The organism is Vibrio sp. Isolate22, assembly GCF_022398115.1.
GTDB lineage: Bacteria > Pseudomonadota > Gammaproteobacteria > Enterobacterales > Vibrionaceae > Vibrio.
Window position 1 is genome coordinate 1 of the sequence record NZ_JAKEUW010000024.1, and the last position, 57,671, is coordinate 57,671.

At 44.3% G+C, this 57,671-nt stretch carries 45 protein-coding genes (1 of these 45 running past the window's edge); 26 read left to right on the top strand and 19 right to left on the bottom strand.

What is annotated here, in order from left to right; all coding sequences use genetic code 11:
* The coding region (locus L1D55_RS14675; RefSeq protein ID WP_152966870.1) for an IS3 family transposase at positions 1-216 on the top strand (216 nt) is incomplete at its 5' end.
* 84 nt (positions 217-300) lie between these two features.
* Here the strand turns inward: L1D55_RS14675 and L1D55_RS14680 are convergent.
* The 4 genes from L1D55_RS14680 to L1D55_RS14695 form a co-directional block, all read right to left on the bottom strand.
* Entirely contained in the window at positions 301-1,020 is a 720-nt protein-coding gene (locus tag L1D55_RS14680) for a DsbA family protein (protein ID WP_004737782.1), read from the bottom strand.
* A 106-nt stretch (positions 1,021-1,126) separates the two neighbouring features.
* Positions 1,127-1,696, bottom strand: a complete 570-nt coding sequence (locus tag L1D55_RS14685) for a protein disulfide oxidoreductase (RefSeq protein WP_239917943.1) — start codon at positions 1,694-1,696, stop codon at positions 1,127-1,129.
* A 3-nt stretch (positions 1,697-1,699) separates the two neighbouring features.
* The gene (locus L1D55_RS14690) at positions 1,700-3,763 is read right to left on the bottom strand and encodes a protein-disulfide reductase DsbD domain-containing protein (protein ID WP_239917984.1); all 2,064 of its coding nucleotides are present in this window, start codon (positions 3,761-3,763) and stop codon (positions 1,700-1,702) included.
* 946 nt (positions 3,764-4,709) lie between these two features.
* Positions 4,710-4,958: a hypothetical protein gene (locus tag L1D55_RS14695; protein ID WP_008215629.1), complete on the bottom strand. Its 249-nt coding sequence runs from the start codon at positions 4,956-4,958 to the stop codon at positions 4,710-4,712.
* A gap of 251 nt (positions 4,959-5,209) precedes the next feature.
* On the opposite strand from L1D55_RS14695, the gene L1D55_RS14700 reads away from it, so the two are divergent.
* Both L1D55_RS14700 and L1D55_RS14705 read left to right on the top strand, forming a co-directional pair.
* A complete protein-coding gene (locus L1D55_RS14700; RefSeq protein ID WP_128164877.1) occupies positions 5,210-6,814 on the top strand; it encodes a mechanosensitive ion channel family protein in 1,605 nt (534 codons plus the stop codon).
* Between the two features lie 154 nt (positions 6,815-6,968).
* Positions 6,969-7,802, top strand: coding sequence for a RecX family transcriptional regulator (locus L1D55_RS14705; RefSeq protein WP_171367734.1), 834 nt, complete (start codon positions 6,969-6,971; stop codon positions 7,800-7,802).
* Between the two features lie 31 nt (positions 7,803-7,833).
* Here L1D55_RS14705 and L1D55_RS14710 read toward each other — a convergent pair whose 3' ends face one another.
* The gene (locus L1D55_RS14710; protein WP_239917944.1) at positions 7,834-8,628 is read right to left on the bottom strand and encodes a LuxR C-terminal-related transcriptional regulator; all 795 of its coding nucleotides are present in this window, start codon (positions 8,626-8,628) and stop codon (positions 7,834-7,836) included.
* Between the two features lie 258 nt (positions 8,629-8,886).
* On the opposite strand from L1D55_RS14710, the gene L1D55_RS14715 reads away from it, so the two are divergent.
* The 3 genes from L1D55_RS14715 to L1D55_RS14725 all read left to right on the top strand — a co-directional run bounded on the left by L1D55_RS14715 (position 8,887) and on the right by L1D55_RS14725 (position 11,507).
* Positions 8,887-9,807 (top strand): DUF3187 family protein, encoded by a 921-nt coding sequence (locus L1D55_RS14715; protein ID WP_239917985.1) that lies wholly within the window; start codon positions 8,887-8,889, stop codon positions 9,805-9,807.
* 155 nt (positions 9,808-9,962) lie between these two features.
* Entirely contained in the window at positions 9,963-11,003 is a 1,041-nt protein-coding gene (locus L1D55_RS14720) for a porin (protein WP_239917945.1), read from the top strand.
* Between the two features lie 192 nt (positions 11,004-11,195).
* Complete coding sequence (locus L1D55_RS14725) at positions 11,196-11,507, top strand: hypothetical protein (protein WP_239917946.1); 312 nt, start codon at positions 11,196-11,198, stop codon at positions 11,505-11,507.
* 84 nt (positions 11,508-11,591) lie between these two features.
* Here the strand turns inward: L1D55_RS14725 and L1D55_RS14730 are convergent, their stop codons facing one another.
* Entirely contained in the window at positions 11,592-13,439 is a 1,848-nt protein-coding gene (locus L1D55_RS14730) for a M3 family metallopeptidase (protein ID WP_239917947.1), read from the bottom strand.
* Between the two features lie 252 nt (positions 13,440-13,691).
* On the opposite strand from L1D55_RS14730, the gene L1D55_RS14735 reads away from it, so the two are divergent.
* The 8 genes from L1D55_RS14735 (at position 13,692) to L1D55_RS14770 (ending at position 31,122) form a co-directional block, all read left to right on the top strand.
* A complete protein-coding gene (locus L1D55_RS14735; protein ID WP_239917948.1) occupies positions 13,692-22,778 on the top strand; it encodes an RTX toxin in 9,087 nt (3,028 codons plus the stop codon).
* Positions 22,779-22,812: 34 nt separating this feature from the next.
* Positions 22,813-24,972 (top strand): type I secretion system permease/ATPase, encoded by a 2,160-nt coding sequence (locus L1D55_RS14740; protein WP_239917949.1) that lies wholly within the window; start codon positions 22,813-22,815, stop codon positions 24,970-24,972.
* Positions 24,965-26,290: an HlyD family type I secretion periplasmic adaptor subunit gene (locus L1D55_RS14745; protein ID WP_239917950.1), complete on the top strand. Its 1,326-nt coding sequence runs from the start codon at positions 24,965-24,967 to the stop codon at positions 26,288-26,290. Before L1D55_RS14740 ends, L1D55_RS14745 begins: the two co-directional genes overlap by 8 nt.
* A gap of 33 nt (positions 26,291-26,323) precedes the next feature.
* Positions 26,324-27,637: a TolC family outer membrane protein gene (locus L1D55_RS14750; protein WP_239917951.1), complete on the top strand. Its 1,314-nt coding sequence runs from the start codon at positions 26,324-26,326 to the stop codon at positions 27,635-27,637.
* Complete coding sequence (locus tag L1D55_RS14755) at positions 27,637-28,275, top strand: OmpA family protein (RefSeq protein WP_239917952.1); 639 nt, start codon at positions 27,637-27,639, stop codon at positions 28,273-28,275. The genes L1D55_RS14750 and L1D55_RS14755 overlap by 1 nt, the downstream gene beginning before the upstream one ends.
* Positions 28,275-29,219 carry a substrate-binding domain-containing protein gene (locus L1D55_RS14760; RefSeq protein WP_239917953.1) on the top strand — a complete coding sequence of 315 codons (945 nt, stop codon included), beginning with the start codon at positions 28,275-28,277 and terminating at the stop codon, positions 29,217-29,219. Before L1D55_RS14755 ends, L1D55_RS14760 begins: the two co-directional genes overlap by 1 nt.
* Positions 29,220-29,429: 210 nt before the next feature.
* Positions 29,430-29,996 carry a hypothetical protein gene (locus L1D55_RS14765; protein ID WP_239917954.1) on the top strand — a complete coding sequence of 189 codons (567 nt, stop codon included), beginning with the start codon at positions 29,430-29,432 and terminating at the stop codon, positions 29,994-29,996.
* A 217-nt stretch (positions 29,997-30,213) separates the two neighbouring features.
* Entirely contained in the window at positions 30,214-31,122 is a 909-nt protein-coding gene (locus L1D55_RS14770) for an aldo/keto reductase family oxidoreductase (protein WP_239917955.1), read from the top strand.
* Positions 31,123-31,188: 66 nt separating this feature from the next.
* On the opposite strand, the gene L1D55_RS14775 is transcribed toward L1D55_RS14770, so the two are convergent.
* Positions 31,189-31,863 (bottom strand): prepilin-type N-terminal cleavage/methylation domain-containing protein, encoded by a 675-nt coding sequence (locus L1D55_RS14775; protein WP_239917956.1) that lies wholly within the window; start codon positions 31,861-31,863, stop codon positions 31,189-31,191.
* Between the two features lie 182 nt (positions 31,864-32,045).
* On the opposite strand from L1D55_RS14775, the gene dbpA reads away from it, so the two are divergent.
* Entirely contained in the window at positions 32,046-33,425 is a 1,380-nt protein-coding gene (gene dbpA, locus L1D55_RS14780) for an ATP-dependent RNA helicase DbpA (protein ID WP_102424864.1), read from the top strand.
* A gap of 105 nt (positions 33,426-33,530) precedes the next feature.
* Here dbpA and L1D55_RS14785 read toward each other — a convergent pair whose 3' ends face one another.
* Positions 33,531-33,704, bottom strand: a complete 174-nt coding sequence (locus L1D55_RS14785; protein WP_128164848.1) for an RNA helicase — start codon at positions 33,702-33,704, stop codon at positions 33,531-33,533.
* 276 nt (positions 33,705-33,980) lie between these two features.
* Between L1D55_RS14785 and L1D55_RS14790 the strand changes: the two genes are divergently transcribed.
* Entirely contained in the window at positions 33,981-34,817 is an 837-nt protein-coding gene (locus tag L1D55_RS14790; protein ID WP_239917957.1) for a DUF6279 family lipoprotein, read from the top strand.
* An 87-nt stretch (positions 34,818-34,904) separates the two neighbouring features.
* Here the strand turns inward: L1D55_RS14790 and L1D55_RS14795 are convergent, their stop codons facing one another.
* The 3 genes from L1D55_RS14795 to L1D55_RS14805 all read right to left on the bottom strand — a co-directional run bounded on the left by L1D55_RS14795 (position 34,905) and on the right by L1D55_RS14805 (position 37,314).
* Positions 34,905-35,528, bottom strand: a complete 624-nt coding sequence (locus L1D55_RS14795; protein ID WP_239917958.1) for a 3'-5' exonuclease — start codon at positions 35,526-35,528, stop codon at positions 34,905-34,907.
* Positions 35,529-35,598: 70 nt separating this feature from the next.
* The gene (locus tag L1D55_RS14800; RefSeq protein ID WP_239917959.1) at positions 35,599-36,003 is read right to left on the bottom strand and encodes a DUF296 domain-containing protein; all 405 of its coding nucleotides are present in this window, start codon (positions 36,001-36,003) and stop codon (positions 35,599-35,601) included.
* Between the two features lie 105 nt (positions 36,004-36,108).
* Positions 36,109-37,314 (bottom strand): DEAD/DEAH box helicase, encoded by a 1,206-nt coding sequence (locus tag L1D55_RS14805; protein WP_128164840.1) that lies wholly within the window; start codon positions 37,312-37,314, stop codon positions 36,109-36,111.
* A gap of 168 nt (positions 37,315-37,482) precedes the next feature.
* Between L1D55_RS14805 and bluB the strand changes: the two genes are divergently transcribed.
* Positions 37,483-38,151, top strand: coding sequence for a 5,6-dimethylbenzimidazole synthase (gene bluB, locus L1D55_RS14810; RefSeq protein ID WP_239917960.1), 669 nt, complete (start codon positions 37,483-37,485; stop codon positions 38,149-38,151).
* Between the two features lie 88 nt (positions 38,152-38,239).
* On the opposite strand, the gene L1D55_RS14815 is transcribed toward bluB, so the two are convergent.
* Positions 38,240-39,871: an NAD(P)/FAD-dependent oxidoreductase gene (locus L1D55_RS14815; protein WP_239917961.1), complete on the bottom strand. Its 1,632-nt coding sequence runs from the start codon at positions 39,869-39,871 to the stop codon at positions 38,240-38,242.
* 256 nt (positions 39,872-40,127) lie between these two features.
* On the opposite strand from L1D55_RS14815, the gene fdxA reads away from it, so the two are divergent.
* Positions 40,128-40,451: a ferredoxin FdxA gene (fdxA, locus tag L1D55_RS14820; protein WP_004737806.1), complete on the top strand. Its 324-nt coding sequence runs from the start codon at positions 40,128-40,130 to the stop codon at positions 40,449-40,451.
* Between the two features lie 193 nt (positions 40,452-40,644).
* Here the strand turns inward: fdxA and L1D55_RS14825 are convergent, their stop codons facing one another.
* The 3 genes from L1D55_RS14825 to L1D55_RS14835 form a co-directional block, all read right to left on the bottom strand.
* The gene (locus L1D55_RS14825) at positions 40,645-41,379 is read right to left on the bottom strand and encodes an RNA methyltransferase (RefSeq protein WP_239917962.1); all 735 of its coding nucleotides are present in this window, start codon (positions 41,377-41,379) and stop codon (positions 40,645-40,647) included.
* 184 nt (positions 41,380-41,563) lie between these two features.
* The gene (locus tag L1D55_RS14830) at positions 41,564-42,616 is read right to left on the bottom strand and encodes an aldo/keto reductase (RefSeq protein WP_275665316.1); all 1,053 of its coding nucleotides are present in this window, start codon (positions 42,614-42,616) and stop codon (positions 41,564-41,566) included.
* Between the two features lie 342 nt (positions 42,617-42,958).
* The gene (locus tag L1D55_RS14835) at positions 42,959-43,102 is read right to left on the bottom strand and encodes a hypothetical protein (RefSeq protein WP_004737809.1); all 144 of its coding nucleotides are present in this window, start codon (positions 43,100-43,102) and stop codon (positions 42,959-42,961) included.
* Between the two features lie 324 nt (positions 43,103-43,426).
* Here L1D55_RS14835 and pepT point away from each other — a divergent pair, with 324 nt between their 5' ends.
* From pepT to L1D55_RS14850, 3 genes are all read left to right on the top strand, one after another.
* Positions 43,427-44,659, top strand: coding sequence for a peptidase T (gene pepT / locus L1D55_RS14840; protein ID WP_239917963.1), 1,233 nt, complete (start codon positions 43,427-43,429; stop codon positions 44,657-44,659).
* A 76-nt stretch (positions 44,660-44,735) separates the two neighbouring features.
* Positions 44,736-45,203, top strand: a complete 468-nt coding sequence (locus L1D55_RS14845; RefSeq protein ID WP_102547758.1) for a DM13 domain-containing protein — start codon at positions 44,736-44,738, stop codon at positions 45,201-45,203.
* A 136-nt stretch (positions 45,204-45,339) separates the two neighbouring features.
* Positions 45,340-46,182, top strand: coding sequence for a mechanosensitive ion channel family protein (locus L1D55_RS14850; RefSeq protein ID WP_239917964.1), 843 nt, complete (start codon positions 45,340-45,342; stop codon positions 46,180-46,182).
* Positions 46,183-46,268: 86 nt separating this feature from the next.
* Here L1D55_RS14850 and L1D55_RS14855 read toward each other — a convergent pair whose 3' ends face one another.
* Positions 46,269-46,712 carry a cytidine/deoxycytidylate deaminase family protein gene (locus L1D55_RS14855; RefSeq protein WP_004737813.1) on the bottom strand — a complete coding sequence of 148 codons (444 nt, stop codon included), beginning with the start codon at positions 46,710-46,712 and terminating at the stop codon, positions 46,269-46,271.
* 259 nt (positions 46,713-46,971) lie between these two features.
* Here L1D55_RS14855 and L1D55_RS14860 point away from each other — a divergent pair, with 259 nt between their 5' ends.
* From L1D55_RS14860 to L1D55_RS14870, 3 genes are all read left to right on the top strand, one after another.
* On the top strand, positions 46,972-48,111 hold the full coding sequence (locus L1D55_RS14860; protein ID WP_239917965.1) for an efflux RND transporter periplasmic adaptor subunit: 1,140 nt from the start codon (positions 46,972-46,974) through the stop codon (positions 48,109-48,111).
* Between the two features lie 11 nt (positions 48,112-48,122).
* Positions 48,123-51,275 carry an efflux RND transporter permease subunit gene (locus tag L1D55_RS14865; RefSeq protein WP_239917966.1) on the top strand — a complete coding sequence of 1,051 codons (3,153 nt, stop codon included), beginning with the start codon at positions 48,123-48,125 and terminating at the stop codon, positions 51,273-51,275.
* A gap of 324 nt (positions 51,276-51,599) precedes the next feature.
* On the top strand, positions 51,600-52,277 hold the full coding sequence (locus L1D55_RS14870) for a MaoC family dehydratase (protein WP_105023738.1): 678 nt from the start codon (positions 51,600-51,602) through the stop codon (positions 52,275-52,277).
* Between the two features lie 90 nt (positions 52,278-52,367).
* Here L1D55_RS14870 and L1D55_RS14875 read toward each other — a convergent pair whose 3' ends face one another.
* Positions 52,368-53,183 carry a phosphate ABC transporter substrate-binding protein gene (locus L1D55_RS14875; RefSeq protein ID WP_105023737.1) on the bottom strand — a complete coding sequence of 272 codons (816 nt, stop codon included), beginning with the start codon at positions 53,181-53,183 and terminating at the stop codon, positions 52,368-52,370.
* 256 nt (positions 53,184-53,439) lie between these two features.
* On the opposite strand from L1D55_RS14875, the gene L1D55_RS14880 reads away from it, so the two are divergent.
* Entirely contained in the window at positions 53,440-53,802 is a 363-nt protein-coding gene (locus tag L1D55_RS14880) for a DUF3024 domain-containing protein (RefSeq protein WP_239917967.1), read from the top strand.
* 99 nt (positions 53,803-53,901) lie between these two features.
* Here L1D55_RS14880 and L1D55_RS14885 read toward each other — a convergent pair whose 3' ends face one another.
* Together L1D55_RS14885 and rnb are read right to left on the bottom strand one after the other, a co-directional pair.
* The gene (locus tag L1D55_RS14885; protein WP_239917968.1) at positions 53,902-54,732 is read right to left on the bottom strand and encodes an AraC family transcriptional regulator; all 831 of its coding nucleotides are present in this window, start codon (positions 54,730-54,732) and stop codon (positions 53,902-53,904) included.
* Positions 54,733-54,882: 150 nt separating this feature from the next.
* Positions 54,883-56,889 carry an exoribonuclease II gene (gene rnb / locus L1D55_RS14890; protein WP_239917969.1) on the bottom strand — a complete coding sequence of 669 codons (2,007 nt, stop codon included), beginning with the start codon at positions 56,887-56,889 and terminating at the stop codon, positions 54,883-54,885.
* Positions 56,890-57,197: 308 nt separating this feature from the next.
* Here rnb and L1D55_RS14895 point away from each other — a divergent pair, with 308 nt between their 5' ends.
* Positions 57,198-57,671, top strand: the beginning of a protein-coding gene (locus tag L1D55_RS14895) for a DEAD/DEAH box helicase (RefSeq protein ID WP_083803034.1). It continues 1,551 nt past the right edge of the window; 474 of the gene's 2,025 nt are visible here — the first part of the coding sequence; the start codon lies at positions 57,198-57,200; the stop codon falls past the right edge of the window.

Here is a 57,671-nt window from a genome sequence, read left to right on the forward strand (position 1 = left end):
TCGAGAAAAGGTAACTGCTTGGATAATGCGGTTGCTGAAAACTTTTTTGCTTTACTCAAAACAGAGATGTATCACAACCAAAGCTTTGAAGATGCAGATGCTCTGATAGAGCAAATTAAAGAATACATCGAGTACTACAATACCAAACGTATAAAAGTGAAACTAAAAGGCCTGACTCCGATAGAATATCGAACTCAGGCCTTGAAAGCCGCTTAACAGAAATGTCCAACTTTACGGGGTCACATCACAAGTAGGCTTTTGGTTTTTACTGGGTGGCTTTGCCTTTACTTATTAGCGAGATTAAAACGCTTCATCCACGATCTCTTTCAAGCGATCGTAAGGAACATACCCTGGTAATATTTTCCCATTCATCATCAGTGTTGGTGTGCCTGTTAAACCGAGTGCACTAAACGTTTGGTGGTTGGTTAGCAGTGTTTGGCTTTGGTCCGGCGTCGTTTCTAATTGTGCTTCTGTTCCAGTTTTCTTCGCGACTGCTTGCAGTGATGATTTGGTGTGAATGCCACTTTTCGCCATCAGTAATCTGTCGACTTCTGGGAATGCTTCTGGCTTATCCTTCCAAACTTTCATCGCATATAACGCTGCATTGGTATCAAGGCCGCTTACTTGTTGCTGTTTGAACGACAGGTACACATTGATAATCTTAATATCACTGTCTTCTGAGGCTAGTTGAACCAAGCCTTTTTCTAAGCGCTTACAGAATGGGCAGTTGTAGTCGGTAAAGTTAATGATCACCGACTTACCATCAGGGTTTCCGGTAATTGGATGAGCATCATTGTTGTATAGCCAATCATGGCTCTCTGCTTGAGCTTTCTTTGCTTGCGCTTGCCCAGCAACATACTGCTCTAAGCTGGTGTGTAGTCCCGAAATTGTAGAAGGGTTCTCTTTGAGGAATTGGTTGATCTCCTCAAGCTGCTGTACTTGCTCTTTGTTTAGTTCTGCGAAAGCGCTTGCACTCATCATCGAGCCTAAAATCAGTGTGCTAATCAGAAGTTTTTTCATGTTATTAATCTCAAATTCTTTTAATGGCGAGCGCCAATTGAGTTGCGCTCGCGCTAATGTTCTTTAGTTGGTTTAAATTGACCTAGTGGCCTGTTTTGCAGATAAGTTATGCAAAGTAAGTTCTTAGCCAAAGTCCGATTGGAGAAGTAACGCCCGTGGCGATACTGCTTATCTTTCCATCTTTGATGATGACAATACTTGGTGTGACATTGATGCCCCAACTTCTGCTGATCGAACCAGAAAGATCATTAATCACAGGGAAATCATACTCCTTGGCATCAATGAAACGTTGAACTCGTTCATCTGGCCCGGAGGACAAAGCAACAGAGACAACTTGATGTGAATCACTGAAGCGATTCACGGTCGGGCTCACCAGTTTGCAAGCACCGCACCAGGTAGCCCAAAAGTAGACAATCACTGGTTTGCCATTTTTACTGAGCTCAATAACGTCAATATCCTCACCTTGGATCGATTGACCCACGATTGGAATGGCATCTCCTTGAGGCATGTTTCTGCTGTGATAAAAATCCATGGCAAAAGAGACAACGCCCACGATTAAGATCATTGAGATGAGCTCTTTTCCCCACTTCTTAAGACGGCTCTGCTTTTTCACTTCGTGCTTTGCATAGCCACTTTCCGTTGTGCCAGTTGTATCTTTAGCGTTGGGAGTCTTCATTGATTACCTCGCTGCATCGATAGCTTGAACAACCGTGTCGCTGTCTAAAATCACGGGTAGAGGGATGCCTTGTTTGTAGCTTGGGCCGTAAACGATGTTAAATGGAACACCGAATCGCCCATTACTTTGCAGGTATTGGGTGACACTTTCGCTTGGTGTTGTCCAATCGCCCTTCATTAAAACAATGTCTTCTTGCTGTAGGTGGCTGTACACCGGATCTTGGAGAATTACACCGATCTTGTTTGCTTTACAGGTGATACACCACTCAGCCGTCACATCGACAAAGACCGTTTTACCTTCCTCAACTAACTGAGGAATTTGTTTAGCATCTAACTTCTGCCAAGGTAGGTCATCGACAATCGGGGTCGCCCAGTTATCAGCGGTCACGCTACCGATGATAAGCGCAGCACCAAACGTTAGAGTAGTGGTCGCCATGATAGGAATCAGTACTTTTCTGCCTAGTTTCATGCCAATCCAAATCAATACCGAAACAACAATAAACAAAGACAGCAGGATGGTCGGGAACTTACCGATGAATGGGGTCAGTAAGCTTGTTAACCATAAGCTGGTGATGAACATCATTAAGCCAAATACCAACTTAACTTTGAACATCCACGCGCCCGGTTTCGGCAGCAATTTGGTTAGGCTTGGGAACAGCGCAAAGATTAGCCAAGGTGCACTCATACCAATACCAAGTGCAATGAAGATAGCCCATAGTTCTTGGTAGCTTGCCCCAAGTGCATAAGCTACGGCGGTACCAAGGAATGGCGCGCTACACGGTGTTGCTAAGAGTGTGGCAAACATACCTTGAACGAAGTGACCCGAATGTGAATCGTCACCTTTGGTCGCCATCCAGGTGTTTAACCCTGAAGGCAGTCGGAACTCAAATAAACCCAATAGGTTAATTGAGAATAGCAAGGTGATGATCAACATGAACCCGATAAACCAAACGTTCTGGAATTGGATTCCCCAGCCAATCGCATTACCACCTACTTTTAGGAGTGTCATGCCAAGAGCTAGCAGTGCGAATGAAGTAATCACACCAGCAGCAGAAGCCAGGAACGAAAGTCGGATATGACGATGAGAGGCCCCTTGATTCTGAATGATGCTGTTTAGCTTCATTCCTAATACGGGTAACACGCATGGCATGATGTTGAGGATCAAACCACCAATTAAGGCGAAACCGATCATCGCAATAAAGCCGTTGTTGCTCTCTTGATAAGCGATTGGCTCTGAGCCTACTTTAGCTGTCATCTCTTCAGCAAAGTTGGTATCTGAGACAGTGACACTTACCGTGCGATCGGTTAGATCGACTTCACCAATCCAGTTGCTCACGTCAAATACAGCGGTCATGCTATTGTCGGTAATATGAACGGTAGGCTGAGAGAAGAAGTCGTCGATTACTTCTTCGCCGTCAATCAGTACCATAGGTTTATCCCAGCCGTCTTTACTCGTCAGCTGAGTGACCAATTGTTGTTTGCTTTTGTCCCAGTACAGGCCATTAACAGAAGTTCGATTAGCTTCGCGTGGAGACTGACTCATGCCCTGATTGAACAAAAACATGGCTTCTTCATCGAGTTCCAATGTTTGTGGATCAATCGGCAATTCAATGTCGTAATCGGTTAAAACACAGATATTGGTACATGACGGAAAGGTGAAAGACGCCTTGAATATTGCAGGCTTGGTGTTGTCTTTCAATGTGAGCGTAACTGGGAAACTGACATGCTTTTTATAGCCCAATGTCATTACATCTAGCTGCTCGTAATATTTAGGGATAGGCCAATGCCACTCTACTGATTCGATGTTGGTGGAACCTGACCAGTCCCAGCTTGGCGGGATGCCTCCTTCACCAGGGCTACGCCAATAGGTTTTCCAGTCTCCATCGAGCACGACATCGAGTACTGTCTGAATTTGAGAACCGTCATCGGATTGTTCCCCAGTCGACATCATTCGCATCTTTACAGGCGGGTGCTCAGGTACACTCAGCCAGCCGGTCGTTTGTGCCAGAGCTGTGAATGACGTCATTACCAGTAGGGCAGTGACTATAGTTTTCGCGCATGTACGCATGCAGAATGCCAAACAATCGGCAAACTTAGTTAGAAGTGTGTTGTACACAAATGTATCTCCAAAAAATAAATAAAAGGGTGTAATGGCCCGGTTATTTATTCTCTAAATATACAGTGCTTTAAGTGTAAGCGGTGCTTTGTTGGTCGAGCAGAGCGATGATTGTCTCTGGATAATCTCGATATGTGAGGTGGAAGGCTGAATGCTACAGCGATCAGAAGAATAAAAGGGATCAGCCAGCCAGTTTTAGGTGTTGCGAAGGTGAGCATTTTAGAGCTCAGGTCACAGGCACTCGAAGTTGGCGCAGACAGTGATTTAGATGCTTTTGATCCGAATACGCTGGAATAAAGCTCAGACATTTTTTCAGACGAAGCCATAGAGGCTTGCGGATCACTGCTTTCAGTACCAAGACGCGTTGATTGACTCATAGAATAGTTGGAAAACGTAACTTTATTTGCAGACAGCGTACTCGCCAGACAAGTTATGATAACCAGTCCGGTAAGGAAAAGCGCCCAAAGCGATTGCTTTTGTTGGCGGTTTTGGTGAGATAAAAAGAATCTAGGTGTGCTTAGCAAATCAATCAGTAATAGAGTCAGTTAGTATTGGGTCTTGGTCTTTAAATTGACGAACTATTTTTAATCACAGAGTTATCAAACAGCTCATTTCACGGCGGCTAGCTTAGATAACTTTGCTTCGTGCTACAAGTCATAAAACTGTCAAAGCCCAAAGGTGTATCATCACCAAACCTAGACGTTAAGGCACCGCGATTTGAGTTAAGTTCATAAGAATCTGATCTTTTTTAATATTTCTTTTTACGGTGTCGCTAATAAACGTTTGCGATGATTTCGGGTACAAAAAAGCCCAATCATTCACCTGGAATCTGATTGGGCTTGTTCAATTCTTATCTGTGGCTGCAGAAGCTTAGTATTCTAACTTCCTGCTTAGCCGTTTAGTGACTGCGGCGTGGGCCGTTACGCACTAGGTCTTTGCCGTTTTCAAATACTTCGTCAGTGATCCAACGAGCAAGTAGAACTTGGTGGCTGCTATTGAATACAGCAACAAAGTGACGACCGTCAGAGTTATTGGTTGCCATACCAACGCCTTCAACACCTTCTAGGCCTAAACCGCCAGCTTCTACCGAAATTAGGAATTGTTCTAGTTCTTCAAGCGTTTTAATTACATCAAGTTCGTTGTTCATTTTTTCATTCTCTTGCTGTAACCAATACCGGGTAATAAGGCGTTTCAAAGCATGCGCCTAAAGCCGATCTCAGTCGTTATTCTTTGTTGGATGCGTACTCTACAGGTCATGGAGAGGGATTGGAACTCTCAAATATTAGATACGGGCTGATATTTTGCGAAGTTTTAACACAACATACGTTTAAATGCTTGTTATCCATCTTCTTTTTACTACTATTTATAGGGTCAATTTAGACAGTAATAGGAATTAATATGATGAAGGTTTGGCGTTGTCTATTGTTAATGTTGACGTTTGTCGCATTCGGAAGTTTCGCGCAAAGTGTCGATAAGATAACACAAGTACAAGATCAGCTTATGCTTGATCTGGCAACATTAGAAACGGCGCATGATGCTGAGAAACCCTTTCTTGAAGATATTTTGAGACGTAAGAACCAAGGGCTACGTGAGGAGATTTTTACACAGCTCTCCTCTGACAAGAAGGAAGGGTTGGATGCCGTTCTGGCTCAGCAGGTTGAACTTTTACAAAAACTACTGACATTGAACGAAGATAAAATCGTTTCAATGAGTAAAGAAAACCGTTCGGCTGAAGGCGATGTTAAGAAGCGTCTTGAATTACGCATTCAGAAACGAATCGGAATGATGGACACCTACTACCAGCAGCTTGCGAAAACACTAGCATGGTCAAAAGAGCGTGGTGTCGACGTTACTGCATCGGAAGATACGCTGAAAAAGGCGCTAGTGTCTCGTTCTAAATACCTAACGAATGCGATTCTCTACACAGATACGCAGCGACAAGATTTAGAAGCACGCTTGTCGTTTGTTAATGAAGAAGAGAAAGCGACTATCAAGAAGGAGCTTGAACGCTTCAGTGAGCGCACGAGCGTGATGGTTGCGAGCTTAGAAGAGACAATCTCTCTGATGGAACCGTTTGGCGTCGACGTAACCTCATACAAGCGAGTGTTGCTGGCGACAACGGGAGACATTAACGCTGATGTGTTAGACGTTGATGTTGCATTGGAGCTTTTAGATGGCTGGCTTCGTTCATTTAGTGCGTGGGCATTCGAAAACACGCCATCATTCGTTGTTAAATTGGCTCTGTTCTTAGGTATTTTGTATGTAACACGTCTACTGTCGAATGTTGCGCGCAAGACCGTTCGTAAGAGCGTGTCACATTCTAAAATGGACTTCAGTGTATTGATGCAGGATTTCTTTGTGTCAATTGCATCGAAAGCAGTCGTGTTTATCGGTTTGCTTATCGCGCTGTCACAAATCGGCATAGAGCTAGCGCCACTGCTAACCGGTTTCGGTGTTGCCGGTGTAATCATTGGTTTCGCATTGCAAGATACACTATCTAACTTTGCGTCTGGTTTGATGATCTTGATCTACCGCCCGTACGATGTGGGTGACATGGTGAAAGTGGCTGGTGTTCAAGGCACGGTAAAAGACATGAGCCTTGTATCGACCACAGTACAGACTATTGATAACCAGCGCTTGGTGATTCCAAATAATAAAATTTGGGGTGATGTGATCAACAACATTACAGCAGAGCGTGTTCGACGTGTCGATATGGTATTTGGCATTGGTTACTCTGATGATATTGATAAGGCGAAAGCCGTATTAAATGAAATCATTGTTGCGCACCCTCTAGTGCTAAAAAAACCAGAGCACATGATCAAGCTACATACCTTGAACACATCTTCTGTAGATTTCGTGGTAAGGCCGTGGGTTAAGACCGACGATTACTGGGATGTATATTGGGATGTGACGGAAACCGTGAAGAAACGCTTCGACGAAGAAGGCATCACTATTCCGTTCCCTCAACGTGATGTGCATATATACAACCACGAAGAGAGCTAATCACTCATTGATTAACGTGACAATTAAATGGACGCTATTTCGGCGTCCATTTTTTTGTTGCCGTTATATCTTAAGCTTCATTCTGTTATCTCACTTCACCCGACTCAGAATTGCGTTATCATGGGGCTGGCTTAATCTTGATAGTTGAAATTGAATGGATGATTCACAGCAAAACCCGGATATTAAAAAAGCAACGGTAAGAAAAGCGCGACGAATCGAAAGCGTCATGAACTCTGCCATGTGGCACTTAACCCAGAGGGATATGACTGAGAGCGAGTTGACTGCGAAACTGAAAGTGAAAACGGACAATCAAGATTGGATTGACGAAACCTTAAGGAACTTGAAAGGTTACGGCTATCTAAAGTCAGATCAGGATTTTGCCGAGCAATTTGTTGAGCAAGCTTTCTTTGGCGAATTTGGCTCGCGATACATCGTTGAGAAGTTGAAGAAGAAAGGGCTAACAGATTCTGTTATTTCGGATGCGATTCATAAGGTATCTGCTGAGAAAAACATCGATGAACAAATGATTTTGATCGATCGAATCAATCATTACTATTCAGGCTTTACCATGAGCCGTGAAAAGCTTGTAGCGACACTGCAAAAACGTGGCTTCAGCTATCAACAAGTCAAAGTTGCTATCGATCAGCACCCACAAGCTCATGAGCTTAAGAGTAATATCCAACTCAAGGCCGAAAAAGCCGATTTGGAGAAAGAGGTGTTGAAATACGCGCGAAAAGGGAAGGGGTTGACTGCCATTCAGCAAGAGCTGAAACAGCGACAAATCGACACCAGCGAGTTATCAGCGTTAATCGATCGATTAATCAACGAAGAGCAACTGGATTTCTATTCGTCTTGTTTAGAACAATTACAGAAAAAGTCTTACGATCTTAATGACCATAAAGAGCGTTCTAAGGCTTATGCGATGCTCAGCCGCAAAGGTTTTTCATCTGATGAGATAAAGTTCGCGTTAAGTGAAGGTAACGAATAGCTAGTGACTAGATAAATCGAGTTAAATACATCTATCGAGTCGCGTCTCTATTTTCAGTAATTCCTAAGCCGTTACGCAATGCAAATTGAACTAGTTCATTGTGATTATTCAGGTTCATTAACCCAAGCATTCGGTACTTATGCGATTCGATGGTACGCGGGCTGAGGTGCAATTTATCTGCACACTCCTTGGCAGTGTACCCTTGAGCGATAAGTGATAGCACCTTGGTTTGCTTTTTCGATAACAACAATAGCTTATCACTATCGTCTTCCCACAAATTCTCACTTTGATTCAACGTTCGAGCTAACGTTGAATGCTGCCAATAACAAAGCCACATCTCACATACAAGCTTCAGTCGCTTAATGTCTTCTAAACCCAATGTGGTTTTATTGTCGTGGAAGTTCGTGAAAGAGAGTGCTCCCCAACGTTGGTTAAACAGCTGCAAAGGGATAATACAGTGCCACTTGCCACCTTGTTTATATATTCGGCGTAGCACATCATTTTGAACTTTAGCGAGCTGATCTTCTGAAAACTCTAAGTAGGTTTCTTGGGTTTTGAGTAGCTTCAAATACTCGAGATGGTTGCAGCCTAAAAAGTCTTGCTTATTAATAGGTGGAATATGTGATTTAGATACCGAGATGGTTTTCCCATCTTCGAGTAGTACCATAGAGTTTGGGTACAGGGTTAATCTGTCAATATCAAACCAGTCTAGGACGTCAAAGCTTGCTGTGGACCAAGTTGCAGTAAAATCCTTTGGATCACTATTGATCAAAGTTTCAGACTGATTCATCAACAATTGCTCAAAGCTCTGGCTAGAGACGCTCACATTTTATCCTTATCAAAAGTTAGGTTATTCATTCACGCGGTGAAGATATTCGTTAAAACGCTCGAGAGCAAGTGAACATTAAAAGATCGTTAAGGTGTTCTTAGATCGATTTTTTTAGAACACATTATTCTATGTATTTTAGCGAAAAGCAGTAAATTTGCTGCATTAATTGAAGGCTGTTTTTAAGAGAATCGGACGTTTTAGACTATTGAGAAAGTTGTGACAGCGTTAAGAACCATTCTGACTGTATCCTTATCGATTTTACCTTTTCACAGTGCTCTAGCATCTCCAATGTTCGTCTATGCACAATCTCCCATTCATTCGAATGTGCTCTCTACACAGCTTCGTTCTGCTGAACCAAATAGGACTGGTACGATTGAGTTTAAGTCCTCTTATACGCAGGCCAGTGTATGGGCGCATACACAAGCTTACTCCTTAGATTATTATCAAAATCAATCCAACATTGCTGTTCAATGGCAAGCATCTCCAATTTGGAAAACTGAACTCGATTATCGTGTTGTCACAGCCAAAGATAACGGTTTAGATAGTTTTGTGATGGGGTTTCATGATCTGTTTGGTGTTGGGCAGAATGGTCGTGATGAGGTTGCAGAAGATCAGTTCAATATGGATTTTCATAATGCCGGTATTCATGTGTCAGATTTCGAAGGTGATGACCTAACCAATGCGCTTACCTTCTATAATGAGTTGTTACTGTATTCTCGAGGGCCAATGTCACTGTCGGCTGGTGGTTCACTGTTTTACAACAATGTAAGAAGCGGGCAGTTTGCGAGAACCAGTTTCGAGCAGGGTGTCCAACTCAACTACAGCTATATCACTCCAAGGCACAGTTTCTTTTCTACCATTGGCCTTGTACATCGAAACAGCGATGGTCACTTAGTGAGTGATGAGAGGCTAGCACTTGAAAACGTGAGTGCTAGCTGGGCTGTTGGGTATGAATATCGATGGAATCAGCGCCATAGCTTTGTCCTTGAATCGCTTAACTATCAAGGCTGGTCGACCAATGATCCAGATTTCTCGGAGCCATCGAATGAGGTGGTTGTGGGGTATCGCTATCGTTTGTACCGCCTTGCTTTAGAAGCCTTGATGATTGAGAACATTCGTAATATGGATAACAGTACTGATATCGGCTTCACGCTCGGCTTACGTTTCTCAATATAAAAGCGATATCAACATATCATTATTTAATTAAATTCATCTTGGCTATAAAATTTCAGTAATTTTACGGTATATCAATAACTGTAATTTTTGAACAATAGCGCCACTCCAAAAGGCCGGACTAACAAGGCCGAATCAATATATAGGTAGTGGTAATCATGAAAAAAACATTAGTAGCACTTGCGATTGCAAGCATTTCAACTTCAGCATTCGCTGTAAACACAAGCAGCCAAAATAGCCAGAATGAAGAGATGTTTGCTTTTGATTCTATGCACAAAGATCAATTCTCAGTAGCAGGTTCTTTCGGTGTTGGTGGTTACTACGACACAGGTTCAAAAGCATTTTACGATGACTGGGCGACTGGTCTAACACTTGCGGTAAGCTACCGTAACAACCGTTTTGTTGGTTACTTCGAAACTGACATGATGCTGAATTACACAACTGACGATAACGTTGCAGCGAACGACGCAGCTACATCTGGTTGGGTGAATGGTATTGATACAGGCCCTGCGACAGACGTTGATAAAGCTTGGTTAGGTTTCGACACTGGTTACGGTATCGCTTCATTCGGTTGGGAAAATGATACGGCACTAGATAAAGTTGACGGCGCAGGCGATAACACTTACGAGTTTGGTGCTTCTGCTGGTGATGCTTCTGATGCATTCAATGTCGTTAAGTTCCAAGGCGCAACAAGCGGTATCGCTTACGGCATCTCTTACTTTGAAACGAAAGATTCTCGTAACGACGACGATTTCGACAAAGGTGTGAACGGTTACATTGGTCTAGAGCAAGAAGTATTCAACCTATACGCTGGCTACGAAAACCGTAACTACGAAGATGATTTCGAAGTATACACAGTGACTGGTAACGTGAAAGTTGGTGCTCTTAAGCTAGGTGTAAACTCTTGGATTGAAGAGAGTGACTCATCTAAAAACAAGGGCTACTACCTGTCTGGTGGTTACACACTATCTGAAGACCTAACCATTGCAGCTGGTTACGCATCTAGCAACAATGAACTTGACGGCCAATCGGACGTAGACGCTTCTTACATCAACATCGCAGCTATGTACCGTATTGCTGACAATGCTGATATGGGCATCGATATTAAGCAAGATATCGAAGGTTCGCGTATTGGTTCAACAAGCATGCAATACGACGAAGAAACACACGTATTCGCAGCAGCTTACTACTACTTCTAAGAGTAGTGTCGAGGCTTAGGCGCGCTAAGAGCCTAAGCCTTTAAAACTCAAATATTGAAACTGAACGTTATGGTGTAATTGCTGCCCGGTCTTTACACCATATTCTCTTCTTTGCGCAGCTTAAGCATCCACTGTTCGACATGTGGTATGCCACTCAAGCGTTACGAGTGGATTATTATCTGGAGATACAAAATGGTTAAGAGCATATCTGGCAAGGGTGTCATTTATGGCAATGAGACTCTGTTTACGTGCAAGCCTAATCGAAATGGATTGTTTGAATTGGCACGTAAACATGGAAGAGCTGCTGGTACTCGTCCACAAGACTCACAAAATAAAGTCTACGCAGAATCTTTAGATGAAGCATGGAGCTTACTGAAAACTGAAAAGTTTTATATTGTGTTGACGGGACAGGTATACGGCATTCATAGAAAGTCTTTGAGAAGCGTTGAATCGGTTGATATTGAATTTGATACCGAAACACGCTCGGCGTGCGCTACGGCGTAATGCCAATATTGAAAAGAAAAAGGACGATTAATATCGTCCTTTTTTACTTTTACCGTTTAATCAACGAGCGATTGTGAACGTTGGTTATCGTCCGTATTTTTCAACAATAAAACGCTCAAAATCATCACACATTTGTTCATTCGACTCTTCATTATTCGCTAATTCAGTTGCGCCATCGACAATCGATATTTTCGCATTTAAATCTGCGATTTGTGCACGTTCACGAGAAGCTAGTTGCTTGATCTTTTTCTCTTCAATTGCCCATGCTTGGTCAGGTGTTAAGTTGCACTCATCAGCCAGGTATTTGGCATTGAAACCTTCTCCAGTCAGGCTTTCTATTGTTCCATTGTGATTAACACTATTACCTTTATACCAATAGTGCTCAGCCAATAAAGGGCCGATCTCAGGGTTATCTGTTAAGTAACCAAACTTGTCAGTGAAGTAAGCACGCGTTTGATATACCGCCATGTGAGCCAGTAAGTAACCTTGGTATGCGCAAGAGGCTTCGTCTGATAACAGGTGCGGGATTGCCATTAATGGGCGTGGGCTGCAATCCAAACCGAGTATGCTTTTTTCGCTACGACGAGCGAGCTCAGTGATCTTCTCAGGCGTAAGATCTTCGTCAGCCATTTCATACAGCGCTCGTTCAAAGTAAGGCACCACAAGAATGCTGCGCTCTTGGTAGGCTCTGAATGGCTGCTTACTATCAATCATTGCTTTAATAAGTTCATCAGGTACCGGCTGACCTTCATCATTGACTGCATATTGTTTTAGCCAATCGGCATCATTCAATAGGCTATCGCAGAACATAGACTGAGTTTCCGCGTAAGCCATTGAGGTCGGTGCAAACTCTTGAGAGAAACACGGCGCATTCATTTTGACGTTGGCAAAGTGTGCCGCATGTCCACCCTCGTGAAACAGAGTGTTGATTCCATCATAGCCGCTGCCGACTTGATCGGGCTTAGCGTTACTTGTGAAGTTGACTTGAGCTGGCACCCAAGTGTCTTGGTCATAGAACGAAGGAATAGGCCCATGACAAAAACCATTTGGGTACTTGCCTTTGCGATCAAGCAGATCCAACTTCAGTGTGGCTTGAGAATATTCGATATTTAATCGACCAAAAGACTCAACCCAGCATCTCAATGACTTTGAGAAAGGGACGTAAGGGTCGAGGTCATTCATCACGTCACCAGCAAAAGAGTAGGTGAAGTTATGGCCTTCGAGGGCGCTTTGACCCTTTTGCGCAGCCAAGTTGGCGAGACTTTTTTGATGACTATCTCGGGTACGTGCCTCAAAGTCGTCCAAAATCGTGAATAGTTGCTCAGTGGTCATCTGCTCCGTTTTTACGACGGAATAATCGAAAAACGTTTTGAACCCCAGAGACTGGGCAAACTTATTGCGTTTTTTGATGAGTTCAATAAAGCCGTTCACAAGTAGCCATTGTTCTAGCCCCAATAAGGCTTGGTGTGCTGAACGCCTAACTTGCTCACTACTGTTACTTCTCACCGCTGAACCTAGGACAGGAAGCGAACCTTCTGTTTCTTGTCCCGCTTCATTTACGTAAGTCATCACGTGGTTTTGCTTTTTCTCAAACAATTCCCCTTCAAACTTGATGAGGTCTGCCTTTAGCGCTTGTGAATCCTGCGACTCAATGGCATGCGATTTGAACGTAGCTAACCAACCATTTAGCCCAGTTAAGGTGCTCTCTTTTTCTTGCGGATCTTGAATTTGGTCGATGGTACTTAGCTGGGCTTCGATAGCCTTTATCTGTTCAGCAGAGCTCAGAAACTCGGTCCACTGAGTTTGAGCGAGGGTTGAGCCATCATGGTCGTCACTGATGCCCATATAGGTATCCCAAAAGAAGTCTTCTTTCGTTTTGTGAGTCGCAAGATACTTGTGATTCAGTTGGTTGAGATAGTTCGTTGCCGTCATGACATTCCTTGAAAATTAACCAGTAATTTCAACATTATGACACATTCACTGAATGTATTTTGTGACGTTAGATATAACTGAATGGAAGTCACAGCTTATCAGTTTACTTTACAGCGTATCAATGGTAATTAATTAACTGTTAAAGATTTGTTGTTTGCTAGTATTGATTAGAGTGTTTTTGCTGATTTTTTAGTCTTTTATTGAGCGCATTGATGCCCTCAATGTCAGCGTTTTGTAAGGAAGAGGTTTAGGATGGATCCTATTTTATATATCGAAGTTGGTGGGGTAATTTGGCAGGTATTTCCTGACGGTACTTGGCAGCCATTACCAGCTTCCCAAGCGAAGACCGATGGCGTACAAGTTGTGAGTATTGAACCTCAGAACTTGGACCAGACTCAACCTCTGACAGAACCACAAATAGAAGCTGTAGAACAACAGTTGGAAAAGGTGGTGACACAGCTTGTAAACAACATTGAAAGCTCGCCAGAACAGCCGAGTGCTTCAAACGACCAACCTAGCGCTAGTGCCTCTTTTATTGCCTATGTCCGATCTACACTAGACGAAACCCTGGCAGAAGCCGGTTTTGATACTCGACCAACAGAATACTTTGAAGAAGACACAACATCGAATGAAGGCAACCTCGACATACTTTTACCGAGTGCTGCATTAACCGTTGATATTTTAGATGGTGGTGATGGGTACGAAAACCAGTTCGAAGTACCTTCAGTCACGATAACGGGGACCGCTGTTGATGTTCGAGATGGGCGCACCGTTCTTCTAACGATCACTGACATTAATGGTAATACGGTAACCACAACGGCAACCACAAGCGATGAAACCTATGTGGTAAACGGCGTTGATCTCTCTTCATTGGCTGAAGGGGATCTTAAGGTCGATGCGGTGATTGCTGATGAGTTTGGCAATAGCATTGCAGCTAATGACTCTACTATCAAAGACACCCTAGCCACAATCGATGTTGATTTTGATGGTTTTGGTGATGAGTTTTACAACCAGTTCGAAATTGCCAACGGAGCGCTAGTCGGCACCGTTGCCAATGTTGAAGATGGTCAGACGATAAGCATTTCTATTACCGATAGCCAAGGCCTCACGCAAGAATACACAACGATCGTATCGGGTGGTACATGGACTCTTACTCTACAAGACTACTCAAGTTTTGCTGAAGGGGAGCTGACGGTTATTGCTAACACCACCGATATTGCCGGAAACCCAACGACAGCGACTGACACCATAATCAAAGATACGTTAGCGAGCATCACTGCAAGTGTTGATGATGGCGGCGATGGTGTTCTCAACAGTTTCGAAGTTCAGTCTGCCAAGTTCTTCGGTACCGTCCAAAATGTTGAGGATGGCCAAACGGTCAATATCCGTATTTCAGACAGCACCACCAACGTTATCATGTTGACGGCAACGGTTGTGAACGGTGCTTGGTCTGTCGAAGGCGTCGATTTAACGAGCTTTGCAGATGGCAGTATTACCATTGAGGCTGACACTATTGATATCGCTGGTAACCCAGCGAATGCAGTAAATAGTGCAGGGGTCATTGTTATTGATACTGTTTCGCCTGTTATTGATATTGATACGTTAGATGGCTTTAGTATTTTGGCATTTCGTAGTGGCCAACTTACCACCATGCAGGGTACAACCAATGTTGCTGAAGGGTTGCCTGTTTACATTGAAGTAAGCGATGGAACTCAGACCCTAGTCTTTGAAGGCGTTGTTGATTCTTCGGGCAACTGGTTGGTGGGGAATATTGATATTTCTGCCCTTGATTCGTCTGCGGAATGGACGATTGACGCAAAAGTTTTCAATACCGTTGGCAACGAAGCCATCGATGACATGCCAACGATTATTTTTCCTGAGTCTGTGGTGTTTTCGGAAAACGTCATTGGTATTTTTGGCGATGAAACACAAACATCCGATATCCGTATCGATTTTGCAGATTTCTCATTTGGTGATGATCAAAGTTTAGCTGAGTCATTAACCTCTCAAGGCTTAACGATTACCATCGCAGTATCGGCTGACAAGCAAAGCTTGGTTGGAACAAGAAGCGATGGCCAAGTTGTATTCGATGCTGCTATTTCCGGCAGTAACGTAAACCTCAATTTCTATAAGGCGATCGACCAAGAGGCTGGTTTAGATTCAATTCAGACCGTGCTGGTTATTGAGGGGTTACAAACGGATGCGGACGGCACCACAGAGCTAGTTATTGGTCATCTGCCTATTGTTATTAAAGATTCGGACCCTCTTATTTTTGATGAATCTTATGAAGTGATTGAAGGTGAAGTGGTATCTGGCAATGTGCTTAATAACGACATCGATCTTGATACCCAGTTAACTATAAGAAGCGTTGAAGTTGATGGGACGACACAAACAATATCAGGCAGCGCTCCAGTTTCATTTACTCTTGATGAAGGTGTTTTAACCATCTTTGCAAATGGTCACTGGACGTTTGTCGCCAACAGAAACTTAGATCACACCGTAACTCAAAACATCACTTTCAACTATGTCGCTGGCGATAGCAGTAACGACTTCGGAAATGGCACCGCGGTTATCGATATATTCGATGGTGATGCGGGACAAATACTAGACGGAGATGCGACCACCACTGAAACGGATGTTGCGGACGGTGTACAAACCGTTGTTGGACAATTCACAGTGTTAGGTGAGTCTGACAATCCTAACCCTGATTCATTAGTGTTTAATGCTGATACCCTCAACCAGCTTGATGCTTTGAACCTGACAACGAGTGAAATTCTCTTTCCACTGTCTTACACGCTGTCTGCTGATGGGAAAGTTATTACCGCTCAAGTAAGTGGTGAGACGATCTTTACACTGACGCTTTCCGCAACTTCAAGTGGTGATGATGTTTTAGCTAATGTCACGCTCGTGTTGAATAAACCACTTAACCACGAATTGGTTAAAGACTCTTATACTCTGCCAATGATCATTGAAGGTAATGACCTTGATGGAACACCATTAGGGGAAGGGCGATTCGAATGGATTGTGAAAGATGGCTCTGACCCTATATTAGTATCCATCAGTGATGCTGCGGTTGATGAATCTGACCTCTCAAGTGGTGCAACGACAAGCACTGGTATTTTCAGCCTCAATTTAGGAAGTGATTACGAGGGAGCGCTTTTTTTCAACTTAGCTGATCAACCCTTGTTATTTAGCGGAGGCGAACAGATTGTCTACACTGTTTCCCCTAACGGAAACTTGCTCACCGGCTACGTTGGTTCTGTCAGTGCGGAGAACGTTGCTTTTACACTGAGTTTCCCTCAAACCGACAGCCAAGTTGACTCTAATGTCACCTACACATTTGTTCTAAACAAAGGCTTGGATCAAAACTCTTCTCCAGACCAAATTCCATTCGTTGTTACCGCCAGAGATGATGACAACGATGAAACAAAATTAACCCTAAATGTATCAGTGACTGATGGCGGTGAGCCAACGATTGGTTCTGGAACGGTCGAACTGAGTGAAAATCCCGTTGCTGATAGCACTCCGTCGGGAGTTGGTTCAACAGCAAATGTGAGCTTAGCTGTTACCGCAGGGAATGACCCGCTGGTTTTCTTGGGTTTGGATGTAGAAACGACACCAGCTGTTCTAGATAACGATGGTGTTGCGGTAACCAGCAATGGTGAAGCGCTAACTTGGCGCGATAACGGCAATGGTACCTTTGATGCTGTTCTTAGTAACGGCGATGCTGTTTTCCGAATCAAATTACCAGATAGCTTTAGCCTTGAAGCCAATGGTTCAACAAACGTTGATGTCGTTATCGAACTTTATCAGTCCATTGATCATGGCTCAGGTTCTAAAGACACCGAGCTGACGATTCCAGCTTCGATAGTCACCATTGACTCCGATGGTTCGAGAGACACGCAAGCGTCTGATATAAAAATCTATGACGGTAAAGACCCTGAAATTTCAGTCATTGGAAGCATCTCGGTTGATGAAGATGGCTTGCTAGGAGATGGTCAGCAAGTTGGAGTAGAAGATAGCAACCCATCTTTAGGTATTATTGAAGGCTCCGATGATGTTGTTTCTGTCACGGTCAACACCTCTGCTTTTGATGCACTTGGCTACACCAGTGCCGGTAAAGCGATATCCCTTCAAGCTGTTGATTCTGATGGTTGGTATTACGGGCAAGATACTGACGGCAATAACGTATTTAGGATTCGTTTTAATACTGACGGGACCACTGAGTTTGATCTCTACGCACCACTAGATCACGCATATGGCGATGGTGAAAACAACCTAGCTCTTAATTTTGAGTTGGTTGTGAACGATGCGGATGGAGACAGCTCAGACCCTGCTATTTATTCTGTTAACGTAAAAGATGATGTGCCGACTGCTCGAGATGGTTCTATTGAAATGGTCGAGGGTGATAATCTTACTGGACAATTCTTAACCGAAGAATATGCCGGCGCCGACGGTGCAGAAATTATTAGCTTCACTTATCGTAATGTCACTTATACGTTTGATAACGCAGGTACGCCAATCACGATCGACTTGATTAATGATTATGACAACGGGTCAATTTACGGCCAGTTTACGCTTTCACCTGATGGTAGCTACCAGCTCACTACGAATCCTAATGTAACGACTGATCCAAATGATCCAAAAATCGTTGATGATATTGATTATTTGGTGCGAGATGCGGATGGCGATGAAGTCACCAGTAACGCAGAGCTAGTATTGGACGATAACGAAGGTTTTATTCGTTATGAAGACTCAGAAACCACGGAAGATAACGATGCTATAATTGTCGTTAGTGTTTCAACTGGTGATATTGACCAAAGTGAAACTGTTACCGCTATCGAGTTCTCCGAAGCATCATTGAATGGCGGTAGCTTGTATCTTGATGGGGTATTGCTTCAAGTTGTCGACGGCAAGGTCACTCTATCTGGAAGCCAGCTGACGATGATTGATAGTCAGTTTACGGGGCCTAATGGGCAGTTAACCTATCGTCCTGCGCTTCATGAATCTAATACTACGTCTACGGTTATTTTGGCAATCAATGCCATCATTAGTACCGACACTGTACCAAAAGAGCTCACCGCTGATATTGCTGTTTCTGTTTTACCTGTAGCTGACGCTCCGGATTGGTCTGATTCGGTCTTCACTTATCAATCTGTGGAAGATGACGCCGACCCTATTAAGCTTGATATTACCGCTCAACTCGTTGACCAAGATTCGTCTGAAACGCTGACTTATACGATAAGTGGCATTCCAGATGGTCTGAATATCACCTTGAACGGAAATGCCGTTAAAGAGGGTAAGGAGTACACTCAGAATCAAATCGACAAAATGGAAATCAGAGCTGATGAAAACTTAGCGGGTCGATTTGAATTTGAAATTACTACGATTGCCACCGAATCCGGAAACTCCTTCGCTGATCCTGCCGATAAAACGGCTGATAATGTTCATACTGTCATCGTAGAGATCTCTCCTGATGCGGATAAACCAATTCTATCTGTCAAAGATTACAAAGGTTTGGAAGATGAGAACATTTTCCTGAAGAACGTAATCAGTGGTGCGCTGACTGATACAGATGGTTCCGAATCCTTAAGCTATCAAATTGAAGTACAAGACGGTTGGTCAATTCAAGGTGGGTTATTTGATCTGATTGGTCCCAACACATACCTGGTATCCGCTGAAGCGATCGAGAACGGCACTGCTTATCTAATACCTAAAGAAGACATCAGTTCATTTACAGAAGACTTATACATTAAGGTAACGGCTGTTTCTTATGAGTCGACCATTGACTCGCTAGTGCCTGTCAACGTAAAGGCGGTTAGCGACACTGAAACCATCAATATTTTCCTTAAAGGTGTGGTCGATGAGCCGATCGTTGTAGATGGGGGCAACGCGCACTGGGAATACGATAGCGATACTAAAGTTATCAGCAATCAATCTGTGCTTAACGAAGATGGTTTGATTCGACTGGATTTTGTGGTCCAAACTTCGGACGACGATGTTTCAGAAGAGATTAACGTACTGCTTACCAACATCCCTGAAGGCACTTTGTTGGTGGATGCGTTGGGAGAGCCAGTACCTGATTTTAGTGGTGAATTAGAGCTTACAGTCATTGCTATCTCAACGGAACCTGATGGTGATTCGGGCGAGTTTCCGATGACCTTAAAGGTAGAGCTAGCACCTGTCGTTGATCAAGAAGATGGTCAAGTTGTTAGCACTCAAGGTATCGAAGACAGCCAAATAGGTTTGAACCTAGAGCCATCTGTGAATCAAGATGTGGATGGTAGTGAGTCCTTGACGGGGTATGTCATTGACAGTCTTCCGGCTGATCTGACTCTCTACTTTGACGGTAGTGTGATTGAAGTGCCTGCTTCAGGTTTAGATTTAGAGAGCCTATTAGATAGCACAACGCCAACCCTTTCAGAGCTTTTGAACAGTGGCAGATTGTCGGTAACCGCAACCGAAGATTTGAGTGGCACGTTCACAATACCAATTACCTATGAAGTGACTGACACTTCGCCAACAGGGGCAACGGATGTAAAAGACATTTCAGGCACAATCAGTGTCACTGTCGATGCGAGAGTTGAATTAGATACTCGTTTAGAAAGTTCTGGGCAAATATACATCAGCGATGATGGCTCACCAGTCAACGTATCGGACGCAGTCACTTTTGTTGATGCTGATATCGATGGCTCAGAGTACTTAGATTACATCTTGATCGACGTGCCTGATGGCTATTCTTTGATTATCGATCACCCTAATGGTGCAGCCCAAGACGGTTCAGGGAACTGGATTATCTCGGCTAATGGGCTGACGAGTGATTCTATTCAAGAACTGGCTCAAGAAATCTTGAGTGGTATGACAATCTCTAGCCCGAATGATACACCAGTTCTAGATATCGTTGTGCGAGCTCGTGTTATTGATGGCGAAGACTCTAAGTACATTAATACCTCATTTCAAATTCAGATTACCGGACATGATGGCGGTGGAGGCTCTTGTGACCCTGTGGGGCCACCTAGCCCAATCCAACCTGATGGCGAGATTAAGACTCCCGAAGGTGAAGATATCGACTTAACGGGCTTGCTAAATACCGATGTAGCGAGTGACCCTGACAACGAAATTTCTTTCTACATTCCAGCAGACTCACTACCAGAAGGCGTAGAAATTTCTGGTGATGGTGTGATTGCAGAATACGACGCATCAGGTGAAATTGTTGGTTACTCGATTACTGCTGATGGCTTGTCAAAGCTAACCCTAACCGGATTGGATGAAGACTTTGCTGGTTGTATCGACTTTACGATAGAGACCATTGAGACCTCGCCATGTAACGGTCAGACCGTCACCACAGAACAGACAATTAGCATTCAAGTTTTGCCTGTTGTTGATGACATTACGGTGGAAGCTGACTCCACGACAATTCAAGAAGATACAGCGACAGATCTTAACCTTGAGCTTGTGTTGGGTGACAGTGTCGAAGACGGTCAGTTAATCACTGGTGAGGGTAATAGTGCGACCGGTAAAGAGACCGTTAACTCTTTGACCATCACGGTATCAAACGGCGGTACGCTGTCGGAAAGTCCTTCAGATACAGGTTTGTTGGTTGATAATGGCAACGGTACATGGACGGTTACAGACCCTAGCCGATTGAGTGATGTCTTAGTCACGCCTCCTGAACATTATAGTGGCGAAATTACCCTGACTGTGACAGCCAACATTACTGATGAAGCGGATTGTGTCACTGAAACCGATACGCAAGATAAAACCACGGTTGTGACTATCACGGTTGAGCCAGTCGCGGATGAGGCGAATCTAGTCACACAAGACATTATTGGTGATGAAGACACTTATATTTCATTGTCCTCACTCAGTGCAGAACTGATTGACCAGGATGGTTCTGAGAACATGTCTTTGGCATTAAAAGGTGTACCTGAAGGAGCTATCGTTGCGATAAAAGTGGGAGACTCTTATGAGTTGGTTCCAAACAACGGTGCAGATGGCGGCACCTTCAATGGAAACCCTACTTATGAGTGGCAATTAGATCCAAGCCAACTTGCGAACTTGGTCATTATGCCGCCAAGAGATTTCAGTGGAGACATGAATTTGGTGCTTGAGGCAATCACTCAAGAAATCGGTACCACTGAAATCCGCTATACCGAATCTGACTTTACCGTAGGTGTGAACCCAATTGGTGATAAGGTGGAATTCTTCGACTTACCTGAACAGATGACAGGCGGTGAAGATGAAGGCATTGTTATTCCACTTGATGCGAATAGTTTCGAGACCAACAGTGATGAGTTCTTATTAATTACAGTCACGGTGAATGGGACTTCAGACCCTTCGGGTTTAACTGGGCTTGATAGAATTCGTATTGGTTCTGAAACAAGCTCTTTCACTAATGTTGGCGGCATTATACAAGCTTCGATCCTCGTCAAAGCAAGTTCTGTTGATGAGCTTGAGTTCTTTGCTGGCGACGCTTGGGGCAACCTCGATATTACGATCACTGGTCAAACGGTTGACCAAAATACGGTGCTTGGTAATTTGGTCACAGATACTGGCGAACAAAGTTCACAAGATATGACCTTGGTGATTACACCAGAGCCCGATGCTCCGTTGCTAAGCCTTGAATACCCATCAATTGTTGCTGAAGCGAGCGGCACTATTCCTCTTGGTTTAGACCTTTCTCTCGTTAACCCTGCCGATTCTGAGGAGGGTTTTATTACCATCTACGATATTCCTGCAGGTTTAACTTTCTCGCATGGTTCTATAGTCGATGGTCAGTACGTCGTGGAATTTGCGGATGTGCCTAATTTAGCGATTACCGGCGGCTACAACAGTGGTGATCAATTTGATCTAACAATTGAGCCATCAGCAGAAATCGGCAATAACCAAGCGGTTGGGCTCCCACAAACCGTATCGGTTGAGTTTGTGGCTGAAGGTGACTCTACGATTACCGCCACAGACGACAATGATTTGCTAATTGGTGGTACAGGCTCGGATAGCTTTGTATTTGAATCTTCAGGTTTAGGCAGTGCAGATGCGCCGAGCTTCGATGTGGTTCAAGATTTTGATGCCTCACCAGACACGGATGCGATCGATTTGTCAGGTATCCTGGATGGCTTAGGTATCGCGACGGGCATTGGTGCGACACAGTACCTCGATCTAGAAGAATCAGCGGAAGGCGTAACGATTTCTATCAAGGCCAATGGAGACGATGACGTCCAACAAAATATCTTGCTCGCCGATGTTACGTATGATGATTTGTATCAGGGTGATAGTAGCAGTGCATTAGAAGCACAAATTTTACAAAAAATGATAGAAGACAATAATTTAACGCTGTAAGTTAGATGTACAGTCTATAAAAGGAAGTTTTAGATTGGTAGAACAAAAAGACAGCTGGCTAGGTTGTGTGGAGTGGTTATGCGAACATTTTAATGTGCGTAGCCACCCGTCCAAAATAGTGTCTGGCCTACCTTTAGACCAAGGAAGGCTTAATGAGTCCCTTTTCCCAAGAGCGATTGAGAAATCAGGCTTGACTCTGAGTCATGTAAAGAAAGAATTACTGATGCAATGTCAGTTTCCGGTTGTTGCTGTGAAATCAGCGACAGGAGCTCCCGTAGTTGTTACCCAAGGCGCTGGTGATGATTTTGAGGTTTTAGATTGTGAATCTAACTCCAGCCAGACTATCTCGTTAAAAGAGTTGGTTGCACAAGCCGAACCTTATGTTTGGCAAGTTGGCGCTCAAGCTCTCGATGATGCTCGTGTTCAATCGCACGAACGCAGTGAAAGTAAATCAAACACGCGCTGGTTGTGGCGAGTAGTTAAAGAAGTGAAACCTTGGTACCGAGACCTGTTTATCGCTTCGTTCTTGATCAACGTATTGGCGCTAGTCGTTCCGCTCTTTACCATGAACGTATACGATCGTGTGGTACCAAACCAGGCGTTCAACACACTTTGGGTACTGGCCGCAGGCGTTGGTATTGTCGTTGTTTTTGATTGGGTATTGAGAAGCTCACGAAGCTCTGTGACTGATATGGCGGGGCGCTATATAGACAACAAGCTGTCTTCTCAGTTGTTCTCAAAAGTCCTCGGTATGAAACTCGAAAACCGGCCGCAATCGGTAGGTGCATTCGCAAGGCAGCTTCAAGACTTCGATAGCGTAAAAGATTTCTTCACTTCCATTTCTTTGGTCACGCTGGTCGATTTACCGTTTACTTTGCTGTTCCTTTTGCTCATCGGTTGGCTCGGCGGTGCGATGATGTTCATTCCGGTTGCTATCATGCTGGTGCTGATCGTGCTCAGTATTGCCATGAAGGGCAAAGTAGAAAAAACATTTGATGAAACCGCACGTCTATCGACACAAAGACAAGCACAGCTGTTCGATTGTTTAACAACACTCCCTGATATCAAGCAAAACAACGCGGAGGGCATTACTCAAAAGCGTTGGGAGCAGACGATCTCCTCGCTATCTCAATGGCAGACTCAGTCTCGCCATTACTCCAACATCGTGACGCACTCCATTCAATCGAGTCAGCAGATTGTCACTATCACACTCATTATCTTCGGCGTGTATCAGATCTCCGAAGGTCTGCTCAGCATGGGGGGCTTAATTGCTGTCGTGATGTTGAGTGGCAGAGCCGCGAGTTCGGTTAATCAACTTTCTCTTCTCATGTTGAGGTTTCAGCAAACCCGTTCGGCGGTTGAAGGCTTAAACCAGATTATGGAGTTACCTCAGGAAGAATCGAAACACCAAGTGATAGACAAGGGCAACTTTGATGGTGGGGTGAGGCTTGATGAAGTGACATTCTCTTATCCAGAGACGCAAAGCCCCGTATTGAAGGACATATCATTAGAGATCAAACCGGGTGAGCGAGTGGGTGTGATTGGTGCTGCAGGTGCCGGAAAAACCACATTATTATCGATTGTGGCTCGCCAGTATCTACCCACTACAGGGCAAGCGTTCTATCAAGAAATTGATGGACAGCTTTGGCCGACCAGTGTCTTACGAAGTGGTATGGGCAGGGTAGGGCAAAACACTAACCTTATTTTTGGTAGCGTATACGACAACGTCACCCTGGGGGCGACCAACGTTGACGAAGAGAAGTTAAGACTTGCACTGCAGCAATCGGGGTTGAATGGCTATATGGGACGTTTAAGTAATGGCTTGGAAACGCCGGTGGGCGAGGGCGGCCGATTGCTCTCTGGTGGTCAACGTCAAGCTGTCGCGATTGCAAGAGCCCTCTACCGCTGTCCAAAGCTTTTGATCATGGATGAACCAACTAGCGCGCTAGATAACCAAGCTGAAATACAGTTCTTTAATGCACTGCAAAGCATGCCGAGAGAAACGTCTATGCTGATCAGCTCGCACAAATCTTCCTTCTTGATGATGTGTGACCGAGTGATTGTTTTGGACAAAGGTCAGATAGTCGCTGAAGGTGAGCCTAAAGATATTCTATCGCTACAGAAGAAAAGTGTCCCTAAAGGAGCGAGCCGCTTTAAGACGGTTTCAGTGGTGAAAGGAGTTCGTCATGAGTAACGATATTCAATGGACCAACAATCACTTAGCGTTTCGTTCTCGTAAGCTGATTTGGTTAAGCGCAATGTTGATTGTGTCGATCATTGGCTGGGCGACGTGGGCAACTCTCGAAGAAGTGGTGATTGGTGAGGGCAAAGTGGTGCCTAGCCTTTCGGTACAAACGATTCAGAGCTTAGAGGGTGGCTTGGTTCAAGAGATCATGGTGCGACAAGGTCAATCTGTGGTGAAAGGTCAGCCTCTGGCGAAATTAGAAGACACGCGTTTTAAAGCAGCATTTTTAGAGTCGGCTCAACAAGCGGATACCCTACTGGCTCAACAATTAAGGCTAAGAGCCGAACTCTCGACCGTGGTGTTAAATAACGATGCTAAAGAGTGGTACGAGCGAGTGGTACTGGTGCCACAAGACATTGTTGTCGATGTATCAAGCCACCCTGCATTAATGAACGCCAAAGCGAACTATCTTGAGCGTTTAGGGCAATTGAAGTCGGAGTTGGAAGAGGCGGCACTACGTATCGAGCAACAAGCTCAGGCTCGTGTTGATACCCTGAATAATATTCAGACGCTTGAGAGCAGCTTAGATATCGTGATTCGAGAGCGCAACATGCTAAAAGATGTGGTGGCCAGTGGCGCGGTTGCAGAAGTTGAGTTATTAAAACTGAATCGTGACGTAGTAAAGCTTAAAGGTGATATCGCGAGTTCAAGAGTGGCAGCTCAGAAACAGATGGCGGCGTACTCAGAATCTATTGCCGATCACCGCAGCATCGCATTGGATTTTAGAACCAAGGTGCAAGGTCAGCTCAACGAAGTAACCAGCAAAATCGCGCAACTTAACGAAAGCCAACAGGCAATCGCCGACCAACTGAAGCGAACGGAGATCGTAGCGCCTGTTGACGGCACGGTGAAAGAGATTTTTGTTCGCACCATCGGTGGTGTTGTTCGCCCTGGTGAGCCGATTATTGAGCTGATCCCATCCAACAGTCAGCTGATAGTGGAAGCTAAGATCTCCCCGCAAGACATTGCCTTTGTTCACAAAGGGTTAGGGGCAACGATCAAGTTCTCGGCTTACGACTTTGTGATTTATGGCGGGCTAAAGGGTGAGGTGACTTACGTGAGTGCCGATGCCTTGCAAACTGAAGACGGCAACGCGTATTACCGAGCCCATATTCAATTAAACGAAGACCAGCAACAAAACTCTGCCTTTAGCATTATCCCAGGGATGCAAGTGGCGGTTGATATCTTAACCGGTGAAAAAACAGTATTGAGTTATTGGTTGAAACCTATTTTACGAGCTAAGGAAAACTCACTTCGCGAGCGATGAAGTGCGTCAAGCATAAATATAAAAGGAAGTGTAATGCATTCAAAATTCTTACTCTCTTCTTGCTTACTGATGAGCGGGCTTTCTCAAGCTGCCTCATTAGAAGAATCAGTGGCATTTGCCATTGACTATAGTCCAGAGATATTGGCGCAGTACTCCAGATACCAATCGGTAATACGAGACGGAGATGCGGCGAGTGGCTTGTATATGCCACAAGTCAATTTATATGCAGCAGCGGGTTATGAAGAGACTCGCTATAACAGCGGAAGTAAGCTTGATACCGACGACCGAGGCCTCACACGAACAGAAATTGGTGTTAAAGTCTCTCAGCTACTGTTTGATGGTTTCAAAACAACCTCGAATGTCGACCGTTTAACTTACGAAGCGGAAGCGGAGCGTTTGACGCTGATTTCTCGTGCTGAAAATGTGTCACTGGATGTGGTTCGAAACTACCTTGATATCTTGAAAGCCGAGACACTTTTGGAACTGTCCAAACGTAACGTGAAAGAGCACCAAGAGATTTATCAAGATATCCAAGATAAAAAGAGCAAAGGTTTAAGCAGTAATTCAGACTTAGCTCAGATCTCGGCTCGTGTCGCGACGGCACAGTCTTCATTGATCGCGGCTCAAAACAACCTGTTTGATTTGCAAAACCAATACTTACGTTTGGTCGGCAAGCCGGCGGTGAACTTGGTGTATCCACGTTTTGATTACGCTCTGTTACCAAGTTCTGCTGAAGTGGCTCTCGAACAGGCAGTAGAGAATCACCCTGAAATTAAAGCCTCTTTACTTGATATCGATGCCGCTCGTAAAGAGATGCGGAGAGAGAAAGGCGATTACTACCCAGAGGTCAAATTAGAGCTCCACGCGAATAAGAATGACAACGTCTCGAATCCGCCTGGTGGCGTCGACGAAGATGCCCGAATCATGCTGACCATGGATTACGATCTGTTTAATGGTTTTTCTACAGATTCACGTGTCGAATCGTCAGCGTGGCGCGTAGAAGAGGCTAGAGCGATTCGAGTCAGAACTGAGCGCGAAGTGAAAGAGGGGACTCAGCTCGCTTGGAACGCGTACAAAATGCTTGAACAGCAAAAGTCTTTGCTTCAACAGAACGTGGACGCTGCCAAAATAGCCGAGCTAGGTTATATCCAGCAATTTAATGTCGGCAGACGAAGCCTACTGGATGTTCTCGATGCCAAGGTTGAGGTTTTCCTAGCTAGACGAAATTTCATCAGTACAGAATATGATCGGACATTGGCAGCATACCGAGTATTAAACGCGATGGGCATGTTGACCTACGCATTGAGGGTTGAACATCCAGAAGAGTGGCAAGGGGAGAACAAGTAATGAAACATATTAAACTCGCACTACTTAGTTCTATTTTGCTGATGGGCTGTGCTGAAACGCCAGACACCACCATGACTCGTCACCAAATCGATGATTTAGCGGATAATGACCGTGACGGAGTGATCAACCAGCGAGACCTGTGCGCGGACACACCTGAAGGCGTAACCGTTGATATCAAAGGCTGTGCGAACTGGAAGATCGTAGAAGACGTTGAAGTACTCAGCGTGGCGTTTGATTTCGATAAGTACGACCTTAAACCAGAGCATACGGCGGTGTTGAACGAGCTAGTTCGTTTGCTTGGTGAGCAACCGGACGCTTCAGTAACCTTGGTGGGCGATACTAGCTCAGAGGGTACCAATACATACAACAAGGCATTGGCTAAGAGAAGAACGGGCGTTATCCGAGACGCACTAATCGACCGCGGAATCGATAGTCAGCGTATCTTTGAACAAGAATTTACTCAGATAACTAGCCTAACTCAGCATCTTCACAAGCGTAAACGTAGAACCATTGCAGTGTTAAAAACCGAGAGTATGGAAGTGAATCCATCTTGGAATATTTTCACTTCAGAGATGCAGCTAGACAGTAACAGTGACGTTGAATCTAAGATAATGATCGACCTGGAAGGAGGCCAGTAATGAAGAGTCTATCAAATAAATCTGGCTTACTGCTTGCCACTATACCGGCCCTTTTCTCACCAGAAACATCGGCGAATGACGTCACTGAGATCGGCTTAGTCGCCATTGAGCCTAATATGGAAGCCTTGGTTGAAGACTTGCTCAAGAGTCAAGAGATCGACTTGGAGCTTTTGTTGAGTGACAGCGTGCCAGAACAAATGATCATGCAGCGTTCTCGTGTGGGTATTACTTCGAAAAAGTGGACCGACAAAGAGATGGCAAGGTTTGACATGCGCTACGGTTATAGGCCGACAGAGCTAATGTTTACAGCCGATGTGATTGCAATTCTGGCCAATGAAGATAACCCAGCCACATCCATAACGGTAGCTGAGCTTATCGATGTGTTTGGATGCTCGAATGATCCTAAGCACCCTAAATGGTCGCCAACTAGTGATGCTCGTAATGGCGAAAGCCTAGACACCCATATGCTGCCTTTCGCCATTGACCATAACCTGAAAGGGCATACCACCTTTTCTAGTTGGGTTGAGTGTGGAACCGATGGAGAATATGCACACACTCAATTCCTATCGGACTTACCACATCTTATAAACATGATTGAAGATGAAGAGGCGGCGATTGGTTACACCGTATACTCGGATCAAATCTCTGATGTGAAATGGCTGAGCGTTGTCGATAACTTAGGGGTTAATTACGACCTTAACAAAGAGACAATCCTCTCTGGGCGTTACCCATTAGCGACTGTGTATTACATGTACTTGAACATCCCAGCACACCGTAAAGGGTTTACTGAACAAGAGAAATTCTTTATCGGCTTAACGCTTTCTGAAGACCATCAAGAGGTGTTAAATCAGTACGGTTTCATCAGCTTACCACCAGAAGCGATTCAACGTAACAAAGTGAGATTGTCGCTTGAAGAACCTGCTATTGAAGGTGGATATAAATAATGGGTACGTCATGTTGTAATATTGACGGCGGAGTGATATCCTCACTTTCGTAATGGTTCTCAACGTGACGGATTACGTTATTCGGCGATGAATTTATCTAGCGGGCATGTATGCCCGTTTTTTTTCGCTTAAAATTTGTGGCTGTACAGGTTGTAGGTTGATGGGTTGCGTATAATGAGTCACGTCTAGTGATTTGAATAAGCAACATTAATGAAACGTCTTTCTGCCCTAATCGTACTATTAGCTTTCAATATCCTCTCTTTCTTCGTTCAAGCGAATGAAAGCTGGTGGCTGCGAACCGTGTTTAACACGAGCCACGCTCAGCCTAGTTCCCAACACTATATTAACGACATCGATTTAATGGATTGTGGCGAAGTCGAAGGCACTCAGCTGTGTAGTGACCTAACGCAGTACTACGATCTTGATGTGTATGTAGAGTTGGACTTAACAGCATCAAGTGTCGAAGTCGTTCGTTTCACACTGCCATATTCCAAATTAAGTTACACCAAACTTCAAGCATACCTACGCCAAGATGGCTTTGCGCTCAGCTCAATTCGAATTGGGGAAGATGAGTTCGATGTTGTGAGCCAACTTGAACTGGCAGAAAGGGAAGGAGTAAGTGCTGGCATAGTGGATAAGCAGTTGATCGAGTTTATGAATGGATCGCACGACTCTTCAGAGCAAATAAGCCGATGGAATGTCCCGAATGTTGACTCTCCCTGGATCGTTCTCACGAGTGACGAAGACAATTTGATCGTGGAACTTAATCGCTTTTAATCACTCAAATTTATAGAAAGTGTTATTTTTCATTCGACTAAACCACCTTTTTCTTAGAACGCCTGAGAGCCAGACAGCAAGCTATTATTGATTTGAGTGTTCGTTTTTCTGTTGCTCTCACAGTTTTAGCAAGCGTTTACCTTTGCCATTTGTTAAACGTTGAGCCGTCGGTAAAACGAGCATAGGATACGCTCAGTATTGATAAAGGAGACAACCCATGGTTGCAAAAGTAACGATAGCGCCACAAGGCCCAGAACTTTCTGAGTTGGTGCAAGGATACTGGCGTACGGCAGAGTGGGGCATGACCCCTCAACAACGTCTAACTTTCCTTAAGCAACACATAGATCTTGGTATCACAACGGTTGATCACGCGGATATCTATGGTAACTACCAGTGTGAAAAGTTGTTTGGTGAAGCACTCGCGCTGGAGCCTAGCCTTCGAGACGAGATTCAAATCGTCACCAAGTGTGATATCAACTTGTGTGGTGACCACACTCCTGAGCGTAAGATCAATCACTACGACACTAGCGCACAGCATATCTACCAATCAGTAAATAACTCATTAGAGCGCCTAGGCGTTCACGATATCGATGTATTGCTGATTCACCGTCCTGATGCCTTAATGGATGCAGACGAAGTAGCAGAAGCCTTTGCAGAGCTGCACAAAGTCGGTAAGGTTAAGCACTTTGGTGTATCTAACTTTTCACCACGTCAATTCGAATTATTGCAATCTCGATTAGGCAAACCGTTAGTGACTAACCAAGTTGAAATCAACCCATTGAATTTCGACGTTGTACACGACGGTACTTTGGATCAACTACAGATGAACCGTGTTCGTCCTATGGCGTGGTCTTGTTTAGGTGGCGGTAGTATTTTCAGTGGTGATTCTGCACAAGCAATTCGTGTTCGTGAAGAACTAGAAGCGATTCGTCAAGAAGTGGGTGCAGACAGTATTGACCAAGTGATCTACGCTTGGGTACGTCGTTTACCATCTAACCCAATTGCTATTATTGGCTCTGGTAAGATTGAACGCGTTAAGACAGCTGTTGATGCACTGAAAATCGAACTGACTCGCGAACAATGGTATCGCGTGTGGGTGGCTTCTAAAGGCCATGGTGTGCCATAGAAAGCAATCCGTAAAGAAGCAAAAGCCAGCTAACAAAGCTGGCTTTTTAGTTTAAGCGTGAAGCATCTACTTGTCGTATGGTGGCGGAGTCGCGACTGGATACTCTTGAAGCTCATTTGCCCAACTAAAGCCATTGGATAGGTTTTTGGTGCCAGAAACCATGATGCCATCCACTGCGTTATAAAGCAGGTAAGGCGCGTTATTCAAATCACCTTCGATGTTGTAATAGTGGCAGTAGGAAAAGTATTTTGACCTTTGGTGGATATAGACTTGGTATCCAGCATCACGAGCGGCAATTAACTCGCTTTCTTTAACCGTTTCACCATTTTTCCATCCGCCAGTACCAAAGTTGATATCTTCGAAGTGATCACTATTTACTATGTCCTGGAAAAGCTCGTAGCATCCTCGCGCATTATTGATATCTCTTCGAACGCCTGAGTTACTATTGCGAACGGGATAGCAACTGCCAGAAAAGTTTGAGTAAATTCCGTCGATATTGAAGTCAGAAGTATTCTTTCCTTGAAGCTCAGTCACATCACCACCTCTGGCTAAGCACGCGCCTTGGTAGATCTCAGCACCAGCCCGGAAATTGTCAAATAGCGCTCGGCTTGTTACTTCTCTTGCATCATCAGCAATGGATAAAAAACGAGGAGCCGCAATAACTGCGACAACAGCAAGTATGGCAATAACAACAATAAGCTCTAATAGTGTGAAGCCTTTATGCCACGAAGTTCTTTTCATACTGATGATTCCTATGGGATAATGTTTTTTATTTTATAGTATCCCGTATTTTTTGTTCAATTAACACCGCCAATTGATAAATATTTCTTATGATTGTTTGTTAATCCAAACTGTGATTAAGGTGGAATAATTTTCAAAAACACTCATAATGCACTCTGTTTTTCACCAGTTGGATATTTCCATTGAGCACTTCAAAATTCTCTTCAATCGCCCTTAAACCTGAGCTTCTGCATACGTTGGATTCTCTTGGCTATACTGAAATGACGCCGATCCAAGCGTTAAGTCTTCCTACTATCCTAAATGGCAAAGACGTTATCGGTCAGGGTAAAACGGGTTCAGGCAAAACAGCTGCTTTCGGTTTAGGCGTGCTGCAAAACCTGCGCGTTAAGCGTTTCCGTGTTCAATCTCTAGTGTTGTGTCCGACTCGTGAATTGGCAGACCAAGTAGCAAAAGAGATTCGTACGCTTGCTCGTGGTATTCACAATATTAAAGTGCTGACACTGTGTGGTGGTATGCCAATGGGGCCACAAATTGGCTCACTAGAGCATGGCGCTCACATCTTAGTCGGTACCCCTGGTCGTATTCTTGATCACTTGGAGAAAGGCCGCATTGACCTATCTGAGCTGAACACGCTGGTATTAGATGAAGCGGATCGCATGCTAGAGATGGGCTTCCAAGACGCATTGGATGCAGTTATCGATGCAGCACCAAAAGATCGTCAGACTCTTCTGTTTAGTGCAACTTTCCCTAAACAAATTAAATCAGTTGCTGACCGCATCATGCGTAACCCAGAAATGGTGAAAGTTGAATCGACGCACGATCACTCGAGCATTCAGCAGCACTTCTACAAGCTTGAAGGTTCTGAGGCTCGTGACGATGCTCTAGAGTTGTTGTTACTTCATCATCAACCAGAATCAGCAGTTGTGTTCTGTAACACGAAGAAAGAAGTGCAGAACGTGACTGACGAACTAAGCCACCGTGGCTTTAGCGTTATTGAACTGCATGGTGATATGGAGCAGCGCGAACGTGATCAAGCTTTGGTTCAGTTCTCAAACAAAACTATCTCGATTCTAGTTGCTACAGACGTTGCGGCTCGTGGTCTAGACGTTGATAACCTAGATGCAGTATTCAACTTCGAGTTGTCTCGTGACCCAGAAGTTCACGTACACCGCATTGGTCGTACGGGGCGTGCAGGTAGTAAAGGCGTGGCGATCAGTTTCTTTAGCGAAAAAGAGATGTACCGTGTGGCTCAAATTGATGAGTACATGGACATGCCAATCGAGCCATCTGAACTACCAGCGAAACCAATCGCAAAACCATACTACTCAAACATGGTAACGATCCAAATTGATGGTGGTAAGAAAGCCAAGCTTCGTGCTGGTGATATTCTTGGCGCATTGACTGGTCAAGGTGGTATCGAAGGCAAGTCGGTAGGTAAGATTAACTTATTCGCAATGCGTGCTTACGTAGCGGTAGAGCGTTCTGTTGCTAAGAAAGCATTGAATAAGATCGAATCAGGCAAAATGAAGGGCCGTCAATTCCGCGCCCGAATTCTGAAGTAATTCGAGATTCTAGCCCTTTACTGTCACGTTAAGCACGCTGCAGTAAAGGGTGTTTCTCAATGGGGTGCTCTATTTCCCCATTCTATATCACGATTAATCTGCTCTCTATTCATCGGGCCTTATCGAATAAAGGTCGTTCAGATGTTTCCCTTCGTTAAGATACCAAGTCATCGCTTCCTGTCGGTTGCTCGCTATTATTGTCATGGTAGTTACTTCCCCATCGTCAAAATAGCAAAGCTCGTATTCTAACGCGCTGGTATTTTCAGGAATAGCGGCCATAGCTTCCCTCCCAAATACTGTTCATTCGATACTCATTTAAATCGTGCAGCTATTTCCAACTTGCATTTCAAATAAGTAAAAAAGCCGAATAACATCACTGCTAACAATAGGTTTTATTTTAATCATTTGCCGAAATGGCTTATTTGGCAAGGCTAAGTCTCAATTTATCTGAAAGTTTTACCGGAACTTGCTTTTATAGCTAATGTTATAAGATCAAGAGTAAATCTATTTTGTCGTTTGGGTTTACTGATTAGTCATAGGCTGTGAGAGGGTGTAATGAGAAAATGCCGTTGGTTACTTCTATTGGTCTGTTTCCTATTTGTTGGGTGTGGAACTAAATTCGCTTATAGCAACATCAGTTGGTTTGCGGTGAGTTACATAGAAGACTTTGTTTCTCTATCTAATAGCCAACAGTCCGAGTTAGAGGCACGTTTAGACTCTCTTCAAGCATGGCACAAAGAAACTCAGCTGCCGCTTTATATTGAACAGCTACAAGTGCTGAAAAATATCAATCGTTCAGGGTTGAGTCCTGCTTTTATTGTTGAGCAAAGTGAGCAAATAAAGAATCACATTCGAAGCATCGTCAATAAATTCTCTCCTGACATTTACGCGTTAAGTATGCAGCTTAGCCCTAGGCAGGATAGAGAGTTCTTAACGAACTTTAGAAAAAAGCAGCAAGAGTTTTACGAAGAGAGATTATCTTTGAATGATGATGATTCTAGAGAACAATATCGCGATCGAATAGAAGAGCGTTTAGAGCGATGGTTAGGATCGATATCAAAAGAACAAAAACAGATTATTGTGACTTGGTCTCAAGAGTGGATAAATACCAATGATAGCTGGCGAGAGTATCAAAATAATACTTATCAAGATCTCACTCTGCTCATGGAAAAGAAGAGCGACTTGCATATCTCTCAGCCGATTATTATGAAGTTGCTTTTGAACAATGAATCTTATTACCCAGACGGTTTGGAATCTCAACTTAACAAGAATATGCAGACATCTGCCAAGTTTTTAGTGGATATCGCAGCGGTAAGTAGTGATAAGCAATGGTCTTATTTCCTGAATGAATTAGAGAGCCTTGAGTCAACACTGATTACGTTGCAAGAGTAGGGCGTAAGCCAGCCGTTCTGATAAATGAAAAGGCCGCTCTAGAAACATAAAGCGGCCTCCTACCCAAACTATTTGTTGTGAACGCTATTAACCTCGGCTATTCACTAGGAGCTTTGGAATAGCGCCCTTGGCTGTCTTGGATATTTTCTGCATCAATTGGAAGCTAGGCTGTTGTATACCGTGGTCACTCTGCAGCTCATCAATCATTAATAACCATAGTCTTGCTGTCATCTCTGAATCGGCTAACGCTCTGTGGAAAGTACCATCGTTGTCGATATTCTTGAAACGGACAAGATCACCTAACTTATGAGTCGGTGCGTCTTGGATAAGGCGACGAGCGATCAGCATTGAGCATGCAAATTGTCCATTGTAATCACGACCAATGTTATCCAACTCTGCATCAAGAAATCGCTTATCAAACGAGGCATTATGAGCAACTAATTGGTTGTCTTGAATGAAATCTGCAAACTCATCCATTACTTCTCCGCAGCTAGCAGCAGTGCTTAACATACGATTCGTGATTCCGGTATAGCCTTCAATGAACCCGCTCACGCGAAATCCTGGGTTCATTAGTTGTTGAAAGGTGTCGACTACTTCGCCGTTAACGAGTTTCACAGCACCAATTTCTATCGCTCGATCGCCCATATTCGGGGACAAGCCAGTGGTTTCGAAATCGAGAACGATAACGGAGTCTGCGGAGTGTGGAGCCATGGTGTTTCCTAATAACTGTTTATCTGTATCGCTTGATATAAGCGTTGGTATTGCCGTCGGTGTAGCCAGCTTATTGTGGGTTGTCACTGATAGTGAGCTCAGTGTAACCTGTCGAATCGTCATGCTCTCTGCTGAAGGTCAAGGTATCGTAGCGATGAATAATTAATTCAGCGGTGGTTGCGATGATGGTTCCTTCAAGTAAATGACCACCAATCACATCGCCATTCTCATCAGCTACCGAAATGTGAACGTGCTGGTGGTTGGGCGTTAGTGTTGCCATGACAGACACGATTTCGAACGGCGCTTGAATCAACTTTGTGTGGTTTGCGTTTGCTAAGCGAATATTGAGTTGGGAAACACAGCCCACACAAGATGCAATAGAGCCCGCTGCGACGTTATGTTTAGCCACTAGCTTTTGTAGTTCAAGCTTTAAGTCTTGGCCTCGGGTTAATCGTGTTGCAATTGGGGTGATCATTGGCTTCCCTCTCACTGGTTTAAAGAACAAAACGAAGCCTTAGTTGGCTTCGTTTTGATTATAATTGGGCGTTACGCGCTTTGACTTGAAATCAAGCTCGGCTAATTACTTGCCTTCTTTTGCTTGCTGTTCTCTTTTCTTCTTAGGAACAAAGTTCAGCACCGAAATAGGCACTTCTTTACGTGGTTCAAAACCTTCAACCACTCGGCGTTCAATCAAGTGACCAAGGCGCTTCTCAATAATGCATAGGTTCTTGAAGTTGTCTTTTGATAAGAAAGAGATAGCCTCACCCGTTGCATCAGCACGGCCAGTACGACCAATACGGTGAACGTAGTCGTCTGCTGGGAAAGGCATATCGTAGTTAACAACGCGTGGTAGGTTGTCGATATCAATACCACGTGCAGCAACGCCCGTTGCTACTAGAAACTTAAGGTGACCTTTCTTGAAGTCAGCCAAGATCTTTTCACGAATTGCTTGGCTACGTCCACTGTGGAACGCTTCAGCATGAATGCCACGCTTTTCAAGTTGAGATACGAGCTTAGCCGCACCATGCTTGGTTTCGATGAAGATAAGCGCTTGGTCCCAGTTACCCTCAGTAATCATGTGGCTAAGTAGTGCAGACTTACGATCTTTATCTACCGTTACCAACCATTGCTCAATGTTCGCTTTTGATGCGTCTGTCTTAGCAATTGAAATCTCTTCAGCATCACTGATAGCACTCTTCGCTAGTGCACGTACTGGTGTAGAAAGCGTTGCTGAGAACAGCAGGTTTTGTACATCTTGTGGTAAGCGAGCGATGATCTTGTTGATGTCTTCGATGAAGCCCATGTCTAGCATGCGATCTGCTTCATCCAGAACTAACACTTCAACTTCATCAAAGTGAACCGCACGTTGACCATACATGTCGATCAAGCGTCCTGGCGTCGCCACTAAAATATCAACCCCTTCAATCAGACGATCTTTTTGATGTTGGTAAGAGACACCACCGTACATTGCTAACGACGTTAGGTTTAAAAACTTCGCGTACTTCTTGATGTTTTGCTCAACCTGAACCGCCAACTCACGCGTTGGTGTAAGGATCACGGCACGGATGCGTTTCTTACGTTGCGTTTCACCTTTACTTAGCATCTCTAAGATAGGGAGAACAAAGCTCGCAGTTTTACCTGTACCTGTTTGTGCTGCCGCAATAAGGTTCTTACCAGAAAGTACAATCGGAATTGCTTTTTCTTGAATAGAGGTTGGCTTCTCGTAGCCTTGTTTTGCAACGGCTTTAACAATAGGTGAGCTTAATCCAAGCTTGGAAAATGGCATAAGTTTCTCGGTATGATTTGGCTAAATAGCGATGGAAAGGTTCAACAATCTTATACAAGGATAAGATTAATGGCGGCATTCTACCATGTTGCTTGTGTACCGCTAGTAACATCCACACTTTAGTTGGATAATACCGCCTCAAAGAAGATGACGATAAGACAGGGAAGTATGGAAATTACACCAGATGAACGCGAAGCCGTATATAAAACGATTTTTTCTCGCCGAGATGTTCGTGGTCAGTTTCTTCCTGATGAGATTCCTGAAGACGTTTTGATGCGTGTTTTAACAGCCGCGCACCACGCTCCGAGTGTTGGTTTTATGCAACCTTGGGATTTTATTGTGGTACGTGACATTGAAACCAAGCAACAGATCAAAGCGGGCTTTAATCAGGCTCACGCAGAATCAGCAGAAATGTTTACCGATGAAAAGCAGGCGATGTATAAACGCCTAAAGCTTGAAGGCATTGTTGAATCACCTATCGGTATCTGCGTGACGTGCGATCGCAATCGAACCGGAAAGGTTGTGTTAGGTAGAACCATCAAACAAGAGATGGACTTATATAGCACAGTCTGTGCGGTTCAAAACCTGTGGCTTGCGGCAAGAGCGGAAAACCTAGGTTTAGGGTGGGTGAGTATTCTGCATGATTCAACGTTACGTGATGCTCTAGATATTCCGGAGAACATCGATATCGTGGCGTATTTGTGTATCGGCTATGTTGATCACTTCAAAGATAAACCTGAGCTGGAAACCATGGGTTGGCTACCAAGAAGAGATGTTAATGCTGCGATTCACGAAGGGAAGTGGAACCCTAAGCAGTTAGAGGCTGATGAAAAGTAACGGCTGCGCTAGGATAGCTAATATTAAGATCTAAAAAAGGGCTCATTGAGCCCTTTTTGATATTTGCTTTAGTTCGTTAACCGCGCTCTTAAGCGATTTCGATCTTCTCAGCTTGGTTCTGCTCTACCATAGACAATGCTAGTGCTTCTGCAACCTTAATACCGTCAATACCAGCAGACAGGATACCACCTGCGTAACCTGCGCCTTCACCAGCAGGGTAGAAGCCCTTCAGGTTGATGCTTTGGAAGTCTTTACCACGCTTGATACATACCGGAGAAGACGTACGAGTCTCAACACCTGTTAGTAGGCCATCTGGGGTAGAGAAGCCTTTGATCTTCTTCTCGAACGCAGGGATTGCTTCACGAATCGCTTCGATAGCAAAGTCAGGCAGCGCTTTTGAAATGTCTGTTAGGTGGATACCCGGTGTGAATGATGGTTGTACATCACCCAGAGCACTTGGATCACGACCTTTCAGGAAGTCGCCAATTTTTTGTGCTGGAGCATCGTAATTCTCACCACCTAGTACAAACGCGCCACTTTCTAGTTCACGTTGTAAACGGATACCCGCTAGAGCGTCACCTGGGTAATCGCGTTCTGGGTCGATACCAACAACGATTGCGCTGTTTGCGTTACGTTCTGCACGAGAGTATTGGCTCATGCCGTTTGTTACTACGCGGCCTTCTTCAGAGGTTGCAGCAACCACAGTACCACCTGGACACATACAGAAGCTGTATACAGTGCGGCCATTCTTACAGTGGTGAACCAGTTTGTAGTCTGCTGCACCTAGAATTGGGTTGCCCGCGTTCTTACCGAAACGAGCTTCATCAATCATTGATTGTTTGTGTTCGATACGGAAACCAACAGAGAAAGGCTTCGCTTCCATGTAAACACCACGATCATGCAGCATTTCAAATGTGTCACGAGCACTGTGACCAACAGCCAGTACAACGTGGCGAGATTTGATTTCTTCACCGTTAGAAAGTGTTAGACCAGTGATTTGGCCATCTTCCATGTGAAGGTCATCTACACGAGTGCTGAAGCGGATTTCGCCACCTAGTTCGATGATAGAAGCACGCATTTTTTCGATCATGGTAACCAGTTTGAAGGTACCGATGTGCGGCTTACTTACGTATAGGATCTCTTCTGGTGCGCCAGCTGCAACGAACTCTTCGATTACTTTACGGCCGTAGTGTTTTGGATCTTTAACTTGGCTGTATAGCTTACCGTCAGAGAATGTACCTGCGCCACCTTCACCAAACTGTACGTTTGATTCCGTGTTCAAAGTACGCTTACGCCAGAAACCAAAGGTATCTTTTGTACGTTCACGAACTTCTTTACCACGTTCAACGATGATTGGGTTGAAACCCATTTGAGCAAGCACTAGACCAGCGAATAGACCACAAGGGCCAAAGCCGATAACAACAGGGCGCTCAGTTTGGTTTTCCAGCGCTTTAGCCACGAACTTGTACTCCATGTCAGGAGTCACTTTTACGTGTGGGTCGCTGATGAAGGCTTCTAATAGCTCAGCTTCGTTTTCAACGAGAACATCCAGCGTGTAGATAAGCAGGATCTTTGATTTCTTACGAGCATCGTAGCCACGTTTAAAGATATTAAAAGAGATAACCTGATCTGAGTTGATGCCAAGCTTCGCTTCAATCGCTTCTTGAATGGCAGACTCTTCGTGGTCTAGTGGAAGTTTAATTTCGGTTAAACGTATCATTTCGATGTCTCGTTCTTATAGGTGTCTTAGCTAGACCGCTTCTAGTGAATGCAGAGTTTGGTGTAACACTGATGTTGGGAAGAAGCGATAAGCTCACAATGGCGCGCATTTTACGAGAATTTGATTTATCTGTCATACTAATTTGGAAACATGGAGCAAATAGACATGATATTAGAGTCGTATGATGTTGAATTTTGCTTTGGGATGAGTATTATCCCCATTCTTCAATTTTGACTAACTTATAGAGCAGAGCATCATGGCATTTGTCGTAGGCGATAATTGTATTCAATGTAAATACACAGACTGTGTGGCAGTGTGTCCCGCAGATGCGTTCCATGAAGGCCCAAACTTCATGGTAATTAACCCGATCGAATGTATCGATTGTGGTTTATGTGTACCTGAATGTGATGCTCAAGCGATCTTCCAAGAAGACGAACTGCCTGAAGATCAAAAGATCTTCATTGAAGTGAACGCAGAGCTTGCTGAGATTTGGCCTGTACAAACAGAAGTAAAACCAGCAATGGATGATGCGGAAAAGTGGAATGGCGTGCCTGATAAGTTGGCAATGCTAGAGAAGTAATTCTGCTACTTGATATAACCCCCCTTAAAAAGATCCCCGACTCAGTCGTCCCTCCTTCTCGAGGATGACGGCTGATATGAACTTACCACGAAATTGTATTTTCACGTCATTCCCTACTGCGAGGGACGAGCAAGATAGGGAATCTTGCTCTTTATATCCGTGAATTCTGGCTAGTCGTTTAACTTTGAATTGGTTAGCTATGTTGACGACGCATGTTGTCAAGAATGATACCCGTCGCCATTGCTACGTTCAGAGATTCAGCGCCACCGAATGCTGGAATGGTAATCTTGTCCGTCACGAACTTAGCTGCGTGTTCACGGATGCCGTGAGATTCGCTACCCATCAGCAAAATACCGTTCGCAGTAAAGTCCGTCTTGTGAACGCTTTCGCCTTCTAAAAATGCGCCGTAAACGGGCAGGTTCGCTTGCTCTAAGTAAGCTGGTAAGTCCGTTTGGCTCACGTGTACTCGGCCAAAGCTGCCCATGGTCGCACTGATAGTTTTAGGGTTGTATGGGTCTGCGCAATCGCTGCTCGCAACGATATGTTTAATGCCATACCAGTCTGCAACGCGAATGATCGTACCTAGGTTGCCAGGGTCAGATACGCCATCAAGCGCGATCATCAAACCTGTCGCTTCTGGTAATTGAACCTTTGGAATCTCAACCACAGCAATTGCGGCATTGTTACTAACCAAAGTACTTGCTTTGGTTAGGTCGTCTAGCGAAGCTTCAACACAATCAAACCCAATCAGTGCTGCGTGATTTTCAGATAAGAAATCAGCAGTAGCAAAGACGTTCTTTACGACTAAGTCGCTATTGAACAGCTCAAGAACGTTCTTTTCACCTTGAACTAGAAACAGGCCGTGGGCTTTACGTTGTTTCTTTTGGCCCAAAGCACGAAGGAGTTTTAATTGGTTTTTTGAAATCATGTTTTTATCCTAGATATAAGCCCGCGCATTATAGAGCAAAGGTTAGGTAACCAAAAGTGCGATAAGCCAATGCGATCCATATAAAAGCAAAAGCGACCCACTTAAAAAACAAAAGCGCACTAAATAGTGCGCTCTTATAGAATCAACTTAAGCTCAACAGAACCGGATAAGCTTAACTTACGGCTTAATACGGCACAGGGTAGCGTTTAAAGACGGTGTTGATATCGGTCAGAATTTCTTCAGAAAGCGGCTTACTGAACGCGGCTACGTTCTCTTTAAGCTGTTCCATAGTGGTTGCACCAATAATGGTTGAGGTAACCCCATCCACTTGGTTACACCATGCTAAGGCGAGCTGACTCGGCGTGAATCCATGAGCGTTTGCCACTTCTACGTAGCCTTTAACTGCTTCATTAGATAACTCAGTATCACGGAAAATACCTTTGCGTTGCATGTAAGTCCAACGGCTGCCTTCCGGCCTTGCGCCATCAATGTATTTGCCACTAAGCATGCCGGCCGCTAGAGGTGACCACGGTAAGTAAGCGACGTCTTCATGCACGCAGTTTTCAATCAAATATGGCCAGTCTTTCGTGTGCAGTAAGCTGAATTCATTTTGGATAGAGACCATACGCGGCAAGTCATGCTTCTCGGCTAACTTAAGGTAAGTGTTAATGCCCCAAGTGCTGTCATCAGATAGACCAACATGGCGGATTTTGCCCGCTTTAATACAGCTTGCAAGAGCTTGTAAGATCTCCAGCATCTCAGCTTCATGTTGTTGTCTGTCAATGTCGCTAAAGCGAATCTGATTAGGGAAATGTTTACCGAAGTGTGGCGTTGTGCGATTTGGCCAGTGAAGTTGGTACAGATCGATGTAATCCGTTTGCAAGCGCTTCAATGATGCATCAACTGCTGCGATCACCGCTTCACCAGTGATAGGGCCGCCGTTACGAACCCAAGGTAATCCAGGACCAGCAATTTTACTGGCAATGATTAACTCTTGGCGACGCTGTGGGTTGCGCGACAACCAGTTACCGATAATCGCTTCGGTTTTACCGTAGGTTTCTGGAGAAGGTGGTACTGCGTACATCTCTGCAGTATCAATAAAGTTAATGCCTTGGCTTAGTGCGTATTCAATTTGTTGGTCGGCTTGCTGTTGAGTATTTTGTAGCCCCCAAGTCATGCTCCCAAGACAAATTCGGGAAACGGGAATTTGGCTACTTCCTAGTTTTGAATATTCCATTGAATTCAGGATTCCTGTTGTTGGGTTCTCTGGTACTCGCATATAGTTTTGAAAAAAGGGCGAGTGATGAATGAAAACGAATATGAATTATTAGCACAAAATGACAAGACAAGGTATCGCTTGAGGGAGTTTAATGAGCCATTTCTCAGAGACTTGAGCAAGCCTGCGTGATGTGTGAAAAGTAACAAAAGCTTAGGGGCGAGAAACACACTCTAATGATTGGCAGTGTCAATGAATTAAAAACAAATCGAGGGGGAGAGGTACTGAAAATAAATAAGCTCTACCGGATAGTGAATAGAGCTCATTTATAGGGGCTTGAAGGTGCTAGATATACGTGAACTACTAGGCTGCGCTGGTATCAAATCCACCTTGGGTCTGCGCCTGCTTTAGAGCTTCCTGCCTTTGAACTTCTTTTTCAGTTAATACTGGTTGAAGTTGTTCCTCAGAGGCTTGAGGAGAGAAAATGAAATATTTATTAATCGTCATAACTATATCTCCGTCTAACGTATGACAGATTCTGCATCGGAGATAAATTGTGATCATCATCCACTTTGTACTTTTTTTAGGCTGAGAGCAGAGGGCGTAGAATGTGTACAAAGCGATCGCTCATCATCCGTATGCAATACTGAACTGACGCAACCCTCTAGATTCAGTATAGGAAGCCCATCAAATTTCGCACAATAATGATTTAGAGCAAATACATAGATAGTCAGGGGCGTAAGATGAAACACCTCGCTACTGACTGTGTGCTCGTATTTATCTAATAATTAAGTCAGTAAATCAATTACTTAATCCATGGTGAGATGAATTATGGAAAAGCTTGTAGAACGTTTCCTGAATTACGTTACTTTTGATACCAAATCCGATCCTTCAAATCAGCAATGCCCAAGTTCACCGGGGCAAATTACCTTTGCTGAAGCCTTAAAGTCAGAATTGATTGCGCTAGAGCTAACTGATGTATCTTTGGATGAAAATGGATACTTGATGGCAAAATTGCCGTCGAATGTTGATTACGCTGTGCCTGCTATTGGCTTTGTCGCACACATGGATACCGCTCCTGACGCATCAGGCGCGAATGTAAAACCTCAAGTTATTAAAGATTATCAGGGCGGAACCATCGAGCTTGGTACGAGTGGTGAAAGCTTAAATCCAAGCCAATACCCAGATCTTGATGCTTTGCATGGTCATGACCTTATTACAACCGATGGCACGACTTTATTAGGTGCAGACAACAAAGCGGGTATCGCTGAAATCATCAGTGCTATCGCTTATCTAAAAGCAAATCCTGAAATCAAACACGGTGACATTTGCATTGGTTTCACGCCTGACGAAGAGATCGGCCGTGGTGCGGATTTGTTTAATGTTGAAAAGTTTGGTGCCGAATGGGCGTACACCATAGATGGCGGACCCGTTGGTGAGTTGGAATTTGAGAACTTCAATGCCACAAGTGCGGATGTTATCTGTCATGGCGTCAACGTTCATCCTGGTACCGCAAAAGGTAAGATGGTGAACTCGATGAACATTGCTGCGCAGTTCCAATTGATGATGCCATCAGAAGGAACGCCAGAATGCACTGAAGGCTATGAAGGTTTCTACCACTTGAAGTCAGCGGAAATGGGTGTCGCTCGCTCTGAGCTAGGTTACATCATTCGCGACTTTGAGCGCGAGGGCGTAGAAGCGCGTAAGGCATTCATGCAACAAAAAGTGGATGAATTGAATGAGCGCCTAGAGAAAGGGCATGTGGAATTGGTTCTTACCGATAGCTACTTCAATATGAAAGAGATGGTTGAACCTCATCAGCATATTATTGAGTTGGCGAAGCAAGCGATGATCGAATGCGATGTGGAGCCGACGATCAAACCGATCCGAGGCGGTACAGACGGTGCTCGCTTGTCATTCATGGGCTTGCCATGCCCGAACATCTTTACTGGTGGTTACAACTTCCACGGTATTCATGAGTTCATCACTATTCAAGGTATGGAACAAGCGGTAAAAGTGATTGTTGAATTGTCGCAACGTACTGCTGCTCACTACCAAAAATAGCGGCCTTTAACGCGATATCTCTTTGTATTTTTGAGAGTATTCAATAATACTCTCTTTAAGCATAAGGGAGTACGCGATGAAAAAGTTAGTTTTACTTTGCACCCACTTAGCCGTGGGTGCTGTTGGTTTTGGGCTTGGGGTTTACGCATTACCCATCTTAATTGAACCTGATTCTCCATCTTCGAGCTCGGTTGAAGCGATCAGCCAACAGGCCATTTATACTGGTGAGTTCACCAAAGACCGCCAAGATAGTGATTTCTTACACTGGGGCGAGGGTATCGTTTCTGTTTCAGAAAGTGCAATTGCGTTTGAAGGCGAACTTGCTCCTGGGCCGGACTACAAGGTTTACCTCTCTCCTAAGTTTATTGAAACTGAACAAGCCTTCAATGACAGTAAGAGCGAGTTACTCAGAGTCGGAGATGTCAAAACATTTGACCGGTTTATGGTTGAGCTACCGGAAGGTACTGATCTTAATAGATTTAATACCGTTGTGATTTGGTGTGAAACTTTTGGCCAATTTATTACTTCTGCCAAGATAAAATGATAGCCTTAATTAGGCTAATACCAGAATGAACACGAGCGCTCAGGAGTTGAGCGCTTTTTCATAGTACTGATATTAGCGGCTTTATTGTAAAGCGAACCGTCGTAAAGCTAAATGTTGTAATGCTAAGGATTAAGTAATGGAAAAAGTGTGGCAAGTAATAGATTTTCTACTCGCTCATAAGTTTATTTTTAGTGCGCTGATTATCAGTCTGGTTTTAATCATCCGCCGAATCACCTTGTCTCAAATTAGGGGTGATGTTGCTTTCCTTAGCGAAGACCAACGTAATTGGATGTCCCGCACTAAAAACGGCACCTTTGCGATAATTGTCATTACGCTTTTCCTACTCTGGAAGTCTGAAATCAGTGAGTTTGCTCTCTCTGTAACAGCGATTGCCGTTGCGATCGTAGTAGCCTCAAAAGAGATCATTTTGTGTTTCACTGGCTCGATTCAACGTGCTAGCTCACGCTCTTTCCGAATTGGTGATTGGATTGAAGTGGGTAAAATTAGTGGTGAAGTGATCGAACATAACTTGATGGCGACTGTGATTCAGGAAATCGACCTGTATCATGGGCAATACCACTTTACTGGCAAGACGGCCACGCTACCTAACAGCATGTTCTTTACCTATCCGGTGAAGAACCTCAACTTCATGAAACGCTACGTTTATCATAGCTTCACGGTGACAGTGAAAGACTTCGTGAACCTCTACCCAATGGTGCCGGGTTTAATCTCGAAAATTGAAGAGAATTGTGAAGAGTTCATTGATGTTGCGCGTCGTTATAACAGCGTCATCGAAAAGCATGCTGGCGTCGACCTTCCGGGCTCTGAGCCTCACATTCACATCACAAGCAGTTCGACAGGTGAGCAAGAGGTCCACTTTATGATTTTCTGCCCAACCGAGAAGGCGGTTCATTTAGAGCAAGAGATTCGTAAAGATTTTATGGAAGCATACTCTGAGGCGTTTCCTATTAGTGCTTAATTCTGCGGTCCGCTGAGCCCCAAACAAAAGAAAGCCGAGAGCGATAATATCGACTCTCGGCTTTTTTGTTCTTGCTATCTGTTCGCTTAGTCTAGGTCTGCCAATGGCAACCAATCAACTTGTACGCCTGCTTGCTCAAACATATCTTGGCTCACTTTGATTTTGTCTCCCCAGCGAGAAAGGAAGTCTTCACTTTGCTCTGGGCAGTGAACCGCAGAAATACCAGTTTGAATGATCTTTGCTGCACAGTTTGGACAAGGGAAGTGAGTCACCCAGATTTCACAGCTGTCTAAATCACGCTTAGCAAACAAGATTGCGTTCTCTTCTGCGTGAAGCGTTTTCAGGTATTTCATCTCACGATCGTCAGTGTCAGCACTATCCGATACGCCATGAGGGTAGCCATTGAAGCCAACCGAAACAATGCGGTTGTGTTTGGTGATAACTGCACCAACTTGAGTGGACGGATCTTTACTCCAGGAACCGACTAATTCCGCCATTTGATAGAAACGTTTTGCCCATTTTGAAATCATTCGAATTACCTTAACAAGGAAGTATGAGTTTTTATTATTGAAACCATATTATGTTAGACAATATATACAGAGAGGGGAAGTAACAAACGTATATTTGATCATGAATTGTTGATGGTTTGTAAAGGGTTGATATATATCCAATTTCAATTTACAAGTTGAAACACTTTTGCGAGTTATAATTGATATTCCTCGGACATTTGAAGCAATTGTGTTACGTAACTTTTATGCTGTTCTATTTCTCATAAGTGACGGTATAACCATGCGTAAAAAGTTAATCCTTACGGCTCTTGCAAGCTCTCTAATTCTTGCTGGATGTGGGCAAGATGCCCAGAATGCCAAGCAAGCGCCATTACCTCTCGTAGCTGTACAGGATGTTAGCGTTATTTCTCATCAGCAAAGTAAGTCGTACATCGGCCGTATTGAAGCGGTTGAAGACACAGCAATTACTGCGCAGGTTTCTGGCTATCTTCAAAGCCGTCATTTCAATGAAGGGCAAATGGTCGAAAAAGGGCAGCTGCTTTATTCGATAGAGCCTTCATCATTTGAAGCTGAAGTAGCAAGTGCGAAAGCGGCTGTTGCTCAAGCAAACGCTAACCTGAAAAAAGCCGAGCTTGATTTCAATCGTGGTAAGAACCTACTTCCTAAAGGCAGCATTTCTCAATCGGAATTCGATGCACTAACCGCAAACTTGCTAGGCTCTCAAGCACAACTTGAAGCGGGCCAAGCTCAGTTAAATGCCGCTAACGTTCAGCTTTCTCATACTAAAATTATTGCGCCTTTCTCTGGCCGTATTAGCGACAGTAAAGTAAGTACTGGTGATTTGGTTTCACCGTCTTCTGGTGTATTAACAACCTTGGTTAGCCTAGACCCAATTCACGCCTCTTTTAGCATTAGTGAGCGTGAGCGTATTGAGTTAGGTATGGACCGAATTGAAGGTGACGGTACTGGTGACAGTGAGCGTGTTGAAGTGCAAATTATGCTTGAGAACGGTGAAGCATTTGAGCATCTAGGCCAGCTAGATTTCTTAGGCAACCGTATTAACTTGAATACCGGTACTATCGCGATGCGTGCGATTGCAGATAACCCTGACCAGCAACTACTTCCGGGCCAACACGTTCGTGTTGATCTACGTGAAAAGCAGTCTATTGATGTTGTAACTATTCCGCGCCGTGCAGTTCAAACCGACCTCGAAGGTGACTTTGTGATGGTGTTGGTTGACGGTGAAGGTGCGCCAGTCGCTGAGCGCAGAAACATTGATATGGGCCGACAGGTTGAAGGCGGTGTGATTGTTCACTCTGGTCTAGAGAAAGACGATGCCGTTATTACTCAAGGCCTTCAGCGTGTTCGTAACGGTATGTCTGTTCGCATTCAACCTTCTGCGACTGAGCAAGCAGAGTAAGGGGCGTAGATATGTTAAGTCGTTTCTTTATTCAAAGGCCTAAGTTTGCCCTTGTTATATCCATAATATTAACGCTGGCAGGTGCGATCTCTCTCGCTATCTTGCCTGTGGCGGAATACCCAAAAATTAGCCCACCTTCGGTAAGTGTGTCTGCTTTCTACACGGGCGCAAGTGCTGAGGTTGTGGAACAGGCGATAGCCGACCCCATAGAAACTTCGGTTAATGGCGTTGAAGATATGATCTACATGTCTTCAAAAAGTGCTAACGATGGTTCATACAACCTTAACGTAACTTTTGATGTTGGTACTGACCCAGATATGGCTCAGGTCAACGTTCAGAACCGAGTTGCTCAAATCGAATCGAAGCTTCCGCAAGAAGTTCGAATGGTGGGTGTGACTGTTAAAAAGCGTTCACCAGACCTTTTGATGGTATTGAACTTCTACTCTCCGAACGGTGAGTACGATGACCAATTCCTGATCAACTACGTTAACCTAAACATTAAAGACCAACTGGCTCGTGTGAAGGGCATCAGTGAAGTTAACGTGTTGGGTGGTGGCGAATACGCGATGCGTGTTTGGTTAGACCCTGAGAAAATGGCAAACCTCAATATCACCACATCTGACGTGAATCGTGCTTTGGCGGAACAGAACGTTCAGGTTGCTGCTGGTCGTATTGGTGCTGCACCTTATAACAATGCACAAGAAGTACAATTCAACTTGGTGACAAAAGGCCGACTGGAAACGGCGGATGAGTTCGAGAACGTTGTACTTCGCGCCACTCAAGATGGTTCAACGGTTTACTTAAAAGACATTGCACGTGTTGAGCTTGGTAAAAAGTTCTACGATGGCAATGGTAAATACCGTGGTCAAGACGCTTCAATCGTAACGCTGTCACTTCAGTCTGACGCTAATGCCCTGGAAAGTGGTAAAGCGGTGATGGCGATGCTAGAGAACCTAAGCAAGAACTTCCCAGAAGGTGTGGCTTATGAAGCGAGTTACGACACCACGGTCTTCGTTGCTGAGTCGATCAAAGGCGTAGTAAAAACCCTAATTGAAGCTATTTTGCTGGTAATTGCAGTAACCTACCTGTTCTTAGGTAGCGCTCGTGCAACCTTGATTCCTGTTGTTGCGATCCCTGTATCTTTGATCGGTACGTTTGCCATCATGCAGATGACGGGCTTTACCATTAACACGGTAACCCTGTTTGGTTTGATATTGGCGATTGGTATCGTAGTTGATGATGCGATCTTGGTTATCGAGAACGTTGATACCACGATGGCTAAAGACCCAACCATTTCTCCACGTAAAGCTACGCTGATCGCGATGAAAGAAGTAACGGGTCCGATCATTACTTCAACCTTGGTACTACTTGCGGTATTCATCCCTGTTGCAATGCTTCCGGGTATTACTGGCATCATGTATCGTCAGTTCGCTCTGACTATCTGTATCGCGGTTGTTATCTCTTCAATTAACGCATTAACGCTATCACCTGCATTGTGTTCACTGGTTCTTAAGCAGGGTGGTGGTAACACGGCGCGTTGGTACCAAGCATTTAACCGTGGTCTAGAGTCTGTTACTAACAAATACGGTCAAGTGGCTGGCTTCTTAGTTAAGAAAGGCGTTCTACTGTTCACTTTCTTCTTCGTGGCTTTGGCGGCTGTGACTTACTTTGCGAAGACAACGTCTACCGCGTTTGTACCTCAAGAAGATAAAGGTATTTTGCTGGTTAACGTTCAGCTTCCTGACGCGGCATCCTTGTCTCGTACCGAAGAAGTGACTAAGCAGCTGCTTGAAATGGTTGAACAAGAGCCGGGTGTTGATGGCGTAACACTCGTAAACGGCTACGCATTCATGACGGGCGCTTCTGCGTCGAATGGTGCGTCAATGTTTATCAAGCTGCACGATTGGGATATGCGTAATGCGTTAGATGGCCAACACTCTGCTCAGGCTATCTCGCAGCGTATTAATGGTCGTGCTGCGACTGAGCTGCCTCAAGCTGTCGTGTTTGCGATGGGGCCTCCTGCAGTTCCGGGCATGGGCGCCGCCTCTGGTTTCGAGTTTGTACTTGAAGATACGTTAGGCCGCAGCCGTACTGACCTTGCGATGGTGATGAATGACGTGATAGCTGAGGCGAGCAAACAGCCTGAGATTTCACATACATTCAGTACTTTCCGCGCCAACGTACCTCACTACTATGTGGATATTGACCGTGAGAAAGCACAACAGTTAGGTATTCCGTTGTCGGAAATCTTCCAAACGCTACAAGGCAACCTCGGTTCGTTGTACGTGAATGATTTCACCATGTTTGGTAAGAACTTCCGTGTAACCATGCAAGCAGACAGTGATCACCGTAGCAGCATGGATGACCTGCAACGATTCCACGTACGCTCTTCTGCTGGCGAGATGATCCCGTTAAGCACGCTTGTAACTTACGATCAGATTTTTGAACCCGATGTAGCATGGCGTTACAACATGTACCGCAGTGCGGTAATCCAAGGCCAACCAGCACCGGGTTACTCAAGTGGTGATGCTATAGCAGCAATGGAACGAGTGGCGGCAGAAGTTCTTCCACAAGGTTACCAGTACGAGTGGACTGGCATGGCTTACCAAGAGGTTCTAGCGGGTAACCAAGCTATCTTTGCCTTCGCACTGGCACTGATCTTTATTTACTTGTTCATGGTGGCTCAGTATGAGAGCTGGACGATCCCGATTGCCATTATCTTGGTTGTTCCGGTTGCGACCCTAGGTTCCTTCTTGGCACTGAACCTTACGGGTACACCGCTAAACTTGTACGCGCAAATAGGCTTGGTTCTCTTGATAGCCTTGGCAGCAAAGAACGCAATCTTGATTGTAGAATTTGCGAAAGTTGAGCGTGAAGAGAAAGACGCACCGATCGACGATGCGGCAGTCAAGGGTGGTACGCTACGTTTCCGTGCTGTGAACATGACGTCTTGGTCGTTTATCTTGGGTATCTTCCCACTAATCTTTGCAGCCGGTGCAGGTCACGTTAGCCAGAACTCTCTGGGTATTTCATTGATCGGTGGTCTGTTATGTGTGTTGTTGGCGGGTACTTTCCTAATCCCAGGCTTCTATGCATTTGTACAACGCAAGCGTGAAAACGCACATGGCGGTAATACTAAATTAGTACCACTTGATGATGAGTAGAAGAAGTTACTTTTCAAAAACCGGATTCTTCTTAAAGTAAATCCTTAATCCTTGTAAAAATTAAGGCTTAGCAGTGTGCTAAGCCTTTTTTATTACTCAGGTGTATAAAAACGCTTTTTATATAATCAAATTCTTATTATGTGATAGAGCTAACACTCTATTTTTGGTTTTCTAATAAAATGATGTTTTATTAATAAGTGTATGTTTATTAATGAAATATAGGTGTTCGGCTAACGCTTGTATGCTCGAAACTATTTGCACAATAGTGTGAACTGTTTCAAAATTACGAAGTTATATTGAAATTTTCTGTGCATTGAGGTTCTTATGAAGGTCATTGATTTATTTAAACACCGAGGCGATAGCTTGTCTTCGCAACACTCAGAGTTTATGCAATGGATGTCTCCAGCTCTTAAAGATTACTGGGGCGACTTTCTGAATCGTACGCAAAATAGTCATTTCTTTGCGTGGGTTCGTGATCACCACAAACCTGCGGTAAATGAAGATGTGCCGGTAGAGCAACCAATCGTATTGAAGCCAGAAGCACAACTTGTGTTTGATGAGCTGAACGAGAAGATTGGTGAAGTTATTCATACTGGCGACTGGATCAATGTAAGCCAAGATCGTATCAACCAATTCGGTCTTGTGACTGAAGATATGCAGTGGATCCATACAGAGCCTGAGAAAGCAGAAACTGATTCTCCTTTCAAAACGACTATCGCGCATGGTTTCTTAACTTTGTCTTTGCTTCCTCGTTTGACTGACAGCGTTGATCCTGACAAGTCTCAATTCCCAACAGCTAAAATGGTTGTGAACATTGGTCTTAACCAAGTTCGTTTCCCATACCCTGTAAAATCGGGCAGCAACGTTCGTGCAAAAAGTACGTTAACGAAAGTAACACCAATTAAGAAAGGTCTAGAGATCGAACGTGAGATCCGCGTAGAAATCGAAGGTGTTCGTCGCCCTGGTGCCGTTATCGTTTCAGTGATTCAACTTCACTTCTAAGTGGCTTGTAACTAAGCGACTGTAAAGATTCAAAAAAAGAGAGAGCGTGATGCTCTCTCTTTTTGTTTTCATAAGATACAACTTACTCACTTACTTAATGCGAGTGTAGCCGTATTCCTCAATAAGGTCTTGGCCTTGTTTAGATTTCACAAACTTGATGAAATCTTTGCTCTCTTCAGAAACCGAATCGATCTTGTGCAGCAACAAGAATGGGCGAGCCAGCTCATAGCTATGGTTAGCGATGTTTTTAGATGTCGGTTCTACACCTTCAAAAGTGATGGCCTTGATTGAACGATCGATTGAGCCAACAGAGATAAAGCCAATCGCGTGCGGGTTGTGGTTCACGATGGTTTTAACCATGCTGTTGCTGTTAACCACTAAGTTATTTGGGTTGATGTCAGACACTAAACGGTCGTTAATGATCTTCGTTAAACCAAGCAAGCTCTCGAAGCTGTAGCGTGAACCTGAAGAGGCTTCACGAGTTACCACCGCGATAGGTTGATCGGCACCACCCACTTCTTTCCAGTTGGTGATTTTACCTTTGTAGATATCAAACAGCTGTTCGCGAGAAACGTTATTCACGCTATTTGAGCGATTAGTTACAACAGCTAAGCCGTCAAAAGCAATTGGGAATACTTTGAGTTTGTCGCTCTGTTCTTGATCAGTTAAGTAACGTGAGCTCATCCCGATGTCAGCCACACCTTTATTAACCAAGGTAATACCCGCTGTCGAGCCGATGCCCTGAACCGCGATATAGTTCTCAGGGTGAGTCTTGTTGTACTCCTCTGCTAATACGTCCATCACTCGAGAAACAGAAGTGGAGCCCGAAATATTGGTTTCTTGCGCTAAAACAGCTTGAGAAGACAGGGCTAAGGATAAAAGAGAGGCAAGCGCGACTCGTAACATAAACAACTCCTAGTTAATAACATTTGTCGCATATCATAGGTGGGTTATATGACACTTTTGTGAAATTCTATATGCTTGCTTTATGGTGAAAAGGGCTAATGAATGTTCGGTTTGAGAACCCTCACGTGAGTAAGATTGGTTTATGGGAGCGTGGTCGGGATTTTGTTTGGGTGGGTTCGCTAAAATCTTGGTTGAGTCCTAAGCTTTCAAGAGGGATTTCAACTTTGAGAATTTCTATGAAGTTACAAGGAGTGTTATGTCCATCATTCATATAGAACTTAATCGTCTTCTCGTTGGGGCTGAAAAGCTCTGTACTTCCCGTAATAGCAGTTTACCTGTTGAGTTAGGCAAATCCTTATTTGAAGAGTGTGAGGGCGGTGTGATGTTCTCACAGGCGCATTATCTGCTCGACTCATCTCATAGTGATTACACAAACGACGTTGCCTGCGTGACTTTTGATGAGCCGTTAGCATGTTGGCTGATTACAGTGCCATTAGAAGAGGATGCACAGTCTGATACTGTGGCTTGGGGACCTTATCCTTATCTTCCTAAATCGAAAGACCTTGAAGCAGTGTTGGCTGAGATTGAAAAAGATCCCAAATCGTACTTTTGGTCATAGCCACCAACCTTATGTCTTAGCTGGTGGTGATACAACGCCTAAATCCATCGGCTTTGATGTGCCGAAACCAAACCTTTCACCTCAATTTATTTCAATTCTTTAAATCTGTGGTTTCACGCTTTGCAATTGAGATTGTGCGATAAGCGAACGGAAATCTTTCGGTGTTTTTCCATGGTACGTTTTAAAGGCGGTACTGAAATGCGCAGCGCTCTTAAAGCCAGATTCATAAGCGATTTGGGTAATGGATTTGGTCGACGTTCTCAGCTGCGTTGCGGCATGAGCAATACGCTTGATCTTCAACAAGTTTGAAAACGAAAGATCTTCAGCTGATAAACGACGTTTCAGTGTGGCTGGCGACATTCCCATGTAGCTGGCGAGCGTGTCTAAAGAGATATTATTTTCAATATTCTGTTCAATGTAGTGAATGACTTTTTGTGTCACCGTTAACCTTGAAGCGCGTGCGATGATAACTAGCAGAGCAGGATATTGTTCGACCATCAGTGAGAGCAAACCTAACCCTAATTGAGTGAGTGCGTAGTCATTTTTAGTTGAAGAATGAGCTAAAGACATGATTAGGTCTTTCAGTTCGCAGATCTCTGTATCGGTTTGGTTGAATTTGATGTACTGGTTGGGGACTCGAGTAGATTCTAGGTCACTGAATTGGTTGATGAACTTTTGGAAAATATTTAAATCAAAGTCTAAACAGGTTGCGCTGAATTCGCCGTTTTCTGTATCTACTGTGATGTCTTTGATTTGGCCTGAGTTATAAAGTGTGAAATCGCCTGCCTGCAATGAGGCTTCGGTGCCATCGGGGAGCACGAAAGAGATACTGCCTTTTGAAACGATGAAAATACCATTTTTAGAGGCGGGGTACCGTTCTCGTTTCCTGGGGATGAAGTTTCTAAATTGAGTAACTGTTATTGATGACATAATGTGCTTCTTTGACGTTGTAAACGAGTTGCTTATTCATTTTAGTATTGTTTAAGCATGAGACATTTACAAAAAAGGCGCTAATAATTAGCGCCTTTAGAAGTGAACCTTTGAAGCATTTGACCTTGAAAGGCCTAGCCTTTGCAGCTACTAAGCTTCGGTTTCGTTTGTTGTTTCAGGCTCGCTAGGCAAGTCCGCAAATACTTGAGTAGGCTTTGCTACCAAATTACGGTTTTCCTGATTAACTTCAGAGAGAACTACTTCTAAAACGTCTCCCAGTTTGTATACCATTTCTTTATCGATAGATACAGTACCCATATCACTGTTGCACTCGATTCTTTCTTTATTATCAAGAATGAGAGAACCAGGGATAAATGCAGCGGCACCATTCTCTAGCAAGCGAACACGCATACCTGCGCGGTTAATGTCGAAGATTTCTGCTTGGAAGCGCGTTTCTTCTGCTGGTGCATTAGCTAACGTACGAGCATATAACCAATCACCAACATTACGCTCAGCCATACCGTGATGGCGGCGGTGTAGTGCAAGTTCATCACCGATAGTCTCATCTGGTGTTTGAATTGGTGCTTTGCCAAGGATATGTGCTTTCAGCATACGGTGGTTAATCATGTCACCGTATTTACGAATTGGAGACGTCCAAGTCGCGTAAATGTCTAGACCCATTGCGTAGTGTGGTGCAGGCTCGTTGCTAATTTCACTGTACGCTTGGAATTTGCGAATACGGTTGTCGTAGTAATTGCTGTCAAGTGAACCTAACCAACGACGCAATGCTGCAAAACCTTCAAGAGAAACGATCTGCTCTTCTGTGAACGGTGTGTCTGCTTGTGGATTAACCAGTTCAAGAACGTCTGCAACTTTCTCGGCTTTGAAACCAGAGTGGCAGTTAAACACACCTTGGTTGAAGCTTTCTTTTAACACTCGACCTGCACAGATGTTTGCGCTGATCATCGACTCTTCAACAAGCTTGTTTGCACTGCGACGCATGTCTGCATGAATTGCAACAACATCGTTATCTTCGCTAAGTTCAAAGCGGTAGTCAGGGCGATCTGGGAATACCACTGCGTTTGCTGAGCGCCATGCTGAACGTGCTTGTGCAAATTCGTGTAGGTCAGAAACAATCGCTGCGATTTCTTCAGATGGTTGCCACTTCTCTGATGTACCTGTTTCTAGCCAGTCTGATACGTTGTCGTATGCTAGACGAGCGTGAGATTTAATGTTCGCCGCGAAGAACTTAATGTCATCGCCAATAACGCCATCTTTAGATACGGTTACTGTGCAGCATAGGGCAGGGCGAACTTCATTCTCGATAAGCGAACATAGATTGTCTGCAAGGTCTCGAGGTAACATTGGGATGTTACGACCAGGTAGGTAGATAGTGAAGCCACGTTCGCGAGCTACTTTGTCCATTGCATCATCTGGAGAGATGTACGCTGTTGGATCAGCAATCGCGATAGTCAGTTCAAAATCACCGTTCTCTTTCTTTTTCGCGTACAGCGCATCGTCCATATCTTTTGTGCTTTCGCCATCGATAGTCACAAAAGGAACATGGGTCATGTCTACACGTTCAAGATCAGCATCATCGTTGATCTGCCAGTTGTCGATACCTTCGGGCTCGCTGTTTGGAAGGTCATTTTGTGCGAGAGTTACCCACCAAGGTGCGATCTTGTCGTCAGCGTCAGTGATCTTTTCTGAGATTTGCGCCAAGAAGCCATTATCGCCTTTTAGCGGGTGCTGAATGATGTGTGCAACAACCCAGTCACCTTCTTTTAGCGTCTCAGGGTTTAAACCTTTCTGAGCTTTAGCTTTAAGTTGCAGCTTTTTCAGCTGTGGGTGATCAGGAACAACGTTAAGTCGACCTTTGAACAGCTTTACTCGTGCGATGAATCGAGTAAGCCCTTGTTCCACTAGCTCTTCTGGCTCAGCTACTTCACGTTCTTTTTCAGTTCGGATGATAGCGACTACTTTGTCACCATGAATGCATTTCTTCATATACGGTGGCGGGATGAAGTAGCTAGTCTTGCTATCTACTTCTAGAAAACCAAACCCTTTTTCAGTGGCTTTGATTGTGCCTTCCTTTTTCGGGAGGGTTTCTTGGATTTGTTGCTTAAGCTGAGCGAGTAGAGGGTTATCTTGAAACATCTTACTTTTATCTTACGAGAACAATTGAGCACACTATAATCATTGCGAAGCCTGATTACTACTTAAAGCCGAAAGGAGAGCAAATTAATTGCCGTCTTATTTACTAGGTTCAATTCAATTGATGTAAACGGCTATGACGAGATATTCATCAAGTTTTGACGATATGATAGCCAGTATTGAAAGAAAACCGAAAAATATGTGATGTAATTCAATTTTTTCTGGCTTTTTTTATGCATTTAAGGAATAATCCGCCTCCCTTAGACGTCCCTAATGGCTTGAAGTGTTTTATTACTGCTTCGTAACTCTGAATGGAATCAGTATCTGATTGGATCAGTATTGGAAATGGTAGAGCTCCCGGGACCTTTTGTTTACTTATATATAGTGGGATCCCAATGTCCGAATCTGTAATTCAATTTAATGAATTAGCCCTAAACGAAAACATCCTTTCAGCTCTTGATAGCATGGGTTTCGTTTCTCCAACTCCAATCCAAGCAGCAGCTATTCCTCTTCTTCTTGAAGGCCGTGACGCACTAGGTAAAGCACAGACTGGTACTGGTAAAACAGCAGCATTCTCTCTGCCTTTACTAAACAAAATCAACCTAAACCAACACAAACCACAAGCAATCATCATGGCTCCTACTCGTGAGCTAGCGATCCAAGTTGCTGCGGAAATCAAAAACCTAGGCCGTGACATCAAAGGTCTTAAAGTTATTGAAATCTACGGTGGTGCTTCAATCGTTGACCAAATGCGCGCTCTAAGCCGTGGTGCTCACATTGTTGTT

Excerpts from the sequence above, each read along its gene's own strand:
- L1D55_RS14765 (WP_239917954.1), top strand. The coding sequence starts at position 29,430 with ATGAAACGTCTTTCTGCCCTAATCGTACTATTAGCTTTCAATATCCTC.
- L1D55_RS14805 (WP_128164840.1), bottom strand. The coding sequence starts at position 37,314 with ATGCCATTTTCCAAGCTTGGATTAAGCTCACCTATTGTTAAAGCCGTT.
- L1D55_RS14705 (WP_171367734.1), top strand. The coding sequence starts at position 6,969 with ATGGATGATTCACAGCAAAACCCGGATATTAAAAAAGCAACGGTAAGA.
- rnb (WP_239917969.1), bottom strand. The coding sequence starts at position 56,889 with ATGTTTCAAGATAACCCTCTACTCGCTCAGCTTAAGCAACAAATCCAA.
- L1D55_RS14880 (WP_239917967.1), top strand. The coding sequence starts at position 53,440 with ATGTCCATCATTCATATAGAACTTAATCGTCTTCTCGTTGGGGCTGAA.
- fdxA (WP_004737806.1), top strand. The coding sequence starts at position 40,128 with ATGGCATTTGTCGTAGGCGATAATTGTATTCAATGTAAATACACAGAC.
- L1D55_RS14685 (WP_239917943.1), bottom strand. The coding sequence starts at position 1,696 with ATGAAGACTCCCAACGCTAAAGATACAACTGGCACAACGGAAAGTGGC.
- L1D55_RS14785 (WP_128164848.1), bottom strand. The coding sequence starts at position 33,704 with ATGGCCGCTATTCCTGAAAATACCAGCGCGTTAGAATACGAGCTTTGC.
- L1D55_RS14790 (WP_239917957.1), top strand. The coding sequence starts at position 33,981 with ATGAGAAAATGCCGTTGGTTACTTCTATTGGTCTGTTTCCTATTTGTT.
- pepT (WP_239917963.1), top strand. The coding sequence starts at position 43,427 with ATGGAAAAGCTTGTAGAACGTTTCCTGAATTACGTTACTTTTGATACC.
- L1D55_RS14735 (WP_239917948.1), top strand. The coding sequence starts at position 13,692 with ATGGATCCTATTTTATATATCGAAGTTGGTGGGGTAATTTGGCAGGTA.
- L1D55_RS14830 (WP_275665316.1), bottom strand. The coding sequence starts at position 42,616 with ATGGAATATTCAAAACTAGGAAGTAGCCAAATTCCCGTTTCCCGAATT.
- L1D55_RS14795 (WP_239917958.1), bottom strand. The coding sequence starts at position 35,528 with ATGGCTCCACACTCCGCAGACTCCGTTATCGTTCTCGATTTCGAAACC.
- L1D55_RS14720 (WP_239917945.1), top strand. The coding sequence starts at position 9,963 with ATGAAAAAAACATTAGTAGCACTTGCGATTGCAAGCATTTCAACTTCA.
- L1D55_RS14875 (WP_105023737.1), bottom strand. The coding sequence starts at position 53,183 with ATGTTACGAGTCGCGCTTGCCTCTCTTTTATCCTTAGCCCTGTCTTCT.
- L1D55_RS14835 (WP_004737809.1), bottom strand. The coding sequence starts at position 43,102 with ATGACGATTAATAAATATTTCATTTTCTCTCCTCAAGCCTCTGAGGAA.
- L1D55_RS14680 (WP_004737782.1), bottom strand. The coding sequence starts at position 1,020 with ATGAAAAAACTTCTGATTAGCACACTGATTTTAGGCTCGATGATGAGT.
- L1D55_RS14755 (WP_239917952.1), top strand. The coding sequence starts at position 27,637 with ATGAAACATATTAAACTCGCACTACTTAGTTCTATTTTGCTGATGGGC.
- L1D55_RS14695 (WP_008215629.1), bottom strand. The coding sequence starts at position 4,958 with ATGAACAACGAACTTGATGTAATTAAAACGCTTGAAGAACTAGAACAA.
- L1D55_RS14690 (WP_239917984.1), bottom strand. The coding sequence starts at position 3,763 with ATGCGTACATGCGCGAAAACTATAGTCACTGCCCTACTGGTAATGACG.
- L1D55_RS14725 (WP_239917946.1), top strand. The coding sequence starts at position 11,196 with ATGGTTAAGAGCATATCTGGCAAGGGTGTCATTTATGGCAATGAGACT.
- L1D55_RS14845 (WP_102547758.1), top strand. The coding sequence starts at position 44,736 with ATGAAAAAGTTAGTTTTACTTTGCACCCACTTAGCCGTGGGTGCTGTT.
- L1D55_RS14730 (WP_239917947.1), bottom strand. The coding sequence starts at position 13,439 with ATGACGGCAACGAACTATCTCAACCAACTGAATCACAAGTATCTTGCG.
- L1D55_RS14865 (WP_239917966.1), top strand. The coding sequence starts at position 48,123 with ATGTTAAGTCGTTTCTTTATTCAAAGGCCTAAGTTTGCCCTTGTTATA.
- L1D55_RS14870 (WP_105023738.1), top strand. The coding sequence starts at position 51,600 with ATGAAGGTCATTGATTTATTTAAACACCGAGGCGATAGCTTGTCTTCG.
- L1D55_RS14800 (WP_239917959.1), bottom strand. The coding sequence starts at position 36,003 with ATGATCACCCCAATTGCAACACGATTAACCCGAGGCCAAGACTTAAAG.
- L1D55_RS14855 (WP_004737813.1), bottom strand. The coding sequence starts at position 46,712 with ATGATTTCAAAATGGGCAAAACGTTTCTATCAAATGGCGGAATTAGTC.
- L1D55_RS14760 (WP_239917953.1), top strand. The coding sequence starts at position 28,275 with ATGAAGAGTCTATCAAATAAATCTGGCTTACTGCTTGCCACTATACCG.
- L1D55_RS14775 (WP_239917956.1), bottom strand. The coding sequence starts at position 31,863 with ATGAAAAGAACTTCGTGGCATAAAGGCTTCACACTATTAGAGCTTATT.
- L1D55_RS14850 (WP_239917964.1), top strand. The coding sequence starts at position 45,340 with ATGGAAAAAGTGTGGCAAGTAATAGATTTTCTACTCGCTCATAAGTTT.
- L1D55_RS14700 (WP_128164877.1), top strand. The coding sequence starts at position 5,210 with ATGATGAAGGTTTGGCGTTGTCTATTGTTAATGTTGACGTTTGTCGCA.
- L1D55_RS14750 (WP_239917951.1), top strand. The coding sequence starts at position 26,324 with ATGCATTCAAAATTCTTACTCTCTTCTTGCTTACTGATGAGCGGGCTT.
- bluB (WP_239917960.1), top strand. The coding sequence starts at position 37,483 with ATGGAAATTACACCAGATGAACGCGAAGCCGTATATAAAACGATTTTT.
- L1D55_RS14770 (WP_239917955.1), top strand. The coding sequence starts at position 30,214 with ATGGTTGCAAAAGTAACGATAGCGCCACAAGGCCCAGAACTTTCTGAG.
- L1D55_RS14815 (WP_239917961.1), bottom strand. The coding sequence starts at position 39,871 with ATGATACGTTTAACCGAAATTAAACTTCCACTAGACCACGAAGAGTCT.
- L1D55_RS14825 (WP_239917962.1), bottom strand. The coding sequence starts at position 41,379 with ATGATTTCAAAAAACCAATTAAAACTCCTTCGTGCTTTGGGCCAAAAG.
- L1D55_RS14860 (WP_239917965.1), top strand. The coding sequence starts at position 46,972 with ATGCGTAAAAAGTTAATCCTTACGGCTCTTGCAAGCTCTCTAATTCTT.
- L1D55_RS14885 (WP_239917968.1), bottom strand. The coding sequence starts at position 54,732 with ATGTCATCAATAACAGTTACTCAATTTAGAAACTTCATCCCCAGGAAA.
- L1D55_RS14745 (WP_239917950.1), top strand. The coding sequence starts at position 24,965 with ATGAGTAACGATATTCAATGGACCAACAATCACTTAGCGTTTCGTTCT.